A 53,510-nucleotide genomic window follows, 5' to 3' on the forward strand; every position below is an offset into this window, starting at 1 on the left:
CAAGAGGTCGGGGGTGATTTGCACCGTGTGGCGGGACACGGCGCCTAGCATGGACCGGGAGGCCCACCCCGCGCCAGGGCCACGGGCCGCTTAAGCGGGCGGCGGCGGCAGGCGGGCATAGATGCGGTCCGCCAGGGCGCGGTAGTCGCCGTCGAAATGGTGCCCGCCCTTGATGCCGATGACCTCGGCGGGCGGGGAAGCGAAGGCGGTGCAGCCGGTATTGGCCGCCTCTTCGGTGCCATAGACGCATTGCACCAGTTCGGGCGGCAGGCCGGGCACGTCCGGCAAGGTTGGCACGGCGGTGGGGCGCCCCATGCCCAGGAAATCGCCCACGCGGATCTCGAAGGCCGCTTCCTTGGCGAAGCCCAGAAGGGAAATCAGCGCCACGCGGTCCCGCGTCTCCTGCTTCAGCCGGGGCCAGGTGCCGGGCAGGATATCGGCGCCAAAGGAATAGCCGATGATGGCTACCTTCGGGATGTTCCACTTCCGCGCGTAGAGCGCGATCACCCGGTCCAGCTCCGCCGCCACGGCTTCGGGCGTGCGGCGGGTCCAGAACCAGTTGAGGCAATCGAAGCCCACCACCGACATGCCGCGGTTGCGGAAGTTCCGCCCCAGCGTGCGGTCGATATCCCGCCAGCCGCCATCGCCGGAGAGGATCAGGCCGAAGACATCCGGGCGTGGCGTCTTCTTGGTGGCAGGCAGTTCCACCAGCCACTGGGAGGTATCGCGCTGCGCCAGGGCCGGCCGCGCCAGCAGCCCGGCGCCCAGGCCGGCAAGCAGAAGACGGCGCTCGATCATGCTCACTTCCCGATCACTCCACGCAGGCCGCCGGATTGCAGGGCGGCCACATCCGCCAGCACCACCCAGGGGTCCAGCCCCCCGGCGGTGCAGAGGTAGCGGGGCTCCCACACCGGGTCGAACTTCTCCTTGAAGGCGCGCAGGCCGCGGAAGTTGTAGAACCGCTCACCCCGGTGGAAGACCAGCCCGCCCAGCCGGTACCAAATCGGCGCCAGCCGGTGCGCGGCCAGGCCGGAGAGCGGCGCCATGCCGAGGTCGAAGAAGGCATAGCCCTGCTCCTTCGCCATCATCAGCAGCCGGGTGAACAGGAAATCCATGGTGCCCGGCGGCATGTCCGGGCGGTGGCGCATCAGGTCCACCGACATGTCGCTGCGCGCATGCGGCGTATCCAGCAGCGTCGCGAAGGCGATGACCTGCCGGTCCGCCCCACGCACCACCGCCACCGGCTGGCTGGCGACGTAATTCGGCTCGAAGGCGCCCAGGGAGAAGGCCTTCTCTCGCGCCTTGTGCTGTTCCAGCCAGAGGCGGGAGACTTCCGCGAGTTCCGGCAGCACGGGCGGCACCTCCTCCGGCCGCAGCACCTCGAAGGTGATGCCCTCGCGCTCGGCGCGGTTGACGGCGGTGCGCAGGGCCTGCCGGGCCTTGCCCTTCAGCTCGAAGGCCGCGAGGCGGACGCGGGCGGCCTCCCCCAGCTTCAGCGGCTGCAAGCCGGCATCGATATAGAGCGGCAGCGTATCCGGCCGCACCTGATAGAAGGCGGCGCGGCCGCCCTGGGCATCGGCCAGTTCCACGAAGCGCCAGACCAGTTCCACCCGCTGCGTCGCCGGCCCCACGGGGTCGTAGAGCGCGATCCAGGACCGGCCCCGGCGGCCATACATGATGAAGGCATCGCCCTCCGGCGACATCAGCAGCGCCTTGTCGCCCATGCGGACCAGATTGGCATCCGCCCGGTCCTGCGCCTCCACGATCGCCACGGCGCGGGCCAGTTGCTCGGGCGTGGGGCGGGCCACGCGGGTCTGGGCCGGGCGCAGCAGCGCCCAGAGGCCGGCGGCGCCGGCGATCAGCACCATCGCCAGGGTGGCGCGCATGGCGCGGGGCGCATTCTCGTCCAGCTCGAAGCGCCACCAGAGCTGGCGGGAATATTCCACGTCCCGGTGCGCGAAGAAGAGCAGCCAGGTGGCGGCCGCCACCACGCAGGCCACGGCCAGCCACCAGCCGGGGCTCAGGCTGGGGGTCAGCATCCGCGCGCGGCGGTCGAAGCGCCGGCGGGAGGTCAGCAGCGCCACCGCCAGCAGGGCCAGCAGCGAAAGCTCCAGAAAGCCACTGCCGCGCAGGGTGGAGAGCACCAGCCCGCCCGCCGCCAGCACCAGGGCCAGCCACCAGGCGCCGTCCAGCCGGTGCGCCAGCCCATTAGCCACGAAGAGCAGCAGCAACCCGCCCACCGAGGAAAGCAGGTGCGAGACCTCGAACAAGGGCTGCGGCACCGGCAGGTTGAAGCCGGGCTCGAAGACATCCACCGGCGGCGCGATGCCGCCCAGCACCAGCGCGGCGCCGGCGCCGAAGGCCAGCACGGCCAGGAAGCGCGGCATCAGCCGTGTGGAGGCCCGCAGCGCCCGCGCGCCGCCCTTCAGGGCCGGCACCCGGTGGCGCAGCTCGAAGCCGCTCAGCAGCACGATGGCGACGATCAGCGGCAGCACGAAATACACGGCGCGGTAGAGCAGCAGCGCCGCCGCCACCTGGTCCAGCGGCACCTCGCTGCCACGGAAGGCAATCAGCACCACGGCATCGAAGACGCCGATGCCGCCCGGCAGGTGGCTGGCCGCGCCGATGGCGATGGCCACCACGTAGAGCGCGATGAAGGAGGGCAGGTCCACCGCCCCTTCCGGCAGCAGCAGCCAGAGCACCACCGCCGCGAAGCCGAGGTCGATGACCGAGATGACGCCCTGGGCCAGCACCAGCTTCGGGCTGGGCACGCGGAAGGTGACGGGGCCGAGCCGCAGCGCCGTGCGGCGCAGCCGCCCCACCACCGCGATGCCCGCCATGGCCAGCAGGCAAAGCGCCGCCAGCCCGCGCAGCAGCGGCGCCGGCAGGTTGAACCATTCCTGCATCTGCCCGGCCTTCAGCAGCACGCCCAGGGCGGCCACGAAGAAGATGCCGGTGGAGAAGCTGGCGGTGACGAAGACCAGGATGCGGGCGATCTGGCTGGGCTTCACTCCGGCGGCGGCATAGATGCGCCAGCGCACCGCGCCGCCCGTGAAGGCGCCCACCCCCATGCTGTTGCTGAGCGCGAAGCCGCAGAAGGCCGCCAGCGCCGCGATGCGCGGCGGCACCGGCGGCTGCGGCCCGACATGCCGCACCGCCGAAAGGTCGTAGCCGATCATGGCCGTGTAGCTGATGGCCGCCGCCAGCACCGCCAGCAGCAGCACCGCGTTGCTCTTGGCCGCCAGGGCGCTGGCCACGGCGGCATAGTCCAGCTCGTCCGACAGGCGGTCGAGCGCGAAGAAGGCCAGGCCCGCCATGATCAGCCCGGCCGCCAGCAGCAGCCAGGGCTTCAGCACCGCCAGCCGCAACCCGGCCGCCGCCGGAGGCGTGTCGGCTTCCGTTGCGTCGCCGCGCAGGTCGTCGCGCGGCTCTGTGGTGGTGGCTCCGTTCATCAGGGCTCCCGTTTAGCCATGCGACTGCGCGATGACGGCATAGGTCGCCTCCCGCACAACAATGACGTTGTGCAGGGGATGCCGGTTTCCGATGGCGAAAGCGTGAAGTTGATGGCGCGAGGCGGGAACCCGTCACGGGTTCCCGCCCGGCTCAGTCCTTCAGGCCGACGAAGCGTTCCAGCCAGTGGATGGTGTAGTCGCCACTCTGGAACTGCGGGTCGTTCATGATGCGCTGGTGCAGCGGCAGCGTGGTCTTGATGCCGTCCACCACCATTTCCTCCAGCGCCCGGCGCATGCGGGCGATGGCCTCGGCGCGGGTGGTGCCATGCACGATCAGCTTGGCGACCAGGCTGTCGTAGTTGGATGGCACGGAATAGCCGGAATAGAGCGCGCTATCGACCCGCACGCCCAGGCCGCCCGGGGCATGGAAAGTGGTCACCCGGCCCGGGGAAGGCACGAAGGTGTCCGGGTCCTCGGCGGTGATGCGGCATTCGATGGCATGGCCGCTGAAGCGCACGGCCTCCTGGCCATAGCCCAGGGGTTCGCCCGCCGCGATGCGGATCTGTTCCTTCACCAGGTCGACGCCCGAGACCATCTCGGTCACCGGATGCTCCACCTGCAGGCGGGTGTTCATCTCGATGAAGGAGAACTGGCCGTCCTGCCACAGGAATTCCAGCGTGCCGGCATTGCGGTAGCCGAGCTTGGAAAGGCCCTGCGTCACCTGCGCGCCGATCTCCTCGCGCTCACCCGGCGTCAGGGCGGGGGAACCCGCTTCCTCGACCAGCTTCTGGTGGCGGCGCTGGAGCGAGCAGTCGCGCTCCCCGAAATGCACCACGTTGCCGTACATGTCGGCCAGCACCTGCAGCTCGATATGCCGCGGGCGGTCGAGGTACTTCTCCAGGTAGACGGCGTCGTTGCCGAAGGCGGCCTTGGCCTCGGTGCGGGCGACGCGCCAGGCCTCCTCCAGCTCATCGGCGCTCAGCGCCACCTTCATGCCGCGCCCGCCGCCGCCGGCGGCGGCCTTGATCAGCACGGGGTACTTCACCCGCTCCGCGACCTCGCGCGCCTCTTCCAGGCTGCCCAGCGCGCCGTCGCTGCCGGGGACCAGCGGCACGCCGAGGGAGCGCATCGCGTCCTTGGCGGCGATCTTGTCGCCCATCATGCGGATATGCTCGGCCGTCGGGCCGATGAAGGCCAGCCCATGCGCCTCCACCATCTCGGCGAAGTCGGCATTCTCCGAGAGGAAGCCGTAGCCGGGGTGGATGGCCTCGGCGCCCGTGATATGCGCGGCCGAGAGGATGGCCGCCATGTTCAGGTAGCTGTCGCGGGCCAGCGGCGGGCCGATGCAGACGCTTTCATCCGCCAGCCGCACATGCATGGCGGTGGCATCGGCGGTGGAATGCACCGCCACAGTGCGGATGCCCATCTCCCGGCAGGCGCGGTTGACGCGCAACGCGATCTCGCCGCGATTGGCGATCAGCACCTTCTTGAACATGGCGATGCGCCTTACTCGACCACCAGCAGGGGGGCGCCGTATTCCACCGGGGCGCCGCTTTCCACCAGGATGCGGGTCACGGTGCCGGCCTTGGGGGCCTTGATCTGGTTGAAGGTCTTCATCGCCTCGATCAGCATCACCGTCTGGCCGGCGGCGACCTTGGCACCCACGGAGATGAAGGGCGTGGCGCCCGGCTCCGGCGCCAGATAGGCGACGCCCACCATCGGCGAGGTGATGACGCCCGGGGTCGCGGCGCTGATCTCGGTGGTGGCGGCCGGAGTCGCGGCCGGGGCGGCGGCGGCGGGCGCGGCCACGGGGGCGGGCGCCGGCGCGGCGGCATATTGCACGACCGGGGCGGCGGCCATGGCGCGGGTCACGCGGAGGCGGCTCTCGCCGTCAGCCAGCTCGATCTCGCTCAGGTCGGTTTCCCGCAGGATCTGCGCCAGGGCGCGGATGGCCTCCGGGTCAAAGGAAATGCCGCTCACTTCATCTACCTCGTATTCGGTGCGTCAGGCGTCTTCGGCCTGGGCCAGGATGCCGGCGATGCCGCGCAGCGCCAGCGCATAGCCATGGGGCCCCAGCCCGCAGATCACGCCCTGCGCGGCACGCGAGACATAGGACAGGTGCCGGAAGGATTCCCGGCGGTGGATATTGGTCAGATGCACCTCCACCACCGGCAGGTCGGATGCCAGCAGGGCATCCATCAGCGCGATGGAGGTATGGGAATAGCCGGCCGGGTTGATCACGATGCCGGAGGCGATGCTGCGCGCCTCCTGCACCCAGGAGATCAACTCCCCCTCGATGTTGGTCTGGCGGAAATCGATCGCCAGGTCGAGCGCATCGGCCGTCTCGGCGCAGAGCGCCTCGATGTCGTCGAGCGTCTCGGTGCCGTACAGCGTCGGCTCCCGGGTGCCGAGCATGTTCAGGTTGGGGCCGTTCAGCACCAGGATGAGGGGCGGGTTCACGATTTTGCGCGTCCAGGGACTTTTCCGGTGGATTTCTCCACTTCAGCGCCGCCTAGCACGGTGCAATTCCGCACCGCAAGCGGCGCCGACGGCGGCACGGGCCCGTCCCCCCCGCCACGGCGGGTCTTTCCCCTGCGTCAGGCCAGCCCGAATGAACGGACGGCCATGCCTGCCACGCGTCTCAGGCAGCCATGGCGCGGCAGGTTTCGGCGCAGGCGCGGCAGGCGGCGACGCAATCCTCCATGCCGCCGACTCGCTCGCAGTCCTTGGCGCATTCGGTGCAGATCTCGGCGCATTCGGCACAGGTATGCTTGTGGTGCGGCGTGCCCAGCAGCATGAAATGGGCCGAGGTGCGGCAGATCTCGGCACAGGCCAGCATCAGCCGGGCATGGTCCGGCTTGGTGTGCTCACCGCCCATTTCCAGGCAATGGCCGGCGAAGCCGGAGAGGCAGACGGTGTAGCAATTCAGGCAGGCATCCACACAGGCACGCATCTGGGGGGAGAGCTTGTGCATGATCGCTCCTTCCGATTTGGGGGGATGCCGGTTTGAACAGGCCCCGCGCCGGATCGTTGCCCCTGCCCCGGGTGGAAATCGGTGCCCGCCCGGCTCTTTTGCGCCGCAGGGCAGGGTTGGCACCGGCATGGGATGACAGCCGACGGCGCAGTCCCTACCTTCCGGCCGGTTTTCCACCGCAGCGGACGCAACGGCCTTGCACTCCTTCTCCGGCGCCAGACTTCTTCTCATCCCCGTGCTGATGGCGGGGCTCGTCTCCTGCGGGTCCGATTATTCGCCCGACACCTATGCCAGCCGGGCCATGCAGCAGGCGAACAAGGTGGAGCAGGGCACGATCGTCGGCGTGCGCCCGGTGCAGATCTCGGCCGATGGCACCACCGGCGCCGCCTCCGGCGCGGCGGCGGGCGGCGTGGTGGGCACCCGCGTCGGCGGCGGCGACATCACCTCGGCCTTCGGCGGCATCGGCGGCGGGCTGCTCGGCGGGCTGATCGGCGCCGCGTCCGAGAAGGCCATCGGCAATACCAACGGCTTTGAATACATCGTCCGCAAGGGCAATGGGGAGCTGGTCTCGGTGGCGCAGAAGGACCAGGTGGCGCTGGCGCTGGGGCAGAAGGTGCTGGTGATCGCCGGCGCCCAGGCCCGCATCGTGCCGGATTACACCGTGCCGCCGGAACCGCCGGCCGAGGCCGCCGCCTCCCGTGCCCATGCCGCCGAGCCCACCCACACGCCCCCCGCCGGTGGCACCGTGCAGGGCGCCGGCCCCCTGCCCGCCCCGCAGGCCGAGTCCCTGCCGCCGCCCGCGGCCGCGGCCGCCAGCCCGGCGCCTGCCGCCGTCCCGGCCGCGCTGCCCCTGCCTTCCGCCATCAACCCGGCGCCGATGCTGGGCGCCGCCGCCCCGGCATCCTGACGCGGCGCTTGCCCTGGCGGCGGGGTTCTCCCATCTTCCGCGCCATGGCGAAGATGATCGCGATCACGGTGAACGGCGAAAGCCGGGCCATTGCTGCGTCAGCCACGGTGGCGGTGCTGCTGGGCTCACTGGGCTTCGACAGCCGCAAGGTGGCGGTGGAGCGGAACCTGGAGATGGTGCCCAGCACCGCCTATGGCGCCACCAGCCTGGTGGACGGCGACAGGCTGGAGATCGTGCATTTCATCGGCGGGGTCTGAGGCCGATATTCAGTCGCCGGCCGCCACAGCCTCTTCAGACCCTGCCGGGTTGAGCGCCCCTTCCGCCAGCTGCCTGGCATGGCGGCCGATATCCTCCGGCCAGACCTCCGTCAGCCGCTCGAAGCGCACGCGGTCGCCGGCATAAAGGGCGCGCACCGCTTCCTCGAAGCCCGGGCGGTCACCGGCCATGGTATGCATGAAGCGGTAGCAGGCTTCCTGCGCCATGCGCTTGTAGTCGGTGTCGCTGTAGGTGCGGCGGGCTTCCTCCACCAGCTTGCGCAGGGCGACGGAGGCGCCGCCGGGCTGCTGGCTCAGCCATTCCCAGTGGCGCGGCAGCAGCGTCACCTCCCGCGCCACCACGCCCAGCTTGGGGCGGCCGGGGCGGCGGGGCGGCGGCTCCAGCCGACGCAGCACCTCTTCAGGCTGGCCACGCAGGTCCAGTTCCACCAGGCGGCTGGTGCGGTCGTCAAAGATCAGGACGGGCGCTTCTGCGCCACCGTCCAGCGCCTCCTTGGCGCGCATGGCCACTTCCGGCAGCTCGCCTTTGGCCAGCAGCCGGGTACCCTCGAAGGCGGAATAATGCGGTGGCAGCCAGTCGGGCATATCGTTGCTTCCTTTGCACGACCGATAAGGCCGGGCGCCGGAAGCACGCAAATTAAACCCGGGTCATATTATGCCAAGGTAAGGCTGTGGCGGGCGGTGCCCCGGTGGTCGAAATTGCTGTCATCGAGCCAGCGCAGGATGGCATCGCGGCGGCTCGGCCATTCCTCGTCCAGGATGGAGAACCAGGCCGTGTCACGCCGCCGGCCCTTCACCACCAGATGCGCCCGGTGCTCGCCCTCAGAGACGAAGCCCAGCCGCGCAGCAGCACGGCGGGAGGGAGCATTGAGCGCGTTGCACTTCCACACCAGCCGGCGGTAGCCCAGGTCGTCCATGGCATGGCGCATCAGCAGGAACATCGCCTCGGTGGAAGCGCGGCTGCGCTGCATCCGTGGCGCGAACCAGATATGTCCCAATTCGATGGCCGCATTGGCGGGCTGGATGTCCATCAGCGTCAGCCAGCCGGAGGCGAGGCCGGAGACATGCGGCCGCACCGCCCAGGCCATGGGGTCGTGCGTGGTGGCGAAGCCGCCCAGGAAGCGGCGGAAGGACGCGAAATCCGCGAAGGGGCCGTAGCCCAGATAGGCCCAGCTTTCCTCCGTGCCGCCATTCGGCCCCTGCCCCTGCATGGACTGCCACAGTTCCTCGGCATGGCGGATGCCCAGCGGCTCCAGCGTCACCGAGGCGCCGCGATGCGGCACGCGGGCGGGCAGCGGGCGGGGGGTGGAGTCCACTTCGGGGCCCAAGGGCGGGGTGGCGTCAGGGGGCATGCTCATGATAGGGCCAAGGCTCGCCGCAACCGCGCTCCCTGGCAAGCCGTGGCGCCTTCCTGCCCTTGGCCCTTTCACTTGCCTGGCACACAGGAAAAGACCATCTCCCCATCATGAACGCCGAGACCCGCCCGCCGCTGAAGGCCGCCCATCCCGCTTATTTCACCGAAACGGTGGAACAGGTGCATCACTGGACGGACCGCCTGTTCAGCTTCCGCTGCACCCGCAACCCGACGCTGCGCTTCCAGGCCGGGCAATTCGTCATGATCGGGCTGATGGTGGAAGGAAAGCCGCTGGTGCGCGCCTATTCCGTCGCCTCCGCGCCCTTTGACGAGCACCTGGAATTCCTCTCCATCAAGGTGCCGGACGGGCCGCTGACCAGCCGCCTGCAGCATATCCGCCCGGGCGACGAGATCCTGGTGGGCAAGAAGTCGGTCGGCACCCTGGTGCCGGACGCGCTGCTGCCGGGCAAAACGCTGTGGCTCTACGGCACCGGCACCGGCCTCGCGCCCTTCATGTCGCTGATCCGCGAGCCGGAGGTCTATGACCGCTTCGACAAGATCGTGCTGCTGCACGGCGTGCGCGAGGTGAAGGAGCTGGCCTACCAGGACTTCATCGAGAAGGAACTGCCGCAGGACGAGTTCCTGGGCGAGATGGTGGCGCCCAAGCTGGTCTATTACCCGACCGTGACGCGCGAGCCCTTCCGCAACCAGGGCCGGGTGACCGACCTGATCCGCAGCGGCAAGCTCTTCTCCGACCTCGGCCTGCCCGCCTTCACGCCCGAGCATGACCGCATCATGCTCTGCGGCAGCCCGGAGATGCTGGCGGAAACCAAGGAGCTGCTGGAAGGCATGGGCTTCGAGGAAGGCGCCAACAGCCGCCCCGGCCAGTACGTGATCGAGAAGGCCTTCGTCGAGAAATAAAACCCGGCGAAAACGGCAAGCGTAAGTTGGACCGAATCGCGGGCAGGGTCCACCGTCGCGCTCCATGAGCGCGACGTCAGCCACCTCCCCCTCCCCTGCCGCGATGCCGGCGCGCATGGCCACCCGGAAGGTCGACTGGCTGAACCTGGTGGTGGCCGTGCTGCTGATGGGGGCGGGCTGGCCCCTCACCCGCTTCGCGGTCACCGAAGGCGCGCCGACGCTCTGGCTGCTGTTCGGGCGCATCGGCCTGTCCTGCCTGGTCTGCGCGGCGGCGATGCTGGCCCTGGGGCGGCTGCGCTGGCCCGGCCGGGCGGACTGGCCGGCGCTGCTGACGCTGGGGTTGTTGCAGATCACGGGCTTCTTCACCCTCGGCTATATCGCCGTCGCCTGGATACCGGCGGGGCGCACCGCCATCCTCTCCTGCGCCACCACGCTCTGGGTCGTGCCGCTCTCGGTGCTGCTGCTGCGGGAGGCGATTCCGCCGCGCCGCTGGCTAGCTGCCCTGCTCGGCCTCGGCGGCGTCATGGTGATGAGCAGCCCCTGGAGCATCGACTGGTCCTCCCCCGCCGTGCTGCTGGGCCATGCGCTGCTGCTGGGCGCCGCCCTGTGCTGGGCCGGTGCCATCGTGGTGCTGCGCCGCTTCCCGCCCGGCCGCCCGATGCTGGAACTGCTGCCCTGGTGCTTCGGCCTCGCGACGCTGCTGACCCTGCCGCTGGCTCTGACCCAGCCGCTGGGGCAGTGGAATGCCCGCGCCCTGTCCGCCCTGGCCTTCCTGGGCGTGGTGGTCGGGCCGGTGGCGCTCTGGTGCTCCGCGCAGGTGCAGATGCGGATGCCGGCGGTGGTCTCCTCCATTGGCCTGCTGCTCAGCCCGGCGGCGGGGCTGGTGCTTTCCACCCTCTGGCTGGGAGAGGCGTTGGGCCTGGACCTGGCAATCGGCACCGGGATAATCCTGGGCGGCGCCATCATCGCCGCCTGGCCGCGCAAAGCCGCCTGAGCATCACTGGCGGCGCGAAGCGGCCGGCTGTCTTTCAGCCGACCGCCTTCAGCGGGCTTAACGGCCCGGCTTGCCGAAGGTCTTGAGCACAGGCTCGGACAGGTCTGCCACAGCGTAGCGCGGCTTCGGCTCCTTCTGGAGGGAGACGACAGAGACGGTGATCTCCAGCGGGCTCTTGTAGCGGGGTATGTCGACCGCAATCGGCGTCGGCTCCATGCTGTTCAGATCGAAGCTGCGGCTGACCGCCACCCGCTTCTGACGCCGCACCTCGATCTTGAGCTGGACCGGGCAGGATTCCGCCACCGCCAGCTGCGCCTGGAACTCCAGCTTCGCGGAAGCCTTGGGGTCCGGCATCATCCAGCTCACCGCCGAGACGGCATCCTCCGCCACGGCGGCATGGATGCGGAAGCCTTCCTCCGTCTTGCGCGACCATTCGCTGTGGCTCGTGACGCTGGCCGTGCCAAAAGGATAGTCCGTGGCCAGGGTCTTGTCCTGCGAGGTCTTGGTTCGCTCGGGAAAATGCAGGGCGATGGTGTCTTTGAGCATGGTTCTCGCTTATGCGGCTGTTTCGCTGCGCGCAGCTTCCCATAATCACGGATGCTCGAGAAGCCGAGGGGCTGCGTGGCTGCTTCCCGCCTGCTTCCTCGTTCACGAATCGTTCGTTATCCTGGCACTGTCGCCCGCCTGCCCCCACATGGGCGCTACTCTCCTTGCCGGAAGCTCCCCCGCCTCATGAGCCTGACCATCCCCGCCGCCACGCCCTTTGTTCCGCCGAAGCGCCCCGCCCCCTCGGGAAACCGGGTGCTGAAGGTGGTCTCGCCTTATGAGCCGGCTGGCGACCAGCCGACGGCCATCGCGCAACTGGTGGATGGGTTGCAGCAGGGTGAGCGGGACCAGGTGCTGCTGGGCGTCACCGGCTCCGGCAAGACCTTCACCATGGCCAAGGTCATCGAGAAGGTGCAGCGGCCGACGCTGATCCTGGCGCCCAACAAGACCCTGGCGGCGCAGCTTTACGGCGAGATGAAGTCCTTCTTCCCCGAGAACGCGGTGGAATACTTCGTCTCCTACTACGACTACTACCAGCCGGAAGCCTATGTTCCGCGTTCCGACACCTATATTGAAAAAGACGCGCAGATCAACGAGCAGATCGACCGCATGCGCCATTCCGCCACCCAGGCGCTGCTGGAGCGGAACGACGTGGTCATCGTGGCCTCGGTCTCCTGCATCTACGGTATCGGCTCGGTCGAGCTGTATTCCAACATGGTGGTCAAGCTGCAGGTCGGCGGCCGCATCTCGCGCGACCACCTGATCAAGGCGCTGGTGGAGCAGCAGTACCGCCGCAACGACGCTGGCTTCCAGCGCGGCACCTTCCGCGTGCGCGGCGAGAGCGTCGATATCTGGCCCTCCCACCTGGAGGACCGCGCCTGGCGCATCAGCCTGTTTGGCGATGAGATCGACGGGTTGCGGGAATTCGACCCGCTGACCGGCGAGATCGCCGGCGAGATGGAAGCGGTCTCCATCTACGCCAACAGCCACTATGTCACGCCGCGCCCGACCATGATCCAGGCCATCCGCGACATCCGCATCGAGCTGAAGCAGCGGCTGGAGGAGTTGAACGCCGAGGGCAAGCTGCTGGAAGCCCAGCGGCTGGAGCAGCGCACCACCTTCGACCTGGAGATGATGGAAACCACCGGTTCCTGCAAAGGCATCGAGAACTATTCCCGCTATCTCTCCGGCCGCGGCCCCGGCAACCCACCGCCGACTCTGTTTGAATACCTGCCCGAGAATGCGCTGCTGATCGTGGACGAGAGCCATGTGACGGTGCCGCAGATCGGCGGCATGTATCGGGGCGACTTCGCGCGCAAATCCATCCTGAACGAATTCGGCTTCCGCCTGCCCTCCTGCATGGACAACCGGCCGCTGAAATTCGAGGAATGGGAAAGCTTCCGCCCCGATACGGTCTTCGTCTCCGCCACCCCCGGCCCCTGGGAGATGGAGCGCACCGGCGGCACCTTCGCCGAGCAGGTGATCCGCCCCACCGGTCTGATCGACCCGCCTGTGGAGATCCGTCCCGTCGAGGGCCAGGTGGACGACCTGCTGGCACAGTGCCGCGATGTCATGGCCCAGGGCGGCCGCGTGCTGGTCACGACCCTGACCAAGCGCATGGCCGAGGACCTGACCGAATACATGACGGAGGCGGGCATCAAGGTCCGCTACCTGCATTCCGACGTGGACACGCTGGAGCGGATCGAGATCATCCGGGATCTCCGCAAGGGTGTCTTCGACGTGCTGATCGGCATCAACCTGCTGCGCGAGGGCCTCGACATCCCGGAATGCCGGCTGGTCGCGATCCTGGACGCCGACAAGGAAGGCTTCCTGCGCTCCACCACCTCGCTGATCCAGACCATCGGCCGCGCCGCGCGCAATGCCGAGGGGCGGGTGATCCTTTATGCCGACCGCATGACCAACAGCATGCGCAACGCGCTGGAGGAAACCAACCGCCGCCGCGCCAAGCAGGAGGAATATAACGCCGCGCACGGCATCACGCCGCAGACCATCCAGCGGCAGATCAGCGACGTGCTGCAATCGGTCTATGAGCAGGATTACGTCACCGTCGCCCCCACGGGCGCGGAGGAGGACGGGCCGAGCCATTTCGTCGGCAAGGACCTGCGCGCCAGCATCGCGGAGCTGGAGCGCCAGATGCGCGCCGCCGCCGCCGACCTGGAATTCGAGACTGCCGCCCGGCTTCGCGACGAGATCAAGCGGCTGGAGAACCTGGAACTGGGGCTGGAGCCCAACATCGCCGGCCGGTCCTTGCAGGAGGCCATGCCGCGCCGTGGCGCCGAAAGCCGCCCGGCGGCGCGTGGCCGCGGCAAGGCCGAGGGCAAGAAGGAATGGCGCCCGAAGCCGCTGGGTCCTGGCGGCGGCGGCTATGAGCCGGACAAGAAGCGGGGCGGGCGGCGCTCCTCGCGTTAAGACCGGATTTACTATATTTCAGTGACTTAGACACAAAAAAGAGACGGTTTCCTGTTTTCCGATCCTGTTGCCCGTGGCACTCTCTGCCTCATGACGCCGGCCCCGCCGGCGCTTGAGGCAAGAGGGCCGGCGATGAAGGTCGAGAAACCAGTGATGGGCTTTGCGTGGTACGAGGCTTCCAGCTTTGATACGCTGCGCGAGCGCATGCCGGACATGAGCGACAGCTATGACGACTGGCGTGAGGGCGCGGCGCGGGACGTGCTGCACCATGAGCGCCAGGGCTACCGCGTCATCCGCATCACGCTGCGCCCGCCGGAGTTCTTCGCCTGGTGCCGCAGCCGCGGCATCAGCATGCCGGGGGTGCGGGAGCGCCGCCAGTTCGCCGCGGATGGCGCCCGCAAGGTGGTGCGGGCCGAGCGGGGCGTGCAGCAGAAAGGATTTTCCTTCTTTTAGGACAGGTGCCGTCAATCCTTCAGTAATCCGGCGCGGCTATGGTCCTGCCCACAGGCGCCGCTCCCCCCTGCGGCGTAACGCATTTCCTCCCTCATGCGGCCTGTTGCCGGGGGCGGCCATCTCCCCCGATGTGCCGCCCCCGCTTTCTTTCGGCCCCCACGATGCTCTGGCTTGCCGCGCGCCGGCCCGCTATGGGCTGGTGCTGCCTGGCCCGACGCGCCATCCTGCCCGGCGCAACCAATGCGCCCCGCAGCGCGTCGGGCTGTGAGTTCCGAGGAGTTCAGCACCCATGCGCATCCTGCTGGTGGAGGATGATGCCGAAGTCGGCCGCTTCGTGAAGAAGGGGCTGCAGGAGGCCGGCCACACTGTTGAGCACGTGCCGAACGGCCGCGAGGGCCTGTTCATGGCGGCGGGCGAGAATTTCGACCTTCTGGTGCTGGACCGGATGCTGCCCGGCGGCATCGATGGCGTCCGGCTGGTCGAGACCCTGCGCGGCCAGGGCAACCACACCCCCGTCCTGTTCCTTTCCGCCCTGGCGGGCGTCGATGAGCGGGTAAAGGGCCTGAAGGCCGGCGGCGACGACTATCTGGTCAAGCCCTTCGCCTTCGCCGAGCTGCTGGCCCGCGTCGAGGCCCTGGGCCGCCGCCCCGCCGTCGATGCCCCGGCCACCCGGCTCAAGATCGCGGATCTGGAGTTGGACCTGCTGTCCCGCACCGTCACGCGCGGCGGCAAGCGGATCGACGTGCAGCCGCGCGAGTTCCGGCTGCTGGAGCACCTGATGCGCCATGCCGGACAGGTGGTCACCCGCACCATGCTGCTGGAGAAGGTCTGGGACTACCATTTCGACCCGCAGACCAATGTCATCGACGTGCATGTCTCCCGCCTGCGGCAGAAGCTGGACAAGGGCTTCGAGAAGCCGCTGATCCACACGGTGCGCAACGCCGGCTACATGATCCGCGCCGAGCCCTGAGATGGCGCCCCCGCCGCATCCGCGGCCGGGCCACGCCGCCGGCCGTCCGCCGCCGCATCCGGTGCGGCGACGGGTGCAGCAGCATCCCGGCCCGCTGTGGCGGCTACTCTCCTCCACCTCCTTCCGCATCGCGCTGCTCTTCGCCACGCTGTTCCTGCTGGCGGGGCTGGCGTTTACCGGCGTGCTCTGGTGGGGCACCGCCGGCACGCTGGAACGGCAGATCGATGCCGCCATCCGCGCCGATGCCCTGGCCCTGGCCGAACGCTGGCGCGAGGCCGGCGACGACGCCGTGGCCGAGGCGATCAGCGAGCGCCTGGCCCTGGATGCCGAGGACCAGACCGCCTACCTGCTGACCGCCCCCGATGGCCGGCGGCTGGCCGGCAACCTGGAACAACTGCCGGAAGACTACCGCACCGATATCCAGTGGTATGCCATGACGCTGCTGCGCGACGGCATTCCCGGCGAGGCGCGGCTTTACGTGGTGCAGCTTCCCGATGGCTCGCATCTCGCGGTGGGGCGTGACGTGGGCGAGAAGCTGCGCCTGCGCGCCCTGCTGACCGAGGGGCTGGCATGGTCGGCCGGCGTCGCCATCCTCTTCGCCTTCGCCGGGGCCTGGCTGCTGCGCCGCTGGCTGGAGGAGCGGCTGATCCCCGCCACCGCCACCGCCGCGCTGATCGCCGGCGGCGATCTCTCACCTCGCGTGCCCCTGGCGGGGCGCGACGATGAATTCGAGGCGCTGGGCCGCAGCATGAACACCATGCTGGACCGCATCGCGCATCTGATGGAGGGGGTGCGCGGCGTCTCGGACGCCATCGCGCATGACCTGCGCACCCCCATCGCCCGCGCCCGCTCCCGACTGGAGGAGGCGCTGGAAACTTCCGACGACCCGGCGGCGCTGAAGGGGGCGCTGGAACGCGGCATCGCCGACCTCGACAATGTCACCCGCGTCTTCCAGGCCGTGCTGCGCATCGCGGAGGTAGAGGCCGGCGCCCGCCGCGCCGCCTTCGCGCCGCTGGACCTGGTGCCGCTGCTGGCCGATGCCGCCGAACTCTATGGCGCCACGGCGGAAGAGAATGGACAGACGCTTCGTACCGAATGGCCCAAGTCCCTGCCCCTGACCGGCGACCGCGACCTGCTGCTGCAGGCCATCGCGAACCTGCTGGACAATGCGGTGAAGTTCACCGTCCCCGGCGGCACCATCACCCTCTCGGCCGAGATGCAGGAGGACGCGGTGCTGATCCGCGTCGCCGATGAGGGCCCCGGCCTTTCCGCGGAAGACCGCCAGCGGGTGGGCGAGCGCTTCTTCCGCGCCGACAGCGCCCGCGCCACGCCCGGCTCGGGCCTTGGCATCTCGCTGGTGCGGGCGGTGGTGCAGCTGCACGGCGGCATGCTCTGGTTCGAGGACGGCCAGGGCACGCAGCCGGACTACCCCGGACTGACGGTCTGTCTCGGCCTGCCGGTCGCATGACTGTGTCTTCATCCGCCGCACACGCCCCGGCAGGGCGGGAGGCGGCAGGATGCGCACCATGCCGCCACGCCTGTTCCTGTTGCTGCCCCTCCTGGCCAGCCTCCCTGGCACGGCCGCGGCGGAAGCGTTGCGGACCGTGCCGCAGGATGTGAGCTATTGCCGCGAGCTGGCCGCCCGCCTCGCCCCGCTGCCGGGTGCGGAGAAGGAGCCCGCGCGCTCCCTGGCCGAGGAAGGCGTCCGCCTTTGCGATGACGGCTATGTCCGCACTGGCGTGGCCAAGCTGCGCCGGGCCCTGAAGGCGGCGCAGGGCCGCTAGGAAGGCGCCCTGCCGCGCCTCCGCGCCGCCTGCACCTCCGCCAGCGTCACCGGCCGGAAATCCCAGGCATCGACGCCGAGGTCCGCCTGCCGGGGCAGCGGCTTCAGCCGGCCATGACTATGGCCATGCAGGTTCCACCAGCCCTTGCCCATGTTGCGCCAGGTGCGGAAGGCATAGTGGCAGAGCACCAGCCCGGTGCCCTCCAGTTCCATCTCCCAGTAGGGCTGCACGCTCTCCCAGCCCGGCAGGGCCAGGGCGGCGGGGCCATCGTTGTTGCCGGTGATCAGGTGCTTCCGCCCGTGCAGCCGCTCCAGCAGCCCCCGCATGGCGTCCGGCTTCATGTTCAGCGCGAAGTCGCCCAGGTGCCAGACCTCGTCCTCCGGCCGCACGGTGGCATTCCAGCGGGCCAGCATGGCGGCATCCATCTCCGCCACGCTGGCGAAGGGGCGGCGGTAGAGAGCGCGGGCGCCGGCATGGCCGAAATGCGTATCGGCGGTGAAGAAGACCGTCATGCCCGGCGCTGCAGCCCGCCGGCGCCGCCCGGCGTTCTGCCCGAACAAGAGATGGATTGGAGCAAGGCCATGTCCCCTGAGCGGAAGACGTCATGAACAGCCCGGACCGCCAGAAGCCCGGCAACCACCCCGCCGCCCGCCCGGGGCAGGAGCCTGACCCGAAGGCCCAGAAGCCGGAATGGCGCCCCGGCGAGCCGGGCCTGCAGGGCGGCGCGCCGGACCAGGGCGCCACCAGCGGCACCGGCACCAGCCGGGGCTAGCTCAGCGGCGGCGGCGGGGCGGCCGGGACGAGGCCACCAGGGCTGCCGGCGCCGCCAGCGCGGCGAGGCCGACCAGCCCCAGGGCGGCCAGCCCCAGCGTCAGCACGTCCCGCGCGCGGCTGGTGACGAATTCCCCCCGCGCCGGGTTCACCCGCTCCAGGAAGGGCCCGTCCACGCCGGGGTCGCCGATGCTGGGCTTGAAGAGATTGCCCTCGGGGTCCCTCGGCGTCCGCGCGGGGTCCAGCTGCGCGTCCCACATCTGCGAGGCCTTGTAGTCCGCGAAGGCGGGCGCCACGGCCTGCGCCGCCGCCATCTGCCAGGTGGAGCGGCCGACCCAGACCTCCCGCTGCCCCGACGCCACCGCCGCCAGGATGGCATTGGCGCAGAGCCGGGGATCGAAGACCGGGTCCGGCGCGTTCTGCGCCTGGCCCGTGTGGTTGCGGGCGATGCGGAACTGCGGCGTGTTCACCGCCGGCAGGTAGATGGTGCTGATGGTCACCACGCTGCCGTCATGCAGCAGTTCCGACCGCAGGGCATCCGAGAAGCCCTGCACCGCCGCCTTGGCGCCGCAATAGGCCGATTGCAGCGGCGCCGCCCGCAGCCCGAGGCCGGAGGAGACCTGCACGATCCGCCCCCGGTTGCGCGGCTTCATGTAGCGCAGCGCCGCCAGGCTGCCGAAGACCTGCCCGTGATAGGTGACATCGGTGACGCGGCGGTATTCCTCCGGCGTGATCTCGGCGGCGGGGGACAGCACCGTCGCCATGGCATTGTTCACCCAGGCCTCGATGGGGCCAAGTTCCCGCTCGATCCGTGCCGCCGCCGCATCCACAGCCGCCGCGTCGGCGACATCGGTGGGGATGGCCAGGGCACGCGCGCCCATGTCCTCCAGTTCCGCGCGGGTGGATTGCAGCCGCTCCTCCCCCCGCGCCAGCACGGCGACGGACCAGCCCGCGCGCGCGAAAGCCTGCGCGGTGGCACGGCCGATTCCCATGGTCCCACCGGTGACAACCGCCACCCTTGGGCGCGTGGTGAGGGCTGATGCGGACATACGGCATTCTCCTGTGACTGCGGGATAAGAGCGCAGCCCCCGCAGCGTTGTGGCCCGCCCGGTCACAGCCTGGCGAGGCCCGCGCCGCCATCGGGCAGCCATGCGCCGCCCTGGGCTTGGCCGCGGCGCCATTGTCGCTAGCCTGGAGGCCACGGCAGCGCCGCCGCGCACAGGACCCGATGGCATGATGGTCAGAACCAAGCTCCACCCTGCCGCCCTGGCCGCGGGCGCCTGCCTGCTGTCCGGGATCGGGCTGGCGCGATTCGGCTATGTGCCGATGTTTCCCGCCATGGTGGAGGCCGGCTGGGTCGGCGGCGCGGGCGGCGGGCTGCTGGGGGCCTGCAACTTCGCCGGCTACCTGCTGGGCGCCATGCTCGGCCGCAGGATGGGGCGGTGGCTGGGCGTGCCGGGGGCGCTGGACCTTTGCATGGGGCTGCTGGTGCTCTCCTTCCTCGCCTGCGGCTGGCAGGGCGGGCTGGCCTGGCTGGCTTTCTGGCGCGCCCTGGCCGGCTTTGGCGGCGGCGTGCTGATGGCGGTCTCCGGCCCCGCCGCCCAGGCGGTGGTGCCGCCGGCGCAGCGCGGGCTGGCTGGGGGTGTGCTGACCTCCGGCGTCGGCGGCGGCGCGGCGCTGAGCGCCGTGGCGGTGCCGCTGCTGCTGCAAGGCGGCGTCGCCCTGGCCTGGGCCGGCATGGCGGCGCTGGTGGCGCTGATCTGGCTGGCCGCCCGCCCCTATTGGCCCAATCCCTCGGTGGAGACCCTGGCGCTGCCGCGCGGCCAGGCTCTGCCCCCGGCCGGGTGGCTGCTGGGGGCCTATGTCTTCTCGGCGGCCGGGATGGTGCCGCCGATGGTCTATACTGCCGACCTCGCGGTGCGCGGCCATGGTGCCGGGGCGGCGCTGGCCGGGCTGCTCTGGGTGCTCTTCGGCATCGGCGGCGTGGCGGGCACGCTGAGCGGCGGCGCCACGGCCGGGCGGATCGGCGCCATGCCGGCGGCGCGGCTCTGGCTGCTGTTGCAGGTGGCGGCCATGGCCGCCGCGCTGGTGCCGGTGGGCTGGGGGCCCTGGGCGCTGCTGCTGACGGCGCCGCTGTCCGGCTTCGCGGGCCTTGGCCTGACCGCCGTGACCCTGGCCGGTGCGCGGGAGATCGCCGGGCCGGCCTCCGCCATCCTGTGGGCGCGGGCCACGGTGCTCTATGCGCTGACCCAGGCCATCACCGGCTTCCTGCTGGCGGCGCTGTTCCGCTGGAGCGGCGACCAGCATGCCGCTGTCTTCGGCACCGGGCTGCTGCTGTCCGCCATCGGGCTGGCTGTGGCGGTGCTGGCGCCGCGCAGGGCCTCACCCGTTTCTTGAAGATCCGGCGGGTTGCCTGTGCGGCCCCGTTATGCTGCGTTGCAGCAACTCCTTCGGACAGCCACCATGACGTTTTCTCCCTCCCCCGGCACGGCGTCGGGCGGTGCCCTCACGCTTTCGCCCGCCCGCGCCAAGCTGGTGATCCTGGCCCTCGCGATGGGTGGCTTCGCCATCGGCATCGGCGAATTCGCGGTGATGAGCCTGATGCCGAACATCGCCGGCAACATGGATGTCAGCCTGCCGCAGGGCAGCCACATGATCAGCGCCTATGCCCTGGGCGTCGTGGTCGGCGCGCCGGTCATCGCCGTGCTGGCGGCGCGGCTGCCGCGCCACCTGCTGCTGATCGGGCTGATGCTGCTCTATGCGCTGGGGCATCTCGCCAGCGCCACCGCCAGCGGCTTCGACTGGCTGGTGGGCTTCCGCTTCGTCTCCGGCCTGCCGCATGGGGCTTATTTCGGCATCGCCTCGCTGGTGGCGGCCTCCCTGGCGCCGCCGGACCGGCGCGCCCGCGCGGTGGCCCAGGTCATGCTGGGGCTGACGCTGGCGACCCTGGCCGGTGTGCCGCTGGCCAATTGGATGGGCCAGTTCCTCGGCTGGCGCGCGTCCTTTGGCCTGGTGGGCGGGCTGGCGCTGCTGACGGCGCTGCTGCTGGCGTTGTTTGCCCCGCGTGGCGGTGCCGCCGCGGCCGCCACCAGCCCCTTGCAGGAACTGGGCGCGCTGCGGAAGCCGCAGGTGCTGCTGACCATCGCCACCGGCGCCGTGGGCTTCGGCGGCATGTTCGCCGTCTATACCTATCTGGAGCCGACGCTGGTGCAGGTGGCCAGCGCCCCGGCCAGTGTGCTGCCGCTGATGCTGATGGTCTTCGGCCTGGGCATGGTGGTGGGCAATATCGGCGGCGGCTGGGTGGCGGACCGGGCGCTGATGCCCGCCATCGCCGGCATCCTGCTCTGGATCTTCTTTGCCTGCCTGCTGGTGCTGGTCACCGCCGGCAATGTCTGGGCGCTGGGGCTGAACGTCTTCCTGATCGGCTGCGGCGTGGCGCTCGGCGCCGGCCTGCAGACGCGGCTGATGGACGTGGCGCAGGAAGCCCAGACCCTGGCCGCCGCCATGAACCACAGCGCGCTGAACATCGCCAATGCGCTGGGCCCCTGGCTGGGCGGCATGGCCATCGCCGCCGGCTATGGCTGGACCTCCACCGGCTGGGTGGGCGCGCTGCTCAGCGCCGCCGGGCTGGCGATCTTCCTGTGTTCCTGGGCGCTGGAGCGGCGGGCGAAAGCCGCCCCCGCTCAGCCGCCCTTTGGGCCGGCGACGGGCAGCTTCCAGCCCCGGTAGAGCGCCATCAGGCGCAGGAAGACACAGAGCGCGACCCCGGCCAGCGCCGCCGGGGTCGGCGGCCAGCCGAATTGGTAGCCGGCCACCACCGCCATGGCACCGGCCAGCGCGGCCAGGGCATAGATATTGGCCACCAGCACGGTGGGCACCTCCGCCGTCAGCACGTCCCGCGCCATGCCGCCGCCGATGCCGCTGATCATCCCCAGCACCGCCGCCATGGGCCAGTTGATGCCATGGGCGAGGGCCTTCTGCGTGCCGGCCACGGCGAAGACGCCCAGGCCCGCGGCGTCGAAGAACTGCACCGGGTGCCGCAGCCGGCCCAGCAAGGGATGAAACTGGAAGACCAGCAGCCCGGCCACCAGCGCCAGGGCCAGGTTGTGCCAGCTTGCGACGGAGGCCGGCGGCAGCGCGCCGATCAGCACATCCCGCAGGATGCCGCCGGAGACCGCCGTGACAAAGGCCAGAACCAGCACGCCGAACAGGTCCATGCGCCGCTGCACGCCCAGCGCCGCCCCGCTGATCGCGAAGACAAAGGTGCCGATCAGGTCGAGGGCATTGACCAGCACCACAGCAGGTTGGAGGCCCGTCAGCATCGGCGGGCCGGCGCCCTCAGCCTTCCAGCTCGTGCGACAGGGCGATCAGGTCCCGCGTGTGGGAATGGGTTGCCTGCCCGGCGCGGAGCTGCTGCTCGGACAGGATCTCGACGATCCGGCCGCCCTGCATCACCGCCAGCCGCTCGCACAGATGCCCCACCACCGCCAGGTTGTGCGAGACCAGGATACAGGTGAGCTGCCGCGCCTGCCGCAGGTCGGCCAGCAGGTTCAGCACCTCCGCCTGCACGGAAACGTCGAGCGCGCTGGTCGGCTCATCCAGCAGCAGCACGGAAGGATCGGCGATCAGCGCGCGGGCGATGGCCACGCGCTGCCGCTGCCCGCCGGAAAGCTGGTGCGGATAACGGAAGCGCGCCGTGCGCGGCAGCGCCACCTCCTCCAATGCGCGGGTGATGCGCGTCTCGGCATCCGGCACACCATGGATGGCCAGCGGCTCGGCCAGGATGCGGTCCACCGTCTGGCGCGGGTGCAGCGAGCCATAGGGGTCCTGGAAGACCATCTGCACCTTGCGGAAGAAGGCGCGGTCCCGCTTGTGGCCCAGTTGCTGGCCGTCGATCCTCAGCGTGCCGTCCCAGCTATCGACCAGCCCGGCCAGGCAGCGCAGCACGGTGGATTTGCCGGAACCGGACTCGCCCACCAGCCCGAAGGTCTCCCCCGGCGCCACGCTGAAGGAGACGTTGTGGACGACCTGGTTGTCGCCGAAATGGACGTTGAGGCGGCCGGCCTCGATCATCGCCTGGCTCACGTGCGCGGCTCCAGCCACTTGGGGTCGCGGGTCAGCACCGGCAGGCGCGCGCGCTTCTGAGACAGCGCGGGCATGCAGTCCAGCAGCCCGCGGGTATAGGGGTGCTCGGCACGGTGCAGGTCGCGCGCCGGCAGGGTTTCCATCACCTGCCCGGCATACATCACCACCACGCGGTCGCAGAAGCGGGCCACCAGCGGCAGGTCGTGGCTGATCAGCATCAGACCCATGCCGCGCGCGGAAACGAGGTCCTCGATCAGCTTCAGGATCTCGGCCTGCACGGAGGCATCCAGCGCGCTGGTCGGCTCATCCGCGATCAGCATGTCCGGGTTGGGCGCCAGCATCATCGCGATCATGACGCGCTGGCCCATGCCGCCCGAGACCTCGTGCGGATAGGCATCCAGCACGCGCTTCGGGTCGCGGATGCGGACCTGTTCCAGCAGGTTCAGCGCGGCCTCCCGCGCTTCCCGCCGGCCGCCCTTGTTGTGGGTGCCCCAGGCTTCGGCGATCTGGTGGCCGATCGTCATCACCGGGTTCAGGCTGTATTTCGGGTCCTGCAGGATCAGGCCGATGCGGCCGCCGCGCAGGCGGCGCATCTGCCGCTCGCGGGCCGCCAGCACGTCGATGCCGTCGAAGACCAGCTTGTCCGCCCGCACCCGCGCCGGTTCCGGCAACAGGCGCATCAGCGCCCGGCCGGTGACGGATTTGCCGGAGCCGCTTTCCCCCACGATGCCCAGCTTCTCCCGCCCCAGGGACATGGAGACGCCGCGCACCGCCGGGTTGAAGCTGCCCGAGGCAGTGGGGAAATCGACCCGCAGGTTCTGGATTTCTACGAGAGGCTTGTTCATCGCTGCTTCGGGTCCAGCACGTCGCGCAGGCCATCGCCCAGCAGGTTGAAAGCGAGGCTCGCCATGAAGATGGCGATGCCCGGGATCACCGGCACCCACCATTGCTCCAGGATGAAGCGGCGGGCGGTGGCGATCATGGTGCCCCATTCGGGGATCGGCGGCTGCGCGCCGAGGCCGAGGAAGCCGAGGCCGGCGGCGGTGAGGATGATGGAGGACATGTCCAGCGTCACGCGCACCGTCAGGGACGGCAGGCACATCGGCGTCACGTGGCGCAGGATGACGCGCCAGGGCGAGGCCCCGGTGATGCGCACGGCCGCGATATAATCGGCGTTGCGGATGGTCAGCGTCTCCGCCCGCGCCAGCCGCGCATAAGGCGGCCAGGCGGTCAGCGCGATGGCGACCACGGCGCTTTCCACGCCCGGCTTCATGGCCGCCACGAAGGCGAGCGCCAGGATCAGGCGCGGGAAGGCCAGGAAGACATCCGTGACGCGCATCAGGATCTTGTCGACGATGCCGCCGGCATAACCCGCGACGCAGCCGACGATCAGCCCCAGCGGCGCCACCAGGATGACCACGGCCACCACCATGCCCAGCGTCACGCGGCCGCCGTAGAGCACGCGGGAATAGGTGTCGCGCCCCAGTTCATCCGTGCCCAGCCAATGGGCGGCGGAAGGCGGCTGCAACCGGTCGGCCAGCACCTGCACGCCGGGGTCATGCGTCGCCAGCAGCGGCGCGAAGATGGCCAGCACCAGCATGGCCAGCACGATGAACAGGCCCGCCACCGCCAGCCCGTTGCGGCGGAAGGCCAGCCAGGTCTGGTAGCGCCGGCCCCACTTGGCCTGGGCGCGGGAGGTGGGCGTGTCGGAGAGCAGCCATTCACGGCGGCTCATGGTCGCTTCGCTCATCTTATTTCACCCGCGGGTCGAGCAGCCGGTAGAGCATGTCCGCCAGCAGGTTCAGCACCACATAGATCAGCCCCACCGCCAGGGTGGCGCCCAGCACCGCGTTCATGTCGGCATTCAGCAGCGACACGGTCAGGTACTGGCCGAGGCCGGGCCAGGAGAAGATCGTCTCGGTCAGCACCGCGCCTTCCAGCAACCCGGCATAGGTCATGGCCAGCACGGTGACGAGCGGCACCATGATATTGCCGAAGGCATGCCGCCAGACGATGCGGGCCGAGGAAAGCCCCTTGGCGCGCGCGGTGGTGACGTATTCGCTGCGCAGCTCCGCCAGCATGAATGCGCGCGTCATGCGGGCGATATAGGCCAGCGAGAAGAAGGCCAGCACGCCCGCCGGCTGGATCAGGTGGTAGAGCGCGTCGTTGAAGGCGCCCCAGTCGCCGGCCAGCAGGCTGTCCACCGTCAGGATGCCGGTGCGTTCCTCCACCATGCCTTCGAAGAAGATGCTCTGCCGCCCGGGGCCGGGCACCCAGCCCAGCTTGGCGTAGAAGAGCAGCAGCGAAAGCAGGCCCAGCACGAAGACCGGCAGGGAATGCCCGGCGAGGCAGAAGAGCCGCACCGCCTGGTCGACGAACTTGCCCTGCCGCGTCGCCGCCCAGACGCCCAGCGGCACACCGATCAGCACGGCGATGATGATGGCCACCGTCGCCAGCTCGAAGGTCGCCGGGAAGAAGCGGGCGATATCCTGGGTGACGGGGTTGGAGGTCATCACCGAGCGGCCGAGGTCGCCCGAGAAGATCTGCCCCAGGTAGCGCCAGAACTGCACGTAGAGCGGCTGGTCCAGCCCGAGGTCGAGCCGCGCGCGCTCCACCACATCCGCCGGCGCCCGGTCGCCGACAATGGCCAGCACCGGGTCGATCGGCACCACGCGTCCGATGAAGAAGGTGACCACCGCCAGCCCGAACAGCGTGATGGGCACGCTGGCCAGGGTGGAGAGGGTGCCGCGCAGCCGGAGCCACGCGGCGGAAGGACGGGCCCGACGCGCTACCCCGGAAGCAGGCGGGGGCGCGGCGGGCGGCTCGGCTTCAGGCGGCAGCAGTTCCGCCTGAAGTTCCCCATCGGATCGCATTCAGTGAATACTCAGGCCTTGGTGATGTTGGTGTAGGAGTGCCGGTCGTTCATCGGCCCCATGTCGAAGCCCTTCACCGCGGCGCGGGAGACGGAGACCTCGATCTCCTGCAGCATGATCACGAAGGGCGAGGTCTGCTGGTGCTCCTTCTGGATATCCAGGTACATCTGGGCGCGCGTCTCGGCGTCCGTCTGCTTCTGCGCTTCCAGGGTCTTGGCGGAGAGTTCGGGGATCAGCCAGCTCGCGCGCCAGGCCAGGGTCTTGTTGCGGGCCTCGTCGCCATTCTCGGTGTTGATGGAGAAGGCCTCGGCATTGCTGTTGGGGTCGAAGTAGTCGGAGCCCCAGCGCACCATGGCGATGTCATGCGTGCGGGCACGGGTCTTGGTGATGACCGCGCGCTGCTCGCCCGGCGACATCTTCAGGCGGATGCCGATCTCGGCGAGGTTGGCCTGCACCGCCTGCGCGATGTCGGAGGTCGGCGCGCCGGAGAAGTAGTCGAAGGACAGCTCGAAGCCGTCGGCCAGGCCGGCCTTGGCCAGCAGCGCCTTGGCCTCGGCCACGTTCTTCTGGAAGGGCTTGTCGGTCAGCGCACCCGGCAGGCCATCCGGCAGGAAGGCCTGGTGCACCGCGTAGGTGGTGGGCACGATGTTCTTCTGGATGGCGGCATAGTCGATCGCCATCTTGATCGCCTGCCGCACCTCGGGCTTCGCCAGGTTGGGGTTCTTCTGGTTCAGGCTGAGATACATCAGGCTCGCCTTGCGGGCGTATTGCGCCGTGAAGTTCCTGTCCTTCTCCACCGAGGCGATCTGGTCGGCCACCAGGTTGCGCACGATGTCGAAGTCGCCCTTCTGCAGGCCCAGCAGCTGCGCCGAGGGGTCCGCCACATGGCGCATGATGATGCGCTTCATCTTCGGCGGCTCGACCGCATGCGGGTTGGCGTCCAGCATGACGTTGTCGCTGGCCTTCCACTGGCGGACCATATAGGAGCCCGAGCCGGCGGAATTCTGCTTCAGCCAGGCATTGCCCAGGTCATCGCCCTTGGCATTGGCCGTCACCACCGCCTTCTCCACCACGCTGCCCACCGCCGCCGAGAGGCAGTAGAGCAGGAAGGAGGGCGCGGTCGGCTCGGCGGTCGTCAGCACCAGGGTCTTGGCGTCGGTGGCGCGGATGCGCTCGGCCACGTTGTCCTTGGTGAAGCCGAACTGGTTGATGATGAAGGCCGGCGACTTGTTCAGGATCACGGCGCGGGAAAGCGAGAAGGCCACGTCCTCAGCCGTCACGGGCTTGCCGGAGGCGAACTTGGGGCCGTCCTTCAGGGTGAAGGTGAAGGTCTTGTTGCCGTCCGAGACAGCCCACTTCTCGGCCAGCTCGCCACGGATCTCAGAGGGGTTGCTGTTCGGCGTCGTCACCAGCTTCTGGTAGACATTCCCCGCGATCTCGGAGGCCGTGTATTCGAAGGCCTCATGCGGGTCGAGCGAGATGATGTCGTCGATCTGCTTCGCGAAGACCAGCACGTCCTTGGGCGTCTGGGCCCGGGCGGAGGGGGCGGCCAGCGCGCCCGGCAGGACGGCGGCGGCGCTGGAGGCAAGCAGCAGCGAACGGCGAGTCAGCATGAACGGAAACCCTTTGCGGATTGCACAGAATAACGCAGTCGTGGGGTGCTGCGCCAGCATGGGCTGCGCCCCGGCGCGGGGGCGCAGCCCATGTCAGGGCCCATCTCAGGGATAGAGCGTCTCGGAGCGCCAGCCGCCGCCCGGCTGGGCATGGAAGACGCGGCGGTCATGGAGGCGGAAGGGCATGTCGCGCCAGAACTCGATGCGCTGCGGCAGCACGCGGAAGCCGCCCCAGTGCGACGGGCGCGGCACCGCGTCATCCAGGTAGCGGGCCTCCACCTCGGCCACCGCCGCCTCCAGCTCCTCCCGGCTGCCCAGCGGGCTCGACTGCCGCGAGGCCCAGGCCCCGATGCGGGAGCGGCGCGGGCGGGTGGCGTAGTATTCGTCGGACTCCGCCGCCGTCACCTGTTCCACGGTGCCCTCCACCCGCACGGCGCGGCGCAGCTTCTTCCAGTGGAAGTTCAGCGCGGCGCGGGGATTGGCCAGAAGCTGGCCCCCCTTGCGGCTTTCATGGTTCGTGAAGAACACGAAGCCACGGGGGTCCAGCCCCTTCAGCAGCACCATGCGGGCGCTGGGCCAGCCGTCCGGCGTGCTGGTCGCCAGGCACATGGCGTTGGGATCATTGGGTTCCGAGGCCTCGGCCTCGGCCATCCAGGCGGTGAAGATCGCGAAAGGGTCGGCGTCGGGTGTCGGTACGCTCATCTGCTCCTGTCCCTGCTTCCTCTTGCCGGCGGGACGGGGGTGTGCCACCACGCCTTAACCCTTGCAACGCCCTGCCGCCGGACCCCGGACATCTCCGGCGCCCTACCTTCGCTGTCCCATCCAACAGAACCGGTCCTGCCTGAACATGGAACCTGCCGCGCAATCCAACACCCCTGAACCCGCCAAGGGCAACCTGATGGCTGGCAAGCGGGGCCTGATCATGGGCGTGGCGAATGACCGCTCGATCGCCTGGGGCATCGCCCGCGCCGTGGCCGCCCAGGGGGCGGAGATCGCCTTCACCTACCAGGGCGAGGCGCTGGAGAAGCGCGTCCGCCCGCTGGCCGAGAGCCTGGGCAGCGACATCGTGCTGCCCTGCGACGTGACGGACGAGGCCAGCATCGACTCTGTCTTCGAGACGCTGGAGAAGCGCTGGGGCAAGCTGGACTTCCTGGTCCATGCCATCGGCTTCGCCGACAAGCAGTTCCTGCGCGGCCGCTACATGGACACGCCGCGCGCGGCCTTCCTGCAGGCGCTGGACATCTCCTGCTTCTCCTTCGTTTCCGTCTCCAAGCGCGCCGCCGCGCTGATGAGCGAGGGCGGCAGCCTGCTGACCCTGAGCTACCTGGGCGCCGAGCGCGTGACGCCGCATTACAACGTCATGGGCGTGGCCAAGGCGGCGCTGGAAGCCAGCGTGCGCTACATGGCGGTGGACGTGGGCGCGCGCGGCATCCGCGTGAACGCCATCTCCGCCGGCCCGATCAAGACGCTCGCGGCCAGCGGCATCGGCGACTTCCGCTACATCCTGAAGTGGAACCAGTACAACGCGCCGCTGAAGCGCAACACCACCATCGAGGATGTGGGAGGTTCGGCGCTCTACCTGCTCTCGGACCTCGGCGCCGGCGTCACCGGCGAGGTGCATCACGTGGACAGCGGCTACCACATCGTCGGCATGAAGGCCGAGGATGCGCCGGACATCGTGGTCGGCCGCGACTGAGCCTGCCGGAAAGGCCGCCCCCCGGGCGGCCTTTTTCGTGAGGGGTCCCAACTGCAACCCCCTGCCCCTCAGGCTGGTTCTTTCTTCAGAGCGGCACGGGCAACGCCCCGCCGCACCGGAAGAAGGAGAAGTCCATGACGCACGCGCATATGCCGCCGGTTCCGCCGGCGAACCAGCCGAAGCACGGGGGCCCGACCCAGGACCCGAAGAAGTCGAATATCAAGGCCGAGACCCTGGACCGCGACCCCAAGCAGGGCCGCAGCGGCGATATCAAGCAGAACACGACCCACCAGGGCTACCAGCAGGACCGCTGAGGAGGGCCCAGGCATGTCGCACAAGAATCCCGATCAGGTCGAGCGCGTGGGTGGCCCCGGCAGCAGCCACCAGAACCGCGAGCATCCGGAAAAGTCCATGGCCACCGGCAAAAAGGGTGGCGGCGACAACAGCGGCCCGACGCCGGGCTCCCCGACCAATAGCCGCGACAGCCGCATCTCCGGCGGCGGCGGCGAGCGGGACGAGCACCATACCCACGACCCCCGCACCAAGTCCTGAGAGGGCATCATGGCCGAAGCCAAGAAGGATGCGGAACGCGATGCGGATGACACCGCCAGCGGCACCATCCAGGAGCCGATCCCGCCGGGCGAACCGCAGCCCGGCGACATGAACGAACTGGCGGGCAACCTGGGCGGACCGATCGATGTCTTCCCTGGCCGGCCGCGCAAACCGCTGCAACAGCAGGAATGATCCCGGAAGGGCGGCTTCGGCCGCCCTTTCTGTTATGGCACCCGCTGCACTTCGACCAGCGGGCGCCCGCCCTCGACATACAGGCGGTAGGAAAGCACGACTTCCCCCAGGCTGGTCTCGGCATTCACCAGGCATTGCGGCACCGGCACCATGTAAGGCCGCAACCGCTGGTATTCGGCGCGCAGCGCCGGCGTGGCGCTATAGGCTTCCATGATGACGTCGTTATAGGGGCGCGGATTGCTCAGGCGCTGGACGCGGGCGCCGGCCGACAGCCCTGGCGTTGCCTGGAAGGTGAAGGACACATCCTGCAGCAGCGCCGGGTCAGCGCAGTTTAGCGCGGCCTGCGGCCCCTCCCCGCCTTCCGCCGGGCGGGCGGGCGCCGGGGCGGCGGGGGGTAGGCTCTGCGGCAGCGTGGCGCGTGGCGGCGGCGCTGCTACCGCAGGTTGTGATGCAGCGGGGGCGGCCGGTCGGTCCCGTGCCACGGCCCGCAGGCGTTCCAGCACCGTGCCCATGGCCTGCACGTTGCGCGGGCTGTCGCCATTCTCCGCCTGGCATTCGGCGGAGCGGCGGGCCAGGGCGGTGAAATCCGGCTTCGACCATTGCTCCAGCGGCAGCCCAAAGGGAGAATCCCCCACCGACCAGCCCATGACCCGCAGAGCATTGCTGCTCACGGCGCCGCAGGGCGCGCCGGCAAGGCTCAGGGCGAAGGGCACTCCCGGGGCCGTGGCGAGAGCCGGCACCGCCGGTGGCGGAACCGGGCCGGGCTGCTGCGGTCTGGGGGCCGGCGGAGGCTCCGGCGCGGCGGCCATGGGTGGCGGGGGCGGCGGCAGCATCAGCAGGCGGGCGCGAATCCAGGCCTCCCGCTCGGCATAGGCGATCTGGAGGCAATCCGGCGTCATGCCAGGAGCGCACATCCGGTCGCGCCGCCGCACCCAGTCGATCTGCGCCGCCGCGGCGGCTGCGGAATCAGGCATCCGCTGGCGAAGCTGCGCGGCCAATCCGGCCAGGCCACGGTCCGCCGCCATCAGGTCCGGGTCGGTGCAGATCACCCGCTCGGCACGGGAGGCCGGGCGGGCGCAGTCGGATATGGCGCCGTCCGGGGTGATCGCCCAGGCCATGCCGGGCGCAGCCATCCCCAGAACCGAACCCAGCAACAGACGCCTCATTCCACTCCTCGTCGCTCGCAGCGGCAATCTAGCCTGCGGGCGGCCGTCTGGCGAGGAAGCGTCTCAACAATAATCCTCAGGTTAACATTTGGCACATTGCCGGCAGCAGGCCGTGCGGTGGCGGCGCCTCCCCGGCGGCCCAGCGCGGCAGAGCGGCAGCCAGGGCTGCATCGCCGGCTGCGGCGGCCATGGCCAGCCCCAGCACCGCGCCGAACTTGAAGCCATGGCCGGAAAAGCCGCTCATGACCCAGGCATGCGGCCCCAGTGGCTCCGCCACGAAGCGCTCGGCATCCTCCACGTCGTAGTAGCAGGCGCGGGCGGCCAGCACCTGGTAGCCGCCGGCCTCCGCCAGGCGCGGGCGGGCCAGGGCCAGGATGGCCTCGGCCTCGGCGGCGCTGGCCTCGCGCGGGTCCGCTTCGGCATCGCCCTGGCGGCTGAAGCGATGGTCGCCGATCTTCAGCGGCGTGCCCGCCACCGGGGGCACCGCGTAGAAGCCGCCTTCCTCCGACAGATCCAGCAGCATCGGCGCCCGGGCCCAGAGCGCGCGGTGCGCCGCCGGTGGCTCCAGGTAGACGACGATCTGGCGGGAGGCCACCACCCGCCCCGCCAGCCCCGGCAGCAGGCGCGGCGCCCAGGGGCCGGCGGCGACCACCAGCAGGTCGGCCTGCCGTACCCCGCCGGCCTCCAGTTGCAGGGAGGCCCGGGCGGGGTCCAGCCCCACAGCCCGCCCGCGTTCGAAGGCCACGCCGCGCGCCTGAAGATGCCGGGCCAGGGCGGCGACGATAGGGCGCGCCAGCAGCACGCCGCCTTCTGGCATGGCCAGGGCGGCGCCGATGCCCGCCGGGTGCAGCATGGGATAGCGGGCGGGGATGGCGGCGGGGTCGAGGTCCTCGAAGCCATGGCCATCGGTGGCCAGGGCGGCGCGGCTTTCCCCCAGCCAGCCGGCGGTGCCGCTGGCCAGGGCCAGCACACCGGTGGGGTGGTAGAAGCTCTCGCCCAGTTCGGACCACAGCAGGTCCCAGGCGCGGAAGGCGTCGTCCACCATGCGCATATAGCCGCGCTGGGCGCCGTAGGCGTGGCGGATCAGCCGGTGGTCGTCCACGCTGGCGCCGCGCGGGTTGGGCACCGCGTCCTGTTCCAGCACCGTGACAGACCAGCCGGCGCGCGAGAGGCCCCAGGCAGTGCAGAGGCCCATGATCCCGGCCCCGAGGACGAGTGCTTTCGGCATGGTGCGCAGCATGGACCGCCGCGCGCCGGCCGAAAAGGCTCAGCCCACGCGCAATCGCACGCGGCCTTCCAGCGCCTGCCCGGTGGCCAGCACGCGCATGGCGCCAAAGGCCGCCAGGGTGGGGCGATTGATCACGTCCGGCACATGGCTCACCGGCTCCAGGCACACCACCGACAGGTGGTCGGGGGCATAGAATTGCAGGTTGTGGGCCCAGTCCCCTTCCGCCCGCAGCGTCACCGTCAGGTCCGGCCTTTGCAGCACCGCCGTGCCGTCCCAGCCCGCGAAATGCTGGTCGGTGCCCATCCAACCGGTGTCGCCTGCGGGGATGCCGTCGCTGGGCTCGGCCCGGATCGGCAGGCTGCGCTCGTCCGTGACCATGCGGTGCGTGGCGGCCAGGCGCGGCGCGCTGCCGGGCAGGCGCAGGAACCAGGGGTGCCAGCCCATGCCCATCGGGCAGGGTTCCGCACCCCGGTGCTCCAGCCGCAGCATCAGGGACAGGCCCTCGGGGTCGAGCGACACCTCCAGCCGCGCCGCGTAGTCGAAGGGCGCGTGGCGCAGCCGCTGCGTCAGCACGGCATGGGCGGGGCCGGCTTCCTCCACCGCCCAGGGCGCTTCGCGGCCCAGGCCGTGCAGCGCGTTGCCGGCGGCCTCCGCGATCGGGAAGTGGTAGACCTCCCCGGCGCAGGGGAAGCGGCCGCCGTCCAGCCGGTTGGTCCAGGGCAGCATCCAGAAGGCGCCGGCCTTGCCGGTCAGGGGGCTGGCGCCCCCTTCCAGCGGCCGCAGCACCGGGCGGCCCTCATGCTCCAGATGCGCGAAGGCGGCCCCCTGCTCCGGCAGCAGCGCGGCCCGCCAGGGGCCGGCTTGCAGGTCCAGCATCAATCCTCCAGCGTGAAGGCATCGCGCGGGCTGAAGCCGTCGCGGCTGTAGCCGACGGCGGTATAGCCGCCGCCCTGGTAGCGCTCGGTCACCGGGTTGCCGGAGGTGATCTGGCCCACCTTGGCCGCGAAGGCATCGGCGCTGTCCTGGGGCTGCCAGCCGATGCGGTCGCGGTGGTCGCCGCCCCAGTAGGACGCCGCGTTGTTGCTGGCGCCCCAGACCACGGCATGCCCGACCTTGGGCGCCTCCACGAAGGCGATGCAGAGCCGCGCGAGGTCGGCATAGGACAGCCAGGTGGCCAGCATCCGCGCATCCACCGGCTCGGGGAAGGAGGAGCCGATGCGGACATTGAGGTTCTCCACCCCGTGCTTGTCCCAGTAGAGGCGGCCCATCAGCTCCCCATAGGCCTTCGAGAGGCCGTAGAAGCTGTCCGGGCGGAACTCGCAATCGGCTTCCAGCTTCGCCTGGTTGCCCTGCGGACGCTCATGGAAGCCGATGGAATGGTTGGAGGAAGCGAAGAGCACCCGTGCGCCTTCCCGCCGCGCCGCCTCGTAGATGTGGTAGAGGCCGCGCAGATTGGGGCCTAGCACCACCTCGAAGGGCTGGTCGGTGGAAGCGCCGCCGAAATGCAGGATGGCCTGGCAGCCCTCCGCCAGCTGCAGGATCGTGACGCCGTCGTTCAGGTCGGCCTTGGTGAAGCTCGCGCCCTCCGGCACCTGGTCCGGGAAGGGGGTGAGGTCGGTCAGGCGCAGCGTATAGCCCTGCGCCGCCAGCTCCCGCGCCAGCATCCGGCCCAGGTTGCCGGAAGCGCCGGTGAGCAGGACGGGCTTGGATTTCTTGGACATCGAACTCGGAATCCTTGGTGCTGATGGGACAGGCGCGGCGGGGCGGCAGTGGCCGCCGGCGCATGGCACAGGCCGGACTCGCCCCGATGGCCTTCCCTGCCCCGCAGCTTGCCCATGGCACGGGCGACGAACAAGACCGGGGCCGCATGGGGTTGCGATAGCGCGGCACCCGCCGCAGCATCGCCGCCCCGCCCGATTCCGAGGACCGCCGCCGCCATGCCTGATGCCACCCCCTCCCTCGCCGCCGCCGCCGCCGACCTCGCCGCCGGGCGCACCACCGCGCAGGCGCTGACCGAGGCCGCGCTGGCACGCATCGCCGACCCGGCCGGCGAGGGTTCCCGTGCCTTCGTGGCGGTGCAGGCGGAGCAGGCACTGGCCAGCGCCCGCGCCGTGGACGCGCTGCGCGCCGCCGGCCGGGCGCCAAGCCCCTGGGCGGGCATCCCGATCTCGGTCAAGGACCTCTTCGACCAGGAAGGCGTGCCGACGCTGGCCGGCTCCATCGCGCTGCGCGGCGCGCCGCCGGCCAAGGCCACCGCGCCGGTGGTGGCACGGCTGCAGCGCGCCGGCTTCGTGGTGCTCGGGCGCACCAACATGGTGGAATTCGCCTTCAGCGGCCTGGGCGTGAACCCGCATTACGGCACCCCGCTCTCCCCCTACGACCGCGCCACGGGGCGGCTGCCGGGCGGCTCCTCCTCCGGCGCCGCGGTGGCGGTGGCCGACGGGATGGGCTTCGCCGGACTGGGCTCGGATACCGGCGGTTCCTGCCGGGTGCCGGCGGCGCTCTGCGGCATCGTCGGCTACAAGCCCACCGCAAAGCGGGTGCCGCTGGATGGGGTGCTACCGCTGTCCTTCAGCCTCGACAGCATCGGGCCCCTGGCGAATACGGTGGGCTGCTGCGCCGCGCTGCATACGCTGATGGCCGGCGCCGAGAGCGCCACCCCGCCCGCGCCGCGCCCCGTGGCCGGGCTGCGCTTCGGCATTCCGGACAAGACCTTCCTGTTCGACGGCGTGGAGCCCGCCGTGATCGCGGCCTTCGAGCGCGCGGTGGCGAAGCTGCAGGCCGCCGGCGCGCATATCGAGCATTTCGCCCTGCCGGAGCTGGCGGATATCCCGGTCGCCAATGCCACCGGCGGCTTCGCGGCGGCGGAGTCCTACGCCTGGCACCGCCCGCTGCTGGAAAAGGCCGCCGCGCAATACGACCCGCGCATCCTGGCCCGCATCCGCAAGGGCGCGGCGATGAGCGCGGCGGATTATATTGCCCTGCAGGCGGAACGCGCCCGCATCATCGCCGCCGCCGCCCAGCGCACCGCGCCTTACGACGCCGTGCTCTGCCCCACCACCGCCCTGACGCCGCCCGCCGTATCGGCCGTGGAGGATGAGGCGGAATACAACCGCATCAACCTGCTGCTGCTGCGCAACACCGCCGCCTTCAACTTCCTGGACCGCTGCTCCATCAGCCTGCCCTGCCACGCGCCCGGCGAGGCGCCCGTGGGCCTGATGCTGACCGGCGCCCACGACGGCGATGCCGCGCTCTTCGCCACCGCCAGCGCGGTGGAAGCCGCCCTGGCCGCCTGAACCGCGCAGGCTTCTGCGCCGGGGGGCTTCCCCCCGGCGGCACAACCCGCTAAAGGGAGGTCCTGGCGAGGACCCGTAGCTCAGCTGGATAGAGCGTTGCCCTCCGAAGGCAAAGGCCGATGGTTCGAATCCATTCGGGTCCGCCACTTCCCCCAGGCTTTCAGTGCTTCCCTGCCAGCCGGCGCCACCCGCCGGCCAGACGTGCGGCGTGGCCGGCGGCTGCCATGCGGAGATGGGCATCGCGAGCCCGGCCGTCCTGCGCCAGAATGTCCGGCGCGCCCGATGTAAGGAGAAGCTGATGCCGGGAAGGCTCTGGTCCCTTGGCGTCTTTCTGGTCGCGCTCGGCATCGCCGCCTATGCCGTGGGCTGGGATGCGTTGCTGTGGGTGCCCCGGGTGGTGCTCGACTCCCTGATCTGGGTTCCGTCGGCCATTCTTGACGCGGTCAGCACCTCACCCGCCACTTTCGGCGTTATTACGCTGGGCGTGGTTCTGATGGTCTTCGCGCGCATGAAGGGGCGGCGGCGGGACTGAGGCGCCGTTCCGGCCGGCAGGGCGGCGGGACCATCAGCGACAGGCGCAGCGTGCTTTCCTGCCTGGCCACTCCGGCCGGCAGGCTGAACCGGCCCCGCCCCATGGCGGGACCTCATCGCAGGAATACATCAGTGATACAGAACAAGGCGAAGGCCGAAAGCGCCAGCCCGACAGACAGCGCCGAGCTTGAGGCGGAAGTGGCCTACATGGCCAAGCGGCACCGTGTCTCGCCCGCCATTATCCGGGAAATCATCCGCCGCGCTGGCTCCAGCGAAAGAGGCGCGGTGGAGCGGGAGCTGCAGAAAGGAAAGGCGCGGCGCTAAGCGCCGCGGTTCCGCCAGCCGTCACCAAGGTGCGGCTGGCCGAACGGCTCCGGCAGCGCTTAGCGCTGGCGGGCCTTGCGGGCGGCGTAGCGGGCGTCGCGCGCGGCCTTCTGAAGGGCCGGCAGGGCGGCGGCACGCTGGGCGGCGGCCTCGGCCTCGGCGGCCTCCTGGGCGGCCTGGATCTTGCGCTGCTCGGCCTCGGCGGCCTTTTCGGCCTTCAGGCGGGCGGCTTCGGCGTCACGCGCCATCTTGCGGGCGGCATTGCGCGCGTCGCGGGCTTCCGCGACGGCCTTGCGGGCAGCCTGCTGCTCCAGCATCGCAGGGTCATTGGGTGACGGACGTGCGCGGAAACGTTCCAGCATGTCCTCCTTCGCCTTGGCAGCCGTAGCCAGCCGGTCGTTGAAGCCATCGCTTTTATGAGGGATCATGCGGCCCACCCTACTCGGAATGCGCTCCGGGGCCTAGCAAACTCTCAAATTGTTCAGGATGTCAGTGTGACCGGACCAGCCAGCATCATCACGATGGACCATCGCAAGGCCGGCCCGGGGTTCCGGGGCCGCCGCTCGTGAGCCGCCGCCAACCGCAGAAATCCGGCAAGGGCGGCACCCGCCGCGCGGCGCAGCTGGAAGCCGAGAACGCGCAGCTTCGCCGTGAGCTGGCCGAAGCCCGCGCGGCGCTGCGCCAGGTCGAGCAGAGCGGCGCCGATGCTTTCCTGGCCCGCCGGCTGGCGGAGCTGGAGGAAGGGCGCCAGGTCGCGCGCGGCCAGGCGGTGGAGGCCACCGTCGCGCGCTCCAAGGCCGAGGCGAAGCTGACGGCACTGCAGGATGCCATCGGCAAGGCGCCGGGCCTGTCCGGCTGGCTGCTGCGGCGTGCGCGGCAGAAGCTGCAAGACGTCTGAGAAGACCGGGCGGGGTCCTGGAGATCCCGCCTGCCCCTGAGCGCCGCGCCCGGATCAGCAGTTAGCCAGGGAGCCTGGTGTTTCAGTCGCCGAAGCGCAGCTCCAGCCCCCGCGCCTGCCATCCCGCCTGGATGGCCGCGCGGTCGATGGTGCCGGAAGGGTCCGCCTTGCGCGGCCCCGTGGCCAGGGACGGCGCGCGTTCGCGCTGCCACAGGCCCATCAGCCGGCGCAGTTCCGCCAGCGGATCGGCATGGTCGTCCACCCGCAGGTCGAGGTCGGGGAAATCTTCCGTGGTAACCAGCTTCATGGCGGCGGATTGCCGGCCGCGGCGGTCGCCGCCGGCGGCCTGACCGGCTTCCATCGCCAGCATCATGCGCTCCGGCAGCGGCAGGCTGGCGGGTGCAACAAGGCTGGCCAGGGTCTGCGTGACCACCTCTGGCCCCGCCAGCATGTTCCCCGCGACGCTGAAGCCCGGCGCGGCCTGTGAACCGGCCCAGATGACGCAGCTCTGCCCGGTCCAGGCGGCGCTGCGCCCGTGGCGGTCGATCGCATGGATTTGCCGGTAGGCACTGTTGGCATCCCCGGCCAGGGCGGATTCGATGGCGGCATCCGGCGGCAGGCCGCGCTCCATGGCATCCAGCACCGCAGGGCCGAGGTAGCGGTTGGTGAAGGACTGGGTGGATACCGCCCCCACCCCCGCCCGCAGGTAAGGGCAGGAGGCCCCCACGGCGAAGGCGCAGGTGGCCACCGTCACGCCGAAGGCACCCGTGGCAGGGTCATGGGCCAGGATCGACCAGGTCATCGCGCCATCCTTTCGCTTGCTGGGGCGATGCTCCGTGCGATCCGCTCCTCATGCAAGGAGGCGCCTGAGAGCGAGCGGCGCCAAACTGTATCGTAAGCGATTTTATCGCCCACTCTGTTTCCGCGTGGCAGGCATACCGAATGAATAGTCGCGCGCGATGCAATCGCGGCGTATCTACTCCTCAACAGCCCGGCACCTCCGGGTCAACCGGCCAAAGCCAAGGATCACCACCATGTACGCTCTCCGCACCCTGCTCGCCGCCACCGCCCTCCTCGGTGCCGCCTCCGCCGCCGCTTCCGCCGCGCCGCTGGCCGTCATCAACCAGGGTGAGAGCTTCGCCGTCGAATACGCCGCCGGCTATGCCGGCAACATCGTCGGCGGTGGCTTTGTCCGCCTCGAAGGCAACAACCGCAGCCTGCGCATCATCCACGAGGATCCCAGCTTCGCCCGCCGGGCCGTCGGCATCCCCGTCTTCACCGGCGGCTCCGAGGGCGATGTCGCCTACCTTCCCGTCGGCAGCGCCAACAGTTCCCTCGCCGCCCGCTGACTGACGCGCTGCCCGGGGCTTCCGGGCGCCGCCGCTTCCTGCACCGCGCCGGGCTTCAGCCACTGAAGCCCGGCGCGCGCGCGTTTCCGCGCGCGCGTCGCACGCCGCCATAGGCAGGCGGCGGAAATCATCTATCCTCCCGAATCGCGCGCCGCGCAGGCCGCCCTGTCGGAATGGCACCGGCCCTGTCCCTGGCCACCGGATGCGCCGCCGCCCGCCATGGTGGATCTGCCACGGGCCCCGCGCATCGCGACGGCCAGAAGAACACGCTGACGGGGAGAGACCACGCCATGATCCGACGCAGAAACCTGCTGCATGCCGCGCCTGCCCTCCTGGCCGCGCCGGCGCTGCTGCGGCCCTCCGATGCGCGGGCGCAGGAGGTGACGCTGCGCATGCACCATTTCCTGCCGCCGGTCGGCAATGTGCCGCGCTATTTCCTGACGCCCTGGGCGCGGAAGGTGGAAAAGGAATCGGACAACCGGATCAAGGTCCAGGTCTTTCCCTCCATGCAGCTCGGCGGAGCCCCGCCGCAGCTCTACGACCAGGCCCGCGACGGCGTGGCCGACCTGATCTGGACCCTGCCCGGCTACACGCCCAACCGCTTCCCGCGCATGGAAGCCTTTGAGCTGCCCTTCGTGGCCGATACGCGGGCCTCGGTGAATTCCCGCGCCCTGCAGGCCTTTGCCAAGCAGCACCTGGCCGAGGAACTGCGGGAGGTTCACCCCATCGCCGTCTGGGCGCATGACGGCGGCCTGATCCATGCCAACCGCGCCGTGGCCACCATGGAGGACCTGCGCGGGCTGAAGCTGCGCTTCCCCACCCGCCTGGCCGGGGAGGCTTTGCGCGCGCTGGGCGCCGCCCCCATCGGCATGCCGGTGCCGCAGGTGCCGGAGGCGCTGAGCCAGCGCGTGCTGGATGGCGCCGTGGTGCCCTGGGAAGTGGTGCCCAGCATCAAGCTGCAGGAAATGGTGCGCTTCCACACCGCCATCCCCGGCACGCCCACCTTCTACAGTGCCACCAACATCCTTGCGATGAACAAGGCCAAATACGAATCCATGCCCGCCGAGCTGCGCAAGGTGATCGACGACAACAGCGGCATGCCCGCCGCCCTCGCCGCCGCCGCGCCTTACGACGACCAGGCCCGCGTGGTGGAGGAGATGGTGCGCCGCCGCGGCAACCAGATCAGCGCCATCAGCGAGGCCGAGAAGAAGCGCTGGATGGAGGCGACGCAGCCTGTTGTCGATTCCTGGCTGAACAGCATGAAGGAAAAGAACATCGACGGCGCGGCGCTGCTAGCCTCGGCGCGGGCGCTGATTGCCCAGCACGCCGCGGCGGCCGGGTGAGCGCGCCGGCCGAGCCGGTGCCCGATGGCCCGGTGCAGCGCCTTGCCACCGCCCTCGCCATGGCCGCCGGCGTCGTGCTGCTGGCCACGGCGGGGCTGACCACGGCCAGCGTGCTCTGCCGCTGGCTGCTGGGGCAGCCCATCGCCGGGGATTTCGAGCTGGTCTCGATCGGCTCCGGCCTCGGCGCCTTCGGCTTCCTGGCCTATGGCACGCTGGCACGTTCCAACATCCTGGTGGATACCGCCACCACCTGGCTGCCGGCGCGCGTCAACCGCGGCATCGATGCCGTCTGGATGCTGGTCTGGACCGTGATCCTGCTGGTGCTGGCGGAGCGCATGGCCCAGGGCGCGCTGGAGACGATGCGCTCCGGCACCACCACCATGGTGCTGGGGCTTTCCACCTGGTGGGCCGTCGGCATCGGTGCCGCCTGCCTTGCCGCCACGGCCGTGGTGGCGCTGTGCTGGTGTGGCTGGCTGCTGCGGGGGCGTGGCTGATGGCGCCGGAATTCGTCCTGGCCGGCACCGGCTTTGCCGTCATGCTGGTGCTGATCGCGCTGCGGGCACCGATCGGCATCGCCATGCTGATCACCGGCGCCGCCGGCTACCACCACATCGTCGGGCTCGACCCGCTGCTGAACTACCTCAAGACCACGCCCTGGCATCTCTTCGCCAATTACACGCTCTCGGTTATTCCGCTGTTCATCCTGATGGGCAGCCTTGCCGAACGTGGCGGGCTGGCGCGGGATCTTTTCACCGCCGCCCATGCGGTGATCGGCCGGCGGCGCGGCGGGCTGGCCATGGCGGTGATCGGCGCCTGCGCCGCCTTCGGCGCGGTCTGCGGTTCCTCCGTCGCCACCACGGCCACCATGGGCCGCGCGGCGCTGCCGGAGCTGCGGCGCTTCGGCTACGACCCCGGGCTTTCCACCGGCGCCATCGCGGTGGGCGGCACACTGGGCGTTCTGATTCCACCCAGTGTGATCCTCGTGGTTTACGGAATCAGCACCGAGCAGAACATTGCCAAGCTCTTCATGGCGGCGCTGGTGCCGGGGTTGATCGCGGTCTGCTTCTACCTGCTGGCCGTGGCGGTGGTGACGAAGCTGCGGCCGGCGCTGGCACCCGTCTCCCCGCCCCTGCCCGCCGCCGAGCGCCGTGCCGCGCTGGTGGCGGTGCTGCCGGTGCTGCTGATCGCGATCGTTGTGGTCGGCGGCATCTATGGCGGCATCTTCACGCCGACGGAAAGCGCCGCCGTCGGCGTCATCGCAACACTGGTGGTGGGCGTCGCGCGCGGCTCCCTGGGCTGGCGCGGCATCCTGGGCAGCATCCGCGCCAGTGCCGAGACCAGCGCCATGATCTTCGTGATCCTGCTGGGCGCCGAGGTCTTCAATGCCTTCCTGGCGCTGTCCCAGGCGCCGGACCTGCTGGCCATGTGGATCACGGACCAGGGCTTCCCGCCCTATGGCGTGCTGGCGGCGATGCTGCTGGCCTATATCGCGCTGGGCGCCGTGATGGATGAGCTGGCGATGATCCTGCTGACCCTGCCGGTGTTCTTTCCCGTCATCACGGCGCTGGATTTTGGCATGGACAGCACTGACACCGCCATCTGGTTCGGCATCCTGGTGCTGATCGTGGTGGGCATCGGGCTGACGGCGCCGCCGATCGGGCTGAATGTCTTCGTGGTCTCATCCCTGGCGCCGGATATTCCCATCGCCCGCACCTATCGCGGCGTCATGCCCTTCCTGGCGACGGATCTGGTGCGGCTGGCGCTCTGCATGGTCTTCCCCGGCATCAGCCTCTGGCTGGTGCATCTGCTGAGCTGACATCCTCCCCCCGCGCCGCGCGCTGGAAGGCCAGGGGGGAGATGCCTTCGCGCCGCGTGAAGAAGCGCGAGAAATAGGTGGGCTCGAAGCCCAGCGCATAGGCCACCTGCGAGATGCTCAGTGAGCTGTAGCTGAGCATCCGCCGTGCCTCCAGCAGCAGCCTTTCATGCACCAGTTCCAGCGGCGAATGTCCCGTCACGGCGCGGCAGGCCCGCGTCAGCGTGCTGGGCGTGACGCCCAGCTTCAGGCAATGCTCGGCCAGCCCGGCATGTTCGACGAAATGGTCCTCCAGGTGCCGGCGGAAGCGCGCCACCAGCTCCGCCTGCGGTGAGCGCGGCTGGCGCGCCGAGGCCTCGGCCGCCGCCGCCCGCTGCAGCAGCGACAGGACCACGAGCACATGCCCCGCCACCGCCGCGCCCCGCCCGGGGCCGCTCCAGCGGAAGTCGCGTTCCAGTTGCGCAAAGGCGGCATCCAGCGCGCGACGCAGCGGGTCAGGCTGGCGCAGGTTCAGCGCGATGCTCTCGCGCGGCTGCCAGGACTCCTGCATCAGTCCGCGGCAGGTGGCCAGGAAGGCATCCGTCAGCGTCAGCACATAGCCGCTGCTGGGCTGGTCGTAGCGGAAGCCATGCACCTCCCCCGCCGGCAGCAGCAGCAGGAAGGGCGCGGTGAAGGTGAAGCGCCGCCGCTCCCCCTGCACGATGCCGCCGCCCTGCTGGACCCAGAAGACCTGATGCAGGTTGCGGTGGCGGTGCGGGCGGATGCTCCAGTCATGCCGCTGGCTGCGGGTATAGAGCGCCTCCAGATGCACCGGGTCCAGCGAGGCGCGGGCCTGCGGCTCCCCGTAAAGGTCATAGGCGGGAATGGCCCCGCCGCCCGCCGGGAAGAGCGGGATGCGCGCGGCGCGGCGGGGCTGCCGGACGCTCATCCGGCGCCCTCAGCGCGACGAGACGGCGCCGTGGATGATGGGCGTCAGCACATCCTGCACGCCGCTGACGGCGATCTGCACGCCGATGCAGAGCAGCAGAAAGGCCGCCAGCCGGTTCACCACCCGCGCACCATCCCGCCCCAGCAGCGCCACCAGCCGGCTGGCGGAGCTGTAGAAGATCCAGACGCAGGCGGCCATCGCCACCGCCGCCGCCGTCACGCCCAGCAGGAAGGTCCATTGCCCCGGCTCCCCCGCGCGGGGCCGGGTGGAGCCCAGGGCGATGGCCACCGCGATGCTGCCCGGCCCGGTGGTGAAGGGCAGCGTCAGGGGAAAGAAGGCCACGTCCTCGGCATCCCCGGCGGGCGCGGCCTGCTGTTCCTTGCGGGCCTCGTGTTCCTCCGGCGCGTTCAGCAGGCTCCAGGCGCGCACCGCCACCACCAGCCCGCCGGCAAGGCGCAGCGCGCCCAGCGAGATGCCGAAGAAATTCAGCACATAGGCGCCGCCCCAGAGCGAGACCAGCAGCACGATCAGGGAATAGAAGCCCACCCGGCGCGCCAGCCGGTTGCGCTCCGCCAGCCCGCGCTCCTCCATCACGTGGTTGAAGATCAGCGCGCCGCTGAGCGGATTGACAATGGAGAAGAGTGCTGGGAAGGCCAGCAGGAAGGCGGCGACGATGCTGGAAAGGTGGTGCGGGTCGGCATACATGCGCCGGATCATGCCCGGCTTGCCGCCCCCGCCGCAATGCGCCCGCGCCGCCGGGGCTGGCCCGCCCGCCGCCCGCGCCCTAGTTTGCCGCCGATTGTGGATATGAGGTTTCCATGGCGGCGCTCGCCCTCGGCATCATCGGCTTCGGCATCATGGGCGAAAGGCTGCTACGGCAGGCGCTGCCGCACCCGGCCTTCCGCCTGTCCGGCATCTGGGACCCCTCGCCGGAAGCGGCCGCGCGGCTGGCCGCTATCGATCCGGACCTGCGCATGGCACCGGATGCGGCGACGGTGATCGCGGGCTGCGACACGCTCTACATCGCGGCGCCGCCCGCCGCCCACGTGCCGCTGGCGCGCGCCGCCATCGCCGCCGGCAAGGCCGTGCTGCTGGAAAAGCCGCTGGCCACCGACCTGGTCGAGGCCGAGGCCTTCGTGGCGGAAGCCGAGGCGCAGGGCGCGCGGGCCGGGGTGAACTTTCCCATGGCCTCCTCCCCCGCCGTGGCGCAGATCGCCGCCTGGCGGCAGGAGATCGGCGCGCCGCAGCGGCTGGAGGTGGAGGCGCATTTCGCCCGCTGGCCGCGCGGCTGGCAGCAGGATGCCTCCACCTGGCTCTCCCGCCGCGCCGAGGGCGGCTTCACGCGGGAGGTGCTGTCGCATTTCCTGTTCCTGACGCGCCGGCAGATGGGGCCGATGCAGCTGCTCTCCGCCAAGGCGGAGTTCCCCGGCGGCGACCTGTCCGAGACCGCCATCCAGGCCGAGCTGACGGCCGGGGGCATTCCCGTGCGCCTGTCCGGCAGCGTCGGGCGGATCGCCGAGGATGAGGCGAATGGCTGGACCCTCACCGCCGCCGGCGGCAGCATCCGGCTGCGCAACTGGTCGCTCGCGGAACGGCTGGGCGCCGACGGCACCTGGCACATGGCCCCCGACGCCATTCCCAACGACCGGATGCGCCCGATGACGCTGCGCGGCCAGATGGACAAGCTGGCCGCCCTGACGCGCGGCGAGCCCCAGGGGCTGGCGACGCTGCGGGAGGCGCTGGAGGTGCAGCGCATCGTCGAGGCGGTGCTGGCCGCCTGAACCCACGTCACGAGGCCGGCAACAACGCTTCTTCCGCTTGAAGCCGGCCGCCGCCATCTCCAGGCTGAGTCATGACGGGTCGGAGGCGGCGGTGCTGATCAGGGATTTCCTCAACATCCTGCTGGATGACACGCTGGAAGAAGCCCGGATGCGCCGCCGTGGCCCCCAGGCGACTCTGTCCTTCGAGGGTGCCTCCCAGGCTGTCTGCGAATGCCGGGAGGCGATGCGGGGGGAGCGGATGGCGCAGCAACTGGAGTCGCTGCTGGCCCGCGCCCGTGCGGAGGCCGCCACCGCCGCCGGGCAGCCGGACGAATGGTTCTGGGTGGCGCGCGAGATGCATGTGGAATGGATCGCGCGCGTGGTCAGCGTGATCCTGCTCAGCCACGGCCAGCGCCCGATCCTGCCGCCATCCCGCGAGGCCGCGATGGAAGCGGCACGGCTGATCGGCCTGCCAGTGTCCTGACAGCCGGCGGCGGGCTTGCACCCGGGTGAATCCTCGGGCAGAGCGCGCGCCATGAAGATCGCGCGAAACCTGTCGGAACTGAATGAGGCGCTGGCCTCGCTGCGGAGCGGCGGGCGGCGCATCGGGCTGGTGCCCACCATGGGGGCGCTGCACCACGGCCACCTCTCCCTGGTGGAGGAGGCACGGCGGCATGCCGATGCCGTGGCCGTCTCCATTTTCGTCAATCCACTGCAGTTCAATCCCAACGAGGACCTGTCCCGCTACCCGCGCGACGAGGCCGGGGACCTGCGGAAGCTGGAGGGTGCGGGCTGCGACCTGGTCTGGCTGCCGCCGGTGGAGGTCATGTACCCGCCCGGCGCCGCCACGGTGATCGAGGTAGGCGGCCCCTCGGCGGGCTTCGAGGGCGCGGCGCGGCCGGGGCACTTCCGCGGCGTTGCCACCGTCTGTGCCAAGCTCTTCAACCAGACGGGCGCCGATGTGGCGGTGTTTGGCGAAAAGGACTGGCAGCAGCTCCAGGTGGTGGGGCGCATGGTGGCGGACCTGGACCTGCGCGTGCGGATCGTCGGCCATTCCACAGTGCGGGAGGCGGATGGGCTGGCCTTCTCCTCCCGCAACATCCGCCTCTCGCCGGCCGAGCGGGCGCTGACGCCGGTGCTGGCGCGGCGGATGCGGGATGCCATCGCGGCCATGGCCGCAGGCGCGCCGCCGGAGGACACCCTGGCAGCCGCGACCGCGGCGCTGCGGGCGGATGGCTTCACGCCCGATTACCTGGCCCTTGTGGAGCCCACCAGCATGAGCCCCTGGCCCGCCGGCCAGGCCGGTGAGGCACGGCTCCTGGCCGCCGCTCGCCTGGGTGAGGTGCGGCTGCTGGACAATATGCCGGCGCATCTGCCCGGCTGAGATGTTGTCGACATCTTCCTGCCTTTCGGCTGGATTATCGGGCGCTTCCATGCTTCCCTGGCGCCCCGATGCAGCAAGATGTCGACATCAGTGCTGATGCGCTGACGGAAGGCGCGCTGGCGCAGTCGCTGTTCCAGCGGCTCGGCGAGGCCATCATCCAGGGTGAGATCCCGCTGGGCAGCAAGCTCAGCGAGCCGGTGCTGGCGCGCCAGTACGGCGTCAGCCGTGGTCCGCTGCGGGAGGCGCTGAACCGCTTGCAGGAACGCCGGCTGGTGGAGCGAATGCCGCGCCTGGGCGCGCGGGTGGTGACGCTTTCCACCGATACCTTCCGGCAGATCTATGGGGTGCGGGAGGCGTTGGAAGGCATGGCCGCGCGCGGCGCCGCCCTGGCGATGCGGGAGGACGACCTCGCCCGGCTGCGCGATATCCTGGCGCGGCAGGAGGCCAGCATCGCCGCCACCGGCGACGACGCACCCAATGCCCTGGGCGCCATGGACCAGGATTTCCACGTCGCCATCGCCCGCGCCGCCGGCAATGCCCTGCTGGATGGGCTGCTCTGCGGCGAGCTGTACCAGCAGTTGCGCCTTTACCGCTCCCAGCTTCGCAAGGTGGCGGGGCGCGGGCGGCGCGCGGTGGTGGAACATCGCCGCATCCTCGATGCCATCGCCGACCGCGACCCCGACATGGCCGAATGGCAGATGCGGCGGCATGTCACCGCCTCCTATGCCGCGCTGGCGCCGCTGCTCGATGCCGTGGCGGCCAAGAACCCTTCTCCTGCCGAGGAACTTCCGGAATGATCCGCCACAGCAGCCTGCGCCTGGGCGAGCAGGTCTTCGACTGCATCGACCTCCCCGGCAGCGTCGGCGAGGCCACGCTGCATGCCCTGCCCTTCAGCCTGCGCGTGCTGCTGGAAAACCTGCTGCGGCATTATGACGACGACACGGTGACGCAGCGCGACATCGACGCCCTGCTGGCCGCCGCCAAGGGCGAGACGCCGCCCGGCGACATCGCCTTCCGCCCGGCGCGGGTGCTGATGCAGGATTTCACCGGCGTGCCCGGCATGGTGGACCTTGCCGCCATGCGCGATGCCTTCGCCGCGCGCGGCGGCGATGCCCGCAAGGTGAACCCGGTGATCCCGGTGGATGTGATCGTGGACCACTCGCTGATCGTGGACCATGCCGGCACGCCCGATGCCATGGCGCGCAATGTCGCCAACGAATACCGCCGCAATGCCGAGCGCTACAGCTTCCTGCGCTGGGCGCAGGATGCCTTCGGCAATTTCCGCGTGGCCCCGCCCGGCGGCGGCATCCTGCACCAAGTGAACCTGGAACACGTGGCCCAGGTGGTCTGGACACGGCAGGAGGGTGGGCGGACGCTCGCCTACCCGGATACGCTGGTGGGCACCGACATCCACACAACCATGGTCAATGCGCTAGGCGTGCTGGGCTGGGGCGTCGGCGGTATCGAGGGCGAGGCCGCCATGCTGGGCCAGCCGCTGGTCTTCCGCCTGCCGCAGGTGGTGGGCGTGCGGCTGACCGGCACCCTGCCCCCCGGCGCCACCGCCACCGACCTGGTGCTGACCCTGACGCAGCGGCTGCGCGCCCTGGGGGTGGTGGAGAAATTCGTCGAGTTCACCGGCCCGGCGCTGGATGGCGCGCTGACGCTGGCGGACCGCGCCACCATCGCCAACATGGCGCCGGAATACGGCTCCACCTGCGGCTTCTTCCCGGTGGACCGGGTGACGCTGGACTACCTGCGCGACACCGGCCGCGCGGCAGATCAGGTGGCGCTGGTGGAAAGCTATTGCCGCGCGCAGGGACTTTGGCGAGAGCCGGGCGCGCCGGAGCCACGCTTCGCCACCCTGGTGGAATTCGACCTGTCCGAGGTCAAGCCCAGCGTCGCCGGCCCGCGCCGGCCGCAGGACCGCGTGCCGCTGGCCAACATTCCCGAAAGCCTCGGCAACTTCACCAAACGTGACGCCGGGCATGGCTGGCAGGACGGTTTTGGAGATGGCGCGGTGGTGATCGCGGCCATCACCTCCTGCACCAATACCTCCAACCCCGCGCTGATGGTGGGCGCCGGGCTGCTGGCGCAGAAGGCCGTGGCGCGCGGCATGGCGGTGCCGCCATGGGTGAAGACCTCCCTCACCCCCGGCTCCCGCGTCGTGGCGCGCTACCTGGAGGCCAGCGGCCTGCAGCGCAGCCTGGATGCGCTGGGCTTCCACCTCACCGGCTTCGGCTGCGGCACCTGCGGCGGCAATTCCGGTGCGCTGGCGGAGGATGTTTCGGTGCGCATCAAGGAACACGACCTGGTGGCCTGCGCCGTGCTCTCCGGCAACCGCAACTTCGAGGGGCGCATCCACCCGCTGGCCCGCGCCGGCTACCTGATGTCGCCGCCGCTGGTGGTGGCGCATGCCCTGGCCGGGCGCGTGACGCGCGACCTGACGACGGAACCCATCGGCCAGGACCGCGAGGGCCGCGATGTCTTCCTGCGCGACCTCTGGCCCAGTGCCGGCGAGATCGAGGCGGTGCTGCGCGATGCCATCTCGCCCGAGCTCTACCGGCAGGAATATGCGCCGCTCTTCCAGGCCGATGATGCCTGGCGCGGCCTGCCCGCCGGCGGCGACACGCGCTTCGCCTGGATGCCGGGCAGCACCTATATCCGCCGCCCGCCCTATTTCGACGCGCTGCCACAGGGCGAGCCGCCGCCGCCCTCCCTTTCCGGCGCGCGAATGCTGCTGCTGTTGGGAGACAGCATCACCACCGACCACATCTCCCCGGTTTCCGCCATCCCGCAGCAATCCCCGGCCGGAAGCTTCCTGGCGGAACAACAGGTCTCGCCCGGCGAGTTCAATGCCTATGGCGCCCGCCGCGCGAATCATGAGGTGATGATGCGCGGCACCTTCGCCAATATCCGCCTGCGGAACGAGATGGTGCCCGGCCAGGAAGGCGGCTTCACACGCCACATGCCCAGCGGCGAGGCCATGACGATCTTCGACGCCGCCACGCGCTACAAGGCCGAGGGCGTGCCGCTGGTGGTGGTGGCGGGGCGGGAATACGGCACCGGCTCCTCCCGCGACTGGGCGGCGAAGGGCCCGGCGCTGCTGGGCGTGCGCGCGGTGGTGGCAGAAAGCTTCGAGCGCATCCACCGCTCCAACCTCGTCAGCATGGGCGTGCTGCCGCTGGAATTCACCGGCGGCACGACGCGGCTGACGCTGGGGCTGGATGGTTCCGAGCTGTTCGAGATCGAGGAGCTGGAGCATCAGGCCCAGCCCGGCGCCATACTGCGCGCCACGCTGCGCCGCACCGATGGGCGGGCGGAGATCCTGCCCCTGCTCTGCCGCCTCGACAGCCGCTACGACGCGCGTGTCTGGCGCGCGGGCGGCATCCTGCCCTTCATGTTGCGCAACCTCTCGGCACAGGAACAGGCGGCATGAGCCTGCGCGGTCTTCCCGCTGTCTACATGCGCGGCGGCACCAGCCGCGCCCTGTTCTTCCACCGCCGCGACCTGCCGGCGGCCCAGGCGGAATGGGACCCGATCTTCCTTGGCGCCCTCGGCAGTCCCGACCCGAACGGGCGGCAGCTCGACGGCATGGGCGGCGGCATCTCCTCGCTCTCCAAGATCGCCGTCATCGGCCCGCCGACGCGGGACGATGCTGATGTGGACTACACCTTCGCCCAGGTGCAGGTGGATGCGCCGGTGGTCGGCTATCGCGGCAATTGCGGCAATATCTCCTCCGCCGTCGGGCCCTTCGCGGTGGAGGAAGGGCTGGTGCCGGCCAGCGGCGATGAAGCCACGGTGCGCATCCACAACACCAATACCGGCAAGATCATCGTCGCGCGCTTTCCGCTGGAGGATGGCCGGCTGGCGCCGCGCGGCGACTTCGCCCTGCAGGGCATCGCCGGCACCGCCGCGCCCATCCGCCTGGCCTTCCTGCACCCCGGTGGTGCCGCCACCGGGCAATTGCTGCCGACGGGCCGGGCGCTGGACCGGTTGGACGTTCCGGGGCTGGGCCTCATCGATGCCTCGATGGTGGATGCCGCCAATCCGGTGGTCTTTGTCGCCGCCGAGGCGCTGGGGCTTTCCGGCACCGAGAGCCCGGCAGCGCTGAGCACGCCGGAGCGGCTGGCGCAGTTCGAGGATATCCGCGCCGCCGCCGCCCTGGCGATGGGGCTGGTGCGGGATATCGAGGAAGCCCGCGCGCGCCTGCGGAACCTGCCCCAGGTCGCGCTGCTGGCGCCGCCGCGGGATGCTCCGGCGGGCGATGGCAACACCCTGCCCGCCGCGTCCATGGATATCCTGGCGCGCATGATCTCCGCCGGGCAACCGCACAAGGCAACGCCGCTGACCGGCGCCATGTGCCTCGCTGTCGCGGCGCGGGTGCCGGGCAGCCTGGTGCGACGCCTGGCCCGGCCGCGCGGAGCGGAGGAGGATCTCCGCGTCGCGCATCCTTCCGGCATCCTGCCCGTCACGGCGCGCACACGGCTGGAGGGCGGCGCGCTGCTGGCCGAGGAAGCCGTGGTCTACCGCACCGCCCGCCGCCTGATGGAAGGCAGGGTGCTCTTTCCCGGATGAACACACCGGCCGCCCCGTCATGCCGGCGACAGACCGGCAAGGGGCGGCCCGCGCGCAACAACAAGGAACGTCCAACATGAACCGCCGCAGCCTGATCGCCGCCGCCGCCGCGCTGCCATTCCTGCCGCTCCCGCGCCCGGCCGGCGCCGCCGAGGCCCTGCCCGGCCTGAACATCCTGGTCCCCGCCGCGCCCGGCGGCGGCTGGGACGGGCTGGGGCGGGCCATCGAGCATGTCGCCACCCAGGCCGGGCTGGTCGGCCGCTTCCAGTTCGAGAACCTGCCGGGCGGCGCCGGCACCGTCGGTCTGGCGCGCTTCGTGACGCAGCGGCGCGGCAAGGCGGACAGCCTGCTGGTGGCGGGCTCCAGCGTCGTCGGCTCCGCCATCGCCAGCAAGTCGCCAGTCAGCCTGAAGGACGTGGTGCCGGTGGCGCGGCTGACCGAGGAAGCCGCCGTGATCGTGGTGCCCGCCAACAGCGAGTTCCGCGACATCCGGCAATTCGCGGAAGCCCTGCGGGCCGAGCCGCGCGGCATTCCCATCGCCGGCGCCGGCGGCGGCACGGTGGACCACGTCGTGCTCTGCCTGCTGTTCAAGGCGCTGGGACGGAAGGCGCTGGAGGCGCAATTCGTCTCCTTCCCCGGCGGCGGCGCCACGCAATCGGCGGTGATCGGGGCGCAGGTGAAGGCCGCCGTGGCGGGCTGGAGCGAATTCTCGGAGCAGATGGCCGCCGGCCGGGTGCGCGCCCTGGCCACCAGCGGCACGCGCCGCCTGCACCCGGATGTGCCGACGCTGCGGGAAAGCGGCTACGACGTCACCACCACCAACTGGCGCGGCATCTTCGCGGCACCGGGCGTGCCCGCCGCCAGCCAGCGCACACTGGTGGATTTCGTCACCGCGCTGCACGCCACCCCCGCCTGGGCGGAACTCCTGAAGACGCGCGGCTGGGACGATGCCTTCCTCACCGGCCAGGACTTCGCGGCCTTCGTCGCCAAGGACCAGGCGGATACCGAAAGCGTGCTGAAGGAACTCGGCCTCGCCTGAAGGCCGGCGGGGCGGGCTTTTTCTCCTGCCCCGCCTGCGATGGTTCAGGCCACCGGCTGCGGCATCTGTGGCCCTGGTGGGCTGATGGACGGCACTTCCGCCGGCTGGGACGGCATGGGCGTCTCCGGCCCTGGCCCCTGCGGCTCCGGGATGGAAGGCGGCAGGCCGGGCAGTTCCGGCGGCGCACCGGGCGGCGATGTGGGCTGTGGTGTCTCCGGCGTGGTAGGCGGCAGGCCGGGTAGCTCGGGCGTTGGCGTCGCGGGCACCGCGGGCTCTGGGTCCTGGTCCGCGAGAACCGATGGCAAGAGATCGTGACGGGTCATGGTTGCTTGCGCTCCATTCATGCCATGGCAACGCCCTGGCAGAGCCCCCGTTTCCTTCTGGCGCAACGCTCCATGAAGCGGGCCGTTACCGACCGAGGTGGCGCCTGATGTGGGGCGCGAGGAGCCGCTGAGCCCACCCTGCCCCCCGTTTAGTTTAGCGGTCATTGGCTGAGATGGCTTGATTGCAGCACCCAAGGGGCCATCTACCATCCACACGGATGGTGAAGGGATGGCAACGGTGGCTGGCGAATTGCGGGAACCGGGGCCAAAGCCGGGAAGCGAGAGCGAGAAGATCACAATCAATCTCGGCTACGTGGACCTCGGCCATATCGACCTGCTGGTACGGGAAGGCTTCTACGCCAATCGCACCGACCTGATCCGCACCGCTATCCGCAACCAGATCGAGCGCCATGCCGAGGCCACCCGGCAATCCGTCGCCCGCAAGCAGTTCGACCTCGGCCTGCGGCGCTTCAGCCGCGCGGATCTGGAAGCGGCGCTGGCGGCAGGCCAGCAGCTTGAGATCCGCGTCCTGGGGCTGGTCAGCATCACTGAGGATGTTTCCCCCGACCTGGCACGGGCGGCCATTGCCTCGATTTCCGTTCTTGGCGCCTTGCAGGCCAGCGCGGCGGTTAAGGCCGCCCTGGCCGGCCGCATCCACTGAGCACGCCTTGCCGCTTTTCCTGCTTCCCTGACACGGGCCCACCGGCCCTGGAGATTTCCGAATGAACGCCTCGCTGCTGCCTGACATGCTCGAGGCCACCCGCCTCACCCGCGCTGGCCGGCTGACAGAGGCGATGGTGCTGCTGCGGCAGCGCCTGGGTGGGAATGCACCCGCCACCACTGCCGCAGGGCCCGTACCCCAGCCCGGGCTGCCCCGGCTTCCGGCGCCGCAAGCATCGCCCGATGCCACCGCCCGGCCGAAGGCCCGCTGGGCGCCCTCCCACCCGCGGCCGGCATGGGGCCTCAAGCCCGGCACGCGGCCGGAACTGCCCTTGCCAGCCGGCGCGCAGTTCCTGGAAGCCTCCTTCAGCGGCGCCGCCGGCCGTTGCACCTACAAGCTCTACATCCCCAGCCAGATGGCGACACCGGCGCCGCTGGTGGTGATGCTGCATGGCTGCACGCAGTCGCCGGATGATTTCGCCGCCGGCACCCGCATGAACGCCCTGGCCGAGGAGCATGGCTTCCTGGTTGCCTACCCCGCGCAGACGCCCGCCGCGAATGCGCAGAAATGCTGGAACTGGTTCCGCCCCGGCGACCAGTCGCGGGAACAGGGGGAGCCGGCGCTGATCGCCGGCATCACGCGGCAGGTCATGCGTGAACAGCCGGTCGACCCGAACCGCGTCTATGTCGCGGGCCTTTCCGCCGGCGGCGCGGCGGCGGCGATTATGGCCTCCGCTTATCCTGACCTCTATGCCGCCGCCGGGGTGCATTCCGGCCTCGCCTGCGGCGCGGCGCGCGACCTTCCCTCGGCGCTGTCGGCCATGCGGCAGGGCGCGGCGGGCAGGATGGCGCAGGCGCGCGGCGCGGTGCCCACCATCGTCTTCCATGCCGACCGCGACACCACGGTGCATCCTCGCAACGGCGACCAAGTCATCGCGCAATCCGACCTTGGCGGGCTGAGCCAGGAGGTGCAGCAGGGCCAGGTGCCGGGTGGCCATGCCTATCGCCGCACCATCCACCGTGACAGCCAGGGTCGTGCGGTGCTGGAGCA

General features: G+C 70.5%; 61 protein-coding genes and 1 tRNA gene (2 of these 62 only partly in view). 34 read left to right on the forward strand and 28 right to left on the reverse strand.

Annotated features, from left to right (window positions below; genetic code table 11):
- From aat to EBE87_RS03240, 7 genes are all read right to left on the reverse strand, one after another.
- Positions 1-51: the start of a leucyl/phenylalanyl-tRNA--protein transferase gene (aat, locus tag EBE87_RS03210; RefSeq protein WP_120639421.1), read on the reverse strand. Its footprint begins 633 nt before the window's first position; only the first 51 of its 684 coding nucleotides appear in the window; its start codon is at positions 49-51; the stop codon falls past the left edge of the window.
- Positions 52-90: 39 nt separating this feature from the next.
- A complete protein-coding gene (locus EBE87_RS03215; protein ID WP_120639420.1) occupies positions 91-798 on the reverse strand; it encodes an AcvB/VirJ family lysyl-phosphatidylglycerol hydrolase in 708 nt (235 codons plus the stop codon).
- Between the two features lie 2 nt (positions 799-800).
- The gene (gene mprF, locus EBE87_RS03220) at positions 801-3,452 is read right to left on the reverse strand and encodes a bifunctional lysylphosphatidylglycerol flippase/synthetase MprF (protein WP_120639419.1); all 2,652 of its coding nucleotides are present in this window, start codon (positions 3,450-3,452) and stop codon (positions 801-803) included.
- A 151-nt stretch (positions 3,453-3,603) separates the two neighbouring features.
- Entirely contained in the window at positions 3,604-4,947 is a 1,344-nt protein-coding gene (gene accC / locus EBE87_RS03225) for an acetyl-CoA carboxylase biotin carboxylase subunit (protein WP_120639418.1), read from the reverse strand.
- Between the two features lie 11 nt (positions 4,948-4,958).
- The gene (gene accB, locus EBE87_RS03230; protein ID WP_122139876.1) at positions 4,959-5,432 is read right to left on the reverse strand and encodes an acetyl-CoA carboxylase biotin carboxyl carrier protein; all 474 of its coding nucleotides are present in this window, start codon (positions 5,430-5,432) and stop codon (positions 4,959-4,961) included.
- 24 nt (positions 5,433-5,456) lie between these two features.
- Positions 5,457-5,912 (reverse strand): type II 3-dehydroquinate dehydratase, encoded by a 456-nt coding sequence (gene aroQ / locus EBE87_RS03235; RefSeq protein ID WP_120641235.1) that lies wholly within the window; start codon positions 5,910-5,912, stop codon positions 5,457-5,459.
- A gap of 181 nt (positions 5,913-6,093) precedes the next feature.
- Positions 6,094-6,426 (reverse strand): four-helix bundle copper-binding protein, encoded by a 333-nt coding sequence (locus EBE87_RS03240; protein ID WP_120641234.1) that lies wholly within the window; start codon positions 6,424-6,426, stop codon positions 6,094-6,096.
- A 196-nt stretch (positions 6,427-6,622) separates the two neighbouring features.
- Here EBE87_RS03240 and EBE87_RS03245 point away from each other — a divergent pair, with 196 nt between their 5' ends.
- A complete protein-coding gene (locus EBE87_RS03245; protein WP_122139877.1) occupies positions 6,623-7,333 on the forward strand; it encodes an outer membrane lipoprotein in 711 nt (236 codons plus the stop codon).
- A 44-nt stretch (positions 7,334-7,377) separates the two neighbouring features.
- Positions 7,378-7,590, forward strand: coding sequence for a sulfur carrier protein ThiS (gene thiS / locus EBE87_RS03250; protein ID WP_199707775.1), 213 nt, complete (start codon positions 7,378-7,380; stop codon positions 7,588-7,590).
- 9 nt (positions 7,591-7,599) lie between these two features.
- On the opposite strand, the gene EBE87_RS03255 is transcribed toward thiS, so the two are convergent.
- Positions 7,600-8,193, reverse strand: coding sequence for a DUF2239 family protein (locus EBE87_RS03255; protein WP_120640208.1), 594 nt, complete (start codon positions 8,191-8,193; stop codon positions 7,600-7,602).
- Positions 8,194-8,261: 68 nt separating this feature from the next.
- A complete protein-coding gene (locus EBE87_RS03260) occupies positions 8,262-8,966 on the reverse strand; it encodes a GNAT family N-acetyltransferase (protein WP_233553382.1) in 705 nt (234 codons plus the stop codon).
- A 107-nt stretch (positions 8,967-9,073) separates the two neighbouring features.
- Here EBE87_RS03260 and EBE87_RS03265 point away from each other — a divergent pair, with 107 nt between their 5' ends.
- Positions 9,074-9,883: a ferredoxin--NADP reductase gene (locus EBE87_RS03265; RefSeq protein WP_120640206.1), complete on the forward strand. Its 810-nt coding sequence runs from the start codon at positions 9,074-9,076 to the stop codon at positions 9,881-9,883.
- Between the two features lie 64 nt (positions 9,884-9,947).
- Entirely contained in the window at positions 9,948-10,877 is a 930-nt protein-coding gene (locus EBE87_RS03270) for a DMT family transporter (protein ID WP_120640205.1), read from the forward strand.
- A gap of 57 nt (positions 10,878-10,934) precedes the next feature.
- On the opposite strand, the gene EBE87_RS03275 is transcribed toward EBE87_RS03270, so the two are convergent.
- A complete protein-coding gene (locus EBE87_RS03275) occupies positions 10,935-11,423 on the reverse strand; it encodes a hypothetical protein (RefSeq protein ID WP_120640204.1) in 489 nt (162 codons plus the stop codon).
- Between the two features lie 186 nt (positions 11,424-11,609).
- Between EBE87_RS03275 and uvrB the strand changes: the two genes are divergently transcribed.
- From uvrB to EBE87_RS03300, 5 genes are all read left to right on the forward strand, one after another.
- Positions 11,610-13,853, forward strand: a complete 2,244-nt coding sequence (gene uvrB, locus EBE87_RS03280; protein ID WP_120640203.1) for an excinuclease ABC subunit UvrB — start codon at positions 11,610-11,612, stop codon at positions 13,851-13,853.
- A 132-nt stretch (positions 13,854-13,985) separates the two neighbouring features.
- Positions 13,986-14,306, forward strand: a complete 321-nt coding sequence (locus tag EBE87_RS03285) for a hypothetical protein (protein WP_120640202.1) — start codon at positions 13,986-13,988, stop codon at positions 14,304-14,306.
- A 289-nt stretch (positions 14,307-14,595) separates the two neighbouring features.
- Positions 14,596-15,276 carry a winged helix-turn-helix domain-containing protein gene (locus EBE87_RS03290; protein ID WP_120640201.1) on the forward strand — a complete coding sequence of 227 codons (681 nt, stop codon included), beginning with the start codon at positions 14,596-14,598 and terminating at the stop codon, positions 15,274-15,276.
- A gap of 1 nt (position 15,277) precedes the next feature.
- Positions 15,278-16,744 carry a sensor histidine kinase gene (locus EBE87_RS03295; protein WP_120640200.1) on the forward strand — a complete coding sequence of 489 codons (1,467 nt, stop codon included), beginning with the start codon at positions 15,278-15,280 and terminating at the stop codon, positions 16,742-16,744.
- 58 nt (positions 16,745-16,802) lie between these two features.
- Positions 16,803-17,060 carry a hypothetical protein gene (locus tag EBE87_RS03300; RefSeq protein WP_120640199.1) on the forward strand — a complete coding sequence of 86 codons (258 nt, stop codon included), beginning with the start codon at positions 16,803-16,805 and terminating at the stop codon, positions 17,058-17,060.
- Here the strand turns inward: EBE87_RS03300 and EBE87_RS03305 are convergent.
- Entirely contained in the window at positions 17,057-17,572 is a 516-nt protein-coding gene (locus EBE87_RS03305) for a metallophosphoesterase (protein ID WP_120640198.1), read from the reverse strand. The two genes, EBE87_RS03300 and EBE87_RS03305, sit on opposite strands and share 4 nt — an antisense overlap.
- Before the next feature lie 92 nt (positions 17,573-17,664).
- On the opposite strand from EBE87_RS03305, the gene EBE87_RS28925 reads away from it, so the two are divergent.
- Positions 17,665-17,832: a hypothetical protein gene (locus tag EBE87_RS28925; RefSeq protein ID WP_158601012.1), complete on the forward strand. Its 168-nt coding sequence runs from the start codon at positions 17,665-17,667 to the stop codon at positions 17,830-17,832.
- A 1-nt stretch (position 17,833) separates the two neighbouring features.
- Here the strand turns inward: EBE87_RS28925 and EBE87_RS03310 are convergent, their stop codons facing one another.
- Entirely contained in the window at positions 17,834-18,880 is a 1,047-nt protein-coding gene (locus EBE87_RS03310; RefSeq protein WP_122139878.1) for an SDR family oxidoreductase, read from the reverse strand.
- A 184-nt stretch (positions 18,881-19,064) separates the two neighbouring features.
- Between EBE87_RS03310 and EBE87_RS03315 the strand changes: the two genes are divergently transcribed.
- Together EBE87_RS03315 and EBE87_RS03320 are read left to right on the forward strand one after the other, a co-directional pair.
- The gene (locus tag EBE87_RS03315) at positions 19,065-20,228 is read left to right on the forward strand and encodes a YbfB/YjiJ family MFS transporter (RefSeq protein ID WP_158611638.1); all 1,164 of its coding nucleotides are present in this window, start codon (positions 19,065-19,067) and stop codon (positions 20,226-20,228) included.
- A 66-nt stretch (positions 20,229-20,294) separates the two neighbouring features.
- The gene (locus EBE87_RS03320) at positions 20,295-21,560 is read left to right on the forward strand and encodes an MFS transporter (protein ID WP_120639691.1); all 1,266 of its coding nucleotides are present in this window, start codon (positions 20,295-20,297) and stop codon (positions 21,558-21,560) included.
- Here the strand turns inward: EBE87_RS03320 and EBE87_RS03325 are convergent.
- The 7 genes from EBE87_RS03325 to pdxH form a co-directional block, all read right to left on the reverse strand.
- Positions 21,515-22,153: a trimeric intracellular cation channel family protein gene (locus EBE87_RS03325; protein ID WP_120639692.1), complete on the reverse strand. Its 639-nt coding sequence runs from the start codon at positions 22,151-22,153 to the stop codon at positions 21,515-21,517. The two genes, EBE87_RS03320 and EBE87_RS03325, sit on opposite strands and share 46 nt — an antisense overlap.
- Positions 22,154-22,169: 16 nt before the next feature.
- A complete protein-coding gene (locus EBE87_RS03330; RefSeq protein WP_456316288.1) occupies positions 22,170-22,916 on the reverse strand; it encodes an ABC transporter ATP-binding protein in 747 nt (248 codons plus the stop codon).
- On the reverse strand, positions 22,913-23,761 hold the full coding sequence (locus tag EBE87_RS03335; protein ID WP_120639693.1) for an ABC transporter ATP-binding protein: 849 nt from the start codon (positions 23,759-23,761) through the stop codon (positions 22,913-22,915). Before EBE87_RS03335 ends, EBE87_RS03330 begins: the two co-directional genes overlap by 4 nt.
- Positions 23,758-24,666 (reverse strand): ABC transporter permease, encoded by a 909-nt coding sequence (locus EBE87_RS03340; protein ID WP_120639694.1) that lies wholly within the window; start codon positions 24,664-24,666, stop codon positions 23,758-23,760. Before EBE87_RS03340 ends, EBE87_RS03335 begins: the two co-directional genes overlap by 4 nt.
- Position 24,667: 1 nt before the next feature.
- Entirely contained in the window at positions 24,668-25,789 is a 1,122-nt protein-coding gene (locus tag EBE87_RS03345; RefSeq protein WP_120639695.1) for an ABC transporter permease, read from the reverse strand.
- Between the two features lie 11 nt (positions 25,790-25,800).
- Positions 25,801-27,402 (reverse strand): ABC transporter substrate-binding protein, encoded by a 1,602-nt coding sequence (locus EBE87_RS03350; protein ID WP_120639696.1) that lies wholly within the window; start codon positions 27,400-27,402, stop codon positions 25,801-25,803.
- Positions 27,403-27,507: 105 nt separating this feature from the next.
- On the reverse strand, positions 27,508-28,152 hold the full coding sequence (gene pdxH / locus EBE87_RS03355; RefSeq protein WP_267898231.1) for a pyridoxamine 5'-phosphate oxidase: 645 nt from the start codon (positions 28,150-28,152) through the stop codon (positions 27,508-27,510).
- A 97-nt stretch (positions 28,153-28,249) separates the two neighbouring features.
- On the opposite strand from pdxH, the gene fabI reads away from it, so the two are divergent.
- The 4 genes from fabI to EBE87_RS03375 all read left to right on the forward strand — a co-directional run bounded on the left by fabI (position 28,250) and on the right by EBE87_RS03375 (position 29,842).
- Positions 28,250-29,098 carry an enoyl-ACP reductase FabI gene (gene fabI, locus EBE87_RS03360; RefSeq protein WP_120639698.1) on the forward strand — a complete coding sequence of 283 codons (849 nt, stop codon included), beginning with the start codon at positions 28,250-28,252 and terminating at the stop codon, positions 29,096-29,098.
- Between the two features lie 134 nt (positions 29,099-29,232).
- Complete coding sequence (locus tag EBE87_RS03365; RefSeq protein ID WP_120639699.1) at positions 29,233-29,412, forward strand: hypothetical protein; 180 nt, start codon at positions 29,233-29,235, stop codon at positions 29,410-29,412.
- Positions 29,413-29,425: 13 nt separating this feature from the next.
- Positions 29,426-29,650 carry a hypothetical protein gene (locus EBE87_RS03370; protein ID WP_120639700.1) on the forward strand — a complete coding sequence of 75 codons (225 nt, stop codon included), beginning with the start codon at positions 29,426-29,428 and terminating at the stop codon, positions 29,648-29,650.
- A gap of 9 nt (positions 29,651-29,659) precedes the next feature.
- Complete coding sequence (locus EBE87_RS03375; RefSeq protein ID WP_120639701.1) at positions 29,660-29,842, forward strand: hypothetical protein; 183 nt, start codon at positions 29,660-29,662, stop codon at positions 29,840-29,842.
- A gap of 32 nt (positions 29,843-29,874) precedes the next feature.
- Here EBE87_RS03375 and EBE87_RS03380 read toward each other — a convergent pair whose 3' ends face one another.
- From EBE87_RS03380 to EBE87_RS03395, 4 genes are all read right to left on the reverse strand, one after another.
- Entirely contained in the window at positions 29,875-31,008 is a 1,134-nt protein-coding gene (locus EBE87_RS03380) for a lysozyme inhibitor LprI family protein (RefSeq protein WP_147465020.1), read from the reverse strand.
- A 76-nt stretch (positions 31,009-31,084) separates the two neighbouring features.
- Positions 31,085-32,236, reverse strand: a complete 1,152-nt coding sequence (locus EBE87_RS03385; RefSeq protein WP_158600966.1) for an FAD-dependent oxidoreductase — start codon at positions 32,234-32,236, stop codon at positions 31,085-31,087.
- Positions 32,237-32,275: 39 nt separating this feature from the next.
- A complete protein-coding gene (locus EBE87_RS03390; RefSeq protein ID WP_120639704.1) occupies positions 32,276-33,112 on the reverse strand; it encodes an aldose epimerase family protein in 837 nt (278 codons plus the stop codon).
- A complete protein-coding gene (locus tag EBE87_RS03395; RefSeq protein WP_120639705.1) occupies positions 33,112-33,957 on the reverse strand; it encodes an NAD-dependent epimerase/dehydratase family protein in 846 nt (281 codons plus the stop codon). Before EBE87_RS03395 ends, EBE87_RS03390 begins: the two co-directional genes overlap by 1 nt.
- A gap of 216 nt (positions 33,958-34,173) precedes the next feature.
- Here EBE87_RS03395 and EBE87_RS03400 point away from each other — a divergent pair, with 216 nt between their 5' ends.
- The 4 genes from EBE87_RS03400 (at position 34,174) to EBE87_RS03415 (ending at position 36,387) form a co-directional block, all read left to right on the forward strand.
- On the forward strand, positions 34,174-35,532 hold the full coding sequence (locus EBE87_RS03400; protein ID WP_122139880.1) for an amidase: 1,359 nt from the start codon (positions 34,174-34,176) through the stop codon (positions 35,530-35,532).
- A gap of 69 nt (positions 35,533-35,601) precedes the next feature.
- A tRNA-Arg gene (locus EBE87_RS03405) sits at positions 35,602-35,678 on the forward strand.
- A gap of 86 nt (positions 35,679-35,764) precedes the next feature.
- Positions 35,765-36,064: a hypothetical protein gene (locus EBE87_RS03410; protein WP_233553225.1), complete on the forward strand. Its 300-nt coding sequence runs from the start codon at positions 35,765-35,767 to the stop codon at positions 36,062-36,064.
- Between the two features lie 131 nt (positions 36,065-36,195).
- Positions 36,196-36,387 carry a DUF3606 domain-containing protein gene (locus EBE87_RS03415; protein ID WP_120638526.1) on the forward strand — a complete coding sequence of 64 codons (192 nt, stop codon included), beginning with the start codon at positions 36,196-36,198 and terminating at the stop codon, positions 36,385-36,387.
- A gap of 59 nt (positions 36,388-36,446) precedes the next feature.
- On the opposite strand, the gene EBE87_RS03420 is transcribed toward EBE87_RS03415, so the two are convergent.
- Positions 36,447-36,815 (reverse strand): DUF6481 family protein, encoded by a 369-nt coding sequence (locus EBE87_RS03420; RefSeq protein WP_120638527.1) that lies wholly within the window; start codon positions 36,813-36,815, stop codon positions 36,447-36,449.
- 137 nt (positions 36,816-36,952) lie between these two features.
- On the opposite strand from EBE87_RS03420, the gene EBE87_RS03425 reads away from it, so the two are divergent.
- The gene (locus EBE87_RS03425; protein WP_120638528.1) at positions 36,953-37,285 is read left to right on the forward strand and encodes a hypothetical protein; all 333 of its coding nucleotides are present in this window, start codon (positions 36,953-36,955) and stop codon (positions 37,283-37,285) included.
- An 82-nt stretch (positions 37,286-37,367) separates the two neighbouring features.
- On the opposite strand, the gene EBE87_RS03430 is transcribed toward EBE87_RS03425, so the two are convergent.
- Entirely contained in the window at positions 37,368-38,087 is a 720-nt protein-coding gene (locus EBE87_RS03430; RefSeq protein WP_120638529.1) for a DUF1028 domain-containing protein, read from the reverse strand.
- Between the two features lie 232 nt (positions 38,088-38,319).
- On the opposite strand from EBE87_RS03430, the gene EBE87_RS03435 reads away from it, so the two are divergent.
- The 4 genes from EBE87_RS03435 to EBE87_RS03450 all read left to right on the forward strand — a co-directional run bounded on the left by EBE87_RS03435 (position 38,320) and on the right by EBE87_RS03450 (position 41,793).
- Positions 38,320-38,634 carry a hypothetical protein gene (locus EBE87_RS03435; protein ID WP_120638530.1) on the forward strand — a complete coding sequence of 105 codons (315 nt, stop codon included), beginning with the start codon at positions 38,320-38,322 and terminating at the stop codon, positions 38,632-38,634.
- Between the two features lie 290 nt (positions 38,635-38,924).
- The gene (locus EBE87_RS03440) at positions 38,925-39,977 is read left to right on the forward strand and encodes a TRAP transporter substrate-binding protein (protein ID WP_120638531.1); all 1,053 of its coding nucleotides are present in this window, start codon (positions 38,925-38,927) and stop codon (positions 39,975-39,977) included.
- Complete coding sequence (locus EBE87_RS03445; protein ID WP_233553226.1) at positions 39,974-40,471, forward strand: TRAP transporter small permease; 498 nt, start codon at positions 39,974-39,976, stop codon at positions 40,469-40,471. The genes EBE87_RS03440 and EBE87_RS03445 overlap by 4 nt, the downstream gene beginning before the upstream one ends.
- Positions 40,471-41,793, forward strand: a complete 1,323-nt coding sequence (locus EBE87_RS03450; protein WP_120638532.1) for a TRAP transporter large permease — start codon at positions 40,471-40,473, stop codon at positions 41,791-41,793. The genes EBE87_RS03445 and EBE87_RS03450 overlap by 1 nt, the downstream gene beginning before the upstream one ends.
- On the opposite strand, the gene EBE87_RS03455 is transcribed toward EBE87_RS03450, so the two are convergent.
- Together EBE87_RS03455 and EBE87_RS03460 are read right to left on the reverse strand one after the other, a co-directional pair.
- A complete protein-coding gene (locus EBE87_RS03455; protein WP_120638533.1) occupies positions 41,762-42,718 on the reverse strand; it encodes a helix-turn-helix domain-containing protein in 957 nt (318 codons plus the stop codon). The genes EBE87_RS03450 and EBE87_RS03455 overlap by 32 nt on opposite strands.
- A 9-nt stretch (positions 42,719-42,727) precedes the next feature.
- Entirely contained in the window at positions 42,728-43,435 is a 708-nt protein-coding gene (locus tag EBE87_RS03460) for a MarC family protein (RefSeq protein WP_233553227.1), read from the reverse strand.
- A 101-nt stretch (positions 43,436-43,536) separates the two neighbouring features.
- On the opposite strand from EBE87_RS03460, the gene EBE87_RS03465 reads away from it, so the two are divergent.
- The 7 genes from EBE87_RS03465 (at position 43,537) to EBE87_RS03495 (ending at position 51,476) form a co-directional block, all read left to right on the forward strand.
- Positions 43,537-44,499 carry a Gfo/Idh/MocA family protein gene (locus tag EBE87_RS03465; RefSeq protein WP_120638535.1) on the forward strand — a complete coding sequence of 321 codons (963 nt, stop codon included), beginning with the start codon at positions 43,537-43,539 and terminating at the stop codon, positions 44,497-44,499.
- Between the two features lie 37 nt (positions 44,500-44,536).
- Entirely contained in the window at positions 44,537-44,962 is a 426-nt protein-coding gene (locus EBE87_RS03470) for a hypothetical protein (RefSeq protein WP_120638536.1), read from the forward strand.
- 51 nt (positions 44,963-45,013) lie between these two features.
- Positions 45,014-45,862: a pantoate--beta-alanine ligase gene (gene panC, locus EBE87_RS03475; RefSeq protein WP_120638537.1), complete on the forward strand. Its 849-nt coding sequence runs from the start codon at positions 45,014-45,016 to the stop codon at positions 45,860-45,862.
- A gap of 68 nt (positions 45,863-45,930) precedes the next feature.
- Complete coding sequence (locus EBE87_RS03480) at positions 45,931-46,659, forward strand: GntR family transcriptional regulator (protein ID WP_199707397.1); 729 nt, start codon at positions 45,931-45,933, stop codon at positions 46,657-46,659.
- The gene (gene acnA / locus EBE87_RS03485; RefSeq protein ID WP_120638538.1) at positions 46,656-49,298 is read left to right on the forward strand and encodes an aconitate hydratase AcnA; all 2,643 of its coding nucleotides are present in this window, start codon (positions 46,656-46,658) and stop codon (positions 49,296-49,298) included. The genes EBE87_RS03480 and acnA overlap by 4 nt, the downstream gene beginning before the upstream one ends.
- Positions 49,295-50,437: a 2-methylaconitate cis-trans isomerase PrpF family protein gene (locus EBE87_RS03490; RefSeq protein ID WP_120638539.1), complete on the forward strand. Its 1,143-nt coding sequence runs from the start codon at positions 49,295-49,297 to the stop codon at positions 50,435-50,437. The genes acnA and EBE87_RS03490 overlap by 4 nt, the downstream gene beginning before the upstream one ends.
- Positions 50,438-50,513: 76 nt before the next feature.
- Complete coding sequence (locus tag EBE87_RS03495; protein WP_120638540.1) at positions 50,514-51,476, forward strand: Bug family tripartite tricarboxylate transporter substrate binding protein; 963 nt, start codon at positions 50,514-50,516, stop codon at positions 51,474-51,476.
- A 44-nt stretch (positions 51,477-51,520) separates the two neighbouring features.
- Here EBE87_RS03495 and EBE87_RS03500 read toward each other — a convergent pair whose 3' ends face one another.
- Positions 51,521-51,799 (reverse strand): hypothetical protein, encoded by a 279-nt coding sequence (locus EBE87_RS03500; RefSeq protein WP_120638541.1) that lies wholly within the window; start codon positions 51,797-51,799, stop codon positions 51,521-51,523.
- Positions 51,800-52,028: 229 nt separating this feature from the next.
- On the opposite strand from EBE87_RS03500, the gene EBE87_RS03505 reads away from it, so the two are divergent.
- Complete coding sequence (locus EBE87_RS03505; RefSeq protein WP_120638542.1) at positions 52,029-52,460, forward strand: CopG family transcriptional regulator; 432 nt, start codon at positions 52,029-52,031, stop codon at positions 52,458-52,460.
- 61 nt (positions 52,461-52,521) lie between these two features.
- Positions 52,522-53,510, forward strand: partial view of an extracellular catalytic domain type 1 short-chain-length polyhydroxyalkanoate depolymerase gene (locus tag EBE87_RS03510; RefSeq protein WP_120638543.1) — the 5' portion only. It continues 142 nt past the right edge of the window; 989 of the gene's 1,131 nt are visible here — the first part of the coding sequence; it begins with the start codon at positions 52,522-52,524; its stop codon lies off the right edge, out of view.

Source organism: Teichococcus wenyumeiae (assembly GCF_003696345.1).
GTDB lineage: Bacteria > Pseudomonadota > Alphaproteobacteria > Acetobacterales > Acetobacteraceae > Pseudoroseomonas > Pseudoroseomonas wenyumeiae.

Excerpts from the sequence above, each read along its gene's own strand:
- EBE87_RS03370 (WP_120639700.1), top strand. The coding sequence starts at position 29,426 with ATGTCGCACAAGAATCCCGATCAGGTCGAGCGCGTGGGTGGCCCCGGC.
- EBE87_RS03275 (WP_120640204.1), bottom strand. The coding sequence starts at position 11,423 with ATGCTCAAAGACACCATCGCCCTGCATTTTCCCGAGCGAACCAAGACC.
- EBE87_RS03495 (WP_120638540.1), top strand. The coding sequence starts at position 50,514 with ATGAACCGCCGCAGCCTGATCGCCGCCGCCGCCGCGCTGCCATTCCTG.
- thiS (WP_199707775.1), top strand. The coding sequence starts at position 7,378 with ATGGCGAAGATGATCGCGATCACGGTGAACGGCGAAAGCCGGGCCATT.
- EBE87_RS03380 (WP_147465020.1), bottom strand. The coding sequence starts at position 31,008 with ATGAGGCGTCTGTTGCTGGGTTCGGTTCTGGGGATGGCTGCGCCCGGC.
- EBE87_RS03450 (WP_120638532.1), top strand. The coding sequence starts at position 40,471 with ATGGCGCCGGAATTCGTCCTGGCCGGCACCGGCTTTGCCGTCATGCTG.
- EBE87_RS03435 (WP_120638530.1), top strand. The coding sequence starts at position 38,320 with ATGTACGCTCTCCGCACCCTGCTCGCCGCCACCGCCCTCCTCGGTGCC.
- EBE87_RS03400 (WP_122139880.1), top strand. The coding sequence starts at position 34,174 with ATGCCTGATGCCACCCCCTCCCTCGCCGCCGCCGCCGCCGACCTCGCC.
- EBE87_RS03335 (WP_120639693.1), bottom strand. The coding sequence starts at position 23,761 with ATGAACAAGCCTCTCGTAGAAATCCAGAACCTGCGGGTCGATTTCCCC.
- EBE87_RS03410 (WP_233553225.1), top strand. The coding sequence starts at position 35,765 with ATGGGCATCGCGAGCCCGGCCGTCCTGCGCCAGAATGTCCGGCGCGCC.
- EBE87_RS03375 (WP_120639701.1), top strand. The coding sequence starts at position 29,660 with ATGGCCGAAGCCAAGAAGGATGCGGAACGCGATGCGGATGACACCGCC.
- EBE87_RS03305 (WP_120640198.1), bottom strand. The coding sequence starts at position 17,572 with ATGACGGTCTTCTTCACCGCCGATACGCATTTCGGCCATGCCGGCGCC.
- EBE87_RS03490 (WP_120638539.1), top strand. The coding sequence starts at position 49,295 with ATGAGCCTGCGCGGTCTTCCCGCTGTCTACATGCGCGGCGGCACCAGC.
- accC (WP_120639418.1), bottom strand. The coding sequence starts at position 4,947 with ATGTTCAAGAAGGTGCTGATCGCCAATCGCGGCGAGATCGCGTTGCGC.
- EBE87_RS03365 (WP_120639699.1), top strand. The coding sequence starts at position 29,233 with ATGACGCACGCGCATATGCCGCCGGTTCCGCCGGCGAACCAGCCGAAG.
- acnA (WP_120638538.1), top strand. The coding sequence starts at position 46,656 with ATGATCCGCCACAGCAGCCTGCGCCTGGGCGAGCAGGTCTTCGACTGC.
- EBE87_RS03265 (WP_120640206.1), top strand. The coding sequence starts at position 9,074 with ATGAACGCCGAGACCCGCCCGCCGCTGAAGGCCGCCCATCCCGCTTAT.
- EBE87_RS03480 (WP_199707397.1), top strand. The coding sequence starts at position 45,931 with ATGCAGCAAGATGTCGACATCAGTGCTGATGCGCTGACGGAAGGCGCG.
- EBE87_RS03390 (WP_120639704.1), bottom strand. The coding sequence starts at position 33,112 with ATGCTGGACCTGCAAGCCGGCCCCTGGCGGGCCGCGCTGCTGCCGGAG.
- EBE87_RS03295 (WP_120640200.1), top strand. The coding sequence starts at position 15,278 with ATGGCGCCCCCGCCGCATCCGCGGCCGGGCCACGCCGCCGGCCGTCCG.
- EBE87_RS03455 (WP_120638533.1), bottom strand. The coding sequence starts at position 42,718 with ATGAGCGTCCGGCAGCCCCGCCGCGCCGCGCGCATCCCGCTCTTCCCG.
- EBE87_RS03325 (WP_120639692.1), bottom strand. The coding sequence starts at position 22,153 with ATGCTGACGGGCCTCCAACCTGCTGTGGTGCTGGTCAATGCCCTCGAC.
- EBE87_RS03385 (WP_158600966.1), bottom strand. The coding sequence starts at position 32,236 with ATGCCGAAAGCACTCGTCCTCGGGGCCGGGATCATGGGCCTCTGCACT.
- EBE87_RS03285 (WP_120640202.1), top strand. The coding sequence starts at position 13,986 with ATGAAGGTCGAGAAACCAGTGATGGGCTTTGCGTGGTACGAGGCTTCC.
- EBE87_RS03260 (WP_233553382.1), bottom strand. The coding sequence starts at position 8,966 with ATGAGCATGCCCCCTGACGCCACCCCGCCCTTGGGCCCCGAAGTGGAC.
- EBE87_RS03350 (WP_120639696.1), bottom strand. The coding sequence starts at position 27,402 with ATGCTGACTCGCCGTTCGCTGCTGCTTGCCTCCAGCGCCGCCGCCGTC.
- EBE87_RS03505 (WP_120638542.1), top strand. The coding sequence starts at position 52,029 with ATGGCAACGGTGGCTGGCGAATTGCGGGAACCGGGGCCAAAGCCGGGA.
- EBE87_RS03315 (WP_158611638.1), top strand. The coding sequence starts at position 19,065 with ATGATGGTCAGAACCAAGCTCCACCCTGCCGCCCTGGCCGCGGGCGCC.
- EBE87_RS03500 (WP_120638541.1), bottom strand. The coding sequence starts at position 51,799 with ATGACCCGTCACGATCTCTTGCCATCGGTTCTCGCGGACCAGGACCCA.
- EBE87_RS03240 (WP_120641234.1), bottom strand. The coding sequence starts at position 6,426 with ATGCACAAGCTCTCCCCCCAGATGCGTGCCTGTGTGGATGCCTGCCTG.
- EBE87_RS03310 (WP_122139878.1), bottom strand. The coding sequence starts at position 18,880 with ATGTCCGCATCAGCCCTCACCACGCGCCCAAGGGTGGCGGTTGTCACC.
- EBE87_RS03395 (WP_120639705.1), bottom strand. The coding sequence starts at position 33,957 with ATGTCCAAGAAATCCAAGCCCGTCCTGCTCACCGGCGCTTCCGGCAAC.
- EBE87_RS03345 (WP_120639695.1), bottom strand. The coding sequence starts at position 25,789 with ATGCGATCCGATGGGGAACTTCAGGCGGAACTGCTGCCGCCTGAAGCC.
- EBE87_RS03460 (WP_233553227.1), bottom strand. The coding sequence starts at position 43,435 with ATGATCCGGCGCATGTATGCCGACCCGCACCACCTTTCCAGCATCGTC.
- EBE87_RS03290 (WP_120640201.1), top strand. The coding sequence starts at position 14,596 with ATGCGCATCCTGCTGGTGGAGGATGATGCCGAAGTCGGCCGCTTCGTG.
- EBE87_RS03340 (WP_120639694.1), bottom strand. The coding sequence starts at position 24,666 with ATGAGCGAAGCGACCATGAGCCGCCGTGAATGGCTGCTCTCCGACACG.
- EBE87_RS03270 (WP_120640205.1), top strand. The coding sequence starts at position 9,948 with ATGAGCGCGACGTCAGCCACCTCCCCCTCCCCTGCCGCGATGCCGGCG.
- EBE87_RS28925 (WP_158601012.1), top strand. The coding sequence starts at position 17,665 with ATGAACAGCCCGGACCGCCAGAAGCCCGGCAACCACCCCGCCGCCCGC.
- EBE87_RS03465 (WP_120638535.1), top strand. The coding sequence starts at position 43,537 with ATGGCGGCGCTCGCCCTCGGCATCATCGGCTTCGGCATCATGGGCGAA.
- uvrB (WP_120640203.1), top strand. The coding sequence starts at position 11,610 with ATGAGCCTGACCATCCCCGCCGCCACGCCCTTTGTTCCGCCGAAGCGC.
- EBE87_RS03430 (WP_120638529.1), bottom strand. The coding sequence starts at position 38,087 with ATGACCTGGTCGATCCTGGCCCATGACCCTGCCACGGGTGCCTTCGGC.
- EBE87_RS03440 (WP_120638531.1), top strand. The coding sequence starts at position 38,925 with ATGATCCGACGCAGAAACCTGCTGCATGCCGCGCCTGCCCTCCTGGCC.
- EBE87_RS03255 (WP_120640208.1), bottom strand. The coding sequence starts at position 8,193 with ATGCCCGACTGGCTGCCACCGCATTATTCCGCCTTCGAGGGTACCCGG.
- panC (WP_120638537.1), top strand. The coding sequence starts at position 45,014 with ATGAAGATCGCGCGAAACCTGTCGGAACTGAATGAGGCGCTGGCCTCG.
- mprF (WP_120639419.1), bottom strand. The coding sequence starts at position 3,452 with ATGAACGGAGCCACCACCACAGAGCCGCGCGACGACCTGCGCGGCGAC.
- EBE87_RS03320 (WP_120639691.1), top strand. The coding sequence starts at position 20,295 with ATGACGTTTTCTCCCTCCCCCGGCACGGCGTCGGGCGGTGCCCTCACG.
- EBE87_RS03300 (WP_120640199.1), top strand. The coding sequence starts at position 16,803 with ATGCCGCCACGCCTGTTCCTGTTGCTGCCCCTCCTGGCCAGCCTCCCT.
- EBE87_RS03215 (WP_120639420.1), bottom strand. The coding sequence starts at position 798 with ATGATCGAGCGCCGTCTTCTGCTTGCCGGCCTGGGCGCCGGGCTGCTG.
- fabI (WP_120639698.1), top strand. The coding sequence starts at position 28,250 with ATGGAACCTGCCGCGCAATCCAACACCCCTGAACCCGCCAAGGGCAAC.
- EBE87_RS03420 (WP_120638527.1), bottom strand. The coding sequence starts at position 36,815 with ATGATCCCTCATAAAAGCGATGGCTTCAACGACCGGCTGGCTACGGCT.